This is a genomic window from Asaia spathodeae NBRC 105894 (genome assembly GCF_025994195.1).
In the GTDB taxonomy this organism is placed as follows: domain Bacteria; phylum Pseudomonadota; class Alphaproteobacteria; order Acetobacterales; family Acetobacteraceae; genus Asaia; species Asaia siamensis.
Window position 1 is genome coordinate 56,655 of sequence record NZ_BAPY01000003.1, and the last position, 57,024, is coordinate 113,678.

54 protein-coding genes and 1 tRNA gene (1 of these 55 cut by a window edge) are annotated in these 57,024 nt (G+C 60.2%); 33 read left to right on the plus strand and 22 right to left on the minus strand.

The genetic code is table 11. From position 1 onward, the window contains the following. Positions 1-316 carry the 5' end (the start) of a primosomal protein N' gene (locus AA105894_RS02980; protein ID WP_267310426.1) on the minus strand. 1,901 nt of this gene lie to the left of the window's left edge, so 316 of the gene's 2,217 nt are visible here — the first part of the coding sequence; it begins with the start codon at positions 314-316; its stop codon lies beyond the left edge, outside the window. 74 nt (positions 317-390) lie between these two features. On the opposite strand from AA105894_RS02980, the gene AA105894_RS02985 reads away from it, so the two are divergent. Both AA105894_RS02985 and AA105894_RS02990 read left to right on the plus strand, forming a co-directional pair. After that, positions 391-1,326, plus strand: a complete 936-nt coding sequence (locus AA105894_RS02985; RefSeq protein WP_267310427.1) for a tyrosine recombinase XerC — start codon at positions 391-393, stop codon at positions 1,324-1,326. Between the two features lie 6 nt (positions 1,327-1,332). Next, positions 1,333-2,259, plus strand: a complete 927-nt coding sequence (locus AA105894_RS02990) for a retroviral-like aspartic protease family protein (RefSeq protein WP_267310428.1) — start codon at positions 1,333-1,335, stop codon at positions 2,257-2,259. Between the two features lie 50 nt (positions 2,260-2,309). Here AA105894_RS02990 and AA105894_RS02995 read toward each other — a convergent pair. Continuing rightward, positions 2,310-2,385, minus strand: a tRNA-Ala gene (locus AA105894_RS02995). A gap of 133 nt (positions 2,386-2,518) precedes the next feature. Here AA105894_RS02995 and AA105894_RS03000 point away from each other — a divergent pair. After that, the gene (locus tag AA105894_RS03000; protein WP_229719876.1) at positions 2,519-2,827 is read left to right on the plus strand and encodes a YggT family protein; all 309 of its coding nucleotides are present in this window, start codon (positions 2,519-2,521) and stop codon (positions 2,825-2,827) included. Positions 2,828-3,150: 323 nt separating this feature from the next. On the opposite strand, the gene AA105894_RS03005 is transcribed toward AA105894_RS03000, so the two are convergent. The 3 genes from AA105894_RS03005 to AA105894_RS03015 form a co-directional block, all read right to left on the minus strand. Continuing rightward, positions 3,151-3,927, minus strand: coding sequence for an IclR family transcriptional regulator (locus tag AA105894_RS03005; RefSeq protein WP_267310429.1), 777 nt, complete (start codon positions 3,925-3,927; stop codon positions 3,151-3,153). A 192-nt stretch (positions 3,928-4,119) separates the two neighbouring features. Continuing rightward, positions 4,120-4,911 carry a glutaminyl-peptide cyclotransferase gene (locus tag AA105894_RS03010; protein ID WP_267310430.1) on the minus strand — a complete coding sequence of 264 codons (792 nt, stop codon included), beginning with the start codon at positions 4,909-4,911 and terminating at the stop codon, positions 4,120-4,122. Positions 4,912-5,041: 130 nt separating this feature from the next. Then, positions 5,042-5,710 carry a TetR/AcrR family transcriptional regulator C-terminal domain-containing protein gene (locus tag AA105894_RS03015; protein WP_373316709.1) on the minus strand — a complete coding sequence of 223 codons (669 nt, stop codon included), beginning with the start codon at positions 5,708-5,710 and terminating at the stop codon, positions 5,042-5,044. Positions 5,711-5,983: 273 nt separating this feature from the next. Between AA105894_RS03015 and fbaA the strand changes: the two genes are divergently transcribed. From fbaA to speE, 4 genes are all read left to right on the plus strand, one after another. Beyond that, positions 5,984-7,093 carry a class II fructose-bisphosphate aldolase gene (gene fbaA / locus AA105894_RS03020; protein WP_267310432.1) on the plus strand — a complete coding sequence of 370 codons (1,110 nt, stop codon included), beginning with the start codon at positions 5,984-5,986 and terminating at the stop codon, positions 7,091-7,093. A 5-nt stretch (positions 7,094-7,098) separates the two neighbouring features. Continuing rightward, positions 7,099-7,407, plus strand: coding sequence for a hypothetical protein (locus AA105894_RS03025; protein WP_188427193.1), 309 nt, complete (start codon positions 7,099-7,101; stop codon positions 7,405-7,407). 144 nt (positions 7,408-7,551) lie between these two features. Continuing rightward, complete coding sequence (gene speD, locus AA105894_RS03030; protein WP_025841063.1) at positions 7,552-8,028, plus strand: adenosylmethionine decarboxylase; 477 nt, start codon at positions 7,552-7,554, stop codon at positions 8,026-8,028. Between the two features lie 80 nt (positions 8,029-8,108). Beyond that, complete coding sequence (gene speE / locus AA105894_RS03035) at positions 8,109-8,981, plus strand: polyamine aminopropyltransferase (protein ID WP_267310433.1); 873 nt, start codon at positions 8,109-8,111, stop codon at positions 8,979-8,981. 244 nt (positions 8,982-9,225) lie between these two features. Here speE and AA105894_RS03040 read toward each other — a convergent pair whose 3' ends face one another. The 3 genes from AA105894_RS03040 to AA105894_RS03050 are packed head-to-tail and all read right to left on the minus strand — an operon-like array spanning position 9,226 to position 11,062. Then, positions 9,226-9,528, minus strand: a complete 303-nt coding sequence (locus AA105894_RS03040) for a hypothetical protein (protein ID WP_267310434.1) — start codon at positions 9,526-9,528, stop codon at positions 9,226-9,228. Positions 9,529-9,530: 2 nt separating this feature from the next. Then, entirely contained in the window at positions 9,531-10,481 is a 951-nt protein-coding gene (locus AA105894_RS03045; RefSeq protein WP_267310435.1) for an SDR family oxidoreductase, read from the minus strand. Further along, positions 10,478-11,062 carry a DedA family protein gene (locus AA105894_RS03050; protein ID WP_188427189.1) on the minus strand — a complete coding sequence of 195 codons (585 nt, stop codon included), beginning with the start codon at positions 11,060-11,062 and terminating at the stop codon, positions 10,478-10,480. The genes AA105894_RS03045 and AA105894_RS03050 overlap by 4 nt, the downstream gene beginning before the upstream one ends. Before the next feature lie 169 nt (positions 11,063-11,231). Here AA105894_RS03050 and AA105894_RS03055 point away from each other — a divergent pair, with 169 nt between their 5' ends. Continuing rightward, positions 11,232-13,121, plus strand: coding sequence for an alpha/beta hydrolase family protein (locus AA105894_RS03055; RefSeq protein ID WP_267310436.1), 1,890 nt, complete (start codon positions 11,232-11,234; stop codon positions 13,119-13,121). 45 nt (positions 13,122-13,166) lie between these two features. Here the strand turns inward: AA105894_RS03055 and AA105894_RS03060 are convergent, their stop codons facing one another. Continuing rightward, entirely contained in the window at positions 13,167-14,078 is a 912-nt protein-coding gene (locus AA105894_RS03060) for a S1/P1 nuclease (RefSeq protein ID WP_267310437.1), read from the minus strand. Positions 14,079-14,180: 102 nt separating this feature from the next. After that, positions 14,181-15,053, minus strand: coding sequence for an aldose 1-epimerase family protein (locus AA105894_RS03065; protein WP_267310438.1), 873 nt, complete (start codon positions 15,051-15,053; stop codon positions 14,181-14,183). 598 nt (positions 15,054-15,651) lie between these two features. Here AA105894_RS03065 and AA105894_RS03070 point away from each other — a divergent pair. Further along, positions 15,652-17,817: a TonB-dependent receptor gene (locus AA105894_RS03070; RefSeq protein ID WP_373316710.1), complete on the plus strand. Its 2,166-nt coding sequence runs from the start codon at positions 15,652-15,654 to the stop codon at positions 17,815-17,817. Positions 17,818-17,835: 18 nt separating this feature from the next. On the opposite strand, the gene AA105894_RS03075 is transcribed toward AA105894_RS03070, so the two are convergent. Then, complete coding sequence (locus AA105894_RS03075; RefSeq protein WP_267310440.1) at positions 17,836-20,064, minus strand: Hint domain-containing protein; 2,229 nt, start codon at positions 20,062-20,064, stop codon at positions 17,836-17,838. Positions 20,065-20,363: 299 nt separating this feature from the next. Here AA105894_RS03075 and trhO point away from each other — a divergent pair, with 299 nt between their 5' ends. Both trhO and AA105894_RS03085 read left to right on the plus strand, forming a co-directional pair. After that, a complete protein-coding gene (trhO, locus tag AA105894_RS03080) occupies positions 20,364-21,293 on the plus strand; it encodes an oxygen-dependent tRNA uridine(34) hydroxylase TrhO (protein ID WP_188427183.1) in 930 nt (309 codons plus the stop codon). Between the two features lie 88 nt (positions 21,294-21,381). After that, the gene (locus AA105894_RS03085; protein WP_267310441.1) at positions 21,382-21,912 is read left to right on the plus strand and encodes a 2'-5' RNA ligase family protein; all 531 of its coding nucleotides are present in this window, start codon (positions 21,382-21,384) and stop codon (positions 21,910-21,912) included. A gap of 7 nt (positions 21,913-21,919) precedes the next feature. On the opposite strand, the gene AA105894_RS03090 is transcribed toward AA105894_RS03085, so the two are convergent. Further along, entirely contained in the window at positions 21,920-23,005 is a 1,086-nt protein-coding gene (locus AA105894_RS03090) for a CorA family divalent cation transporter (RefSeq protein ID WP_188427181.1), read from the minus strand. A gap of 209 nt (positions 23,006-23,214) precedes the next feature. Between AA105894_RS03090 and AA105894_RS03095 the strand changes: the two genes are divergently transcribed. The 3 genes from AA105894_RS03095 (at position 23,215) to AA105894_RS03105 (ending at position 25,846) form a co-directional block, all read left to right on the plus strand. Then, complete coding sequence (locus AA105894_RS03095) at positions 23,215-23,586, plus strand: hypothetical protein (protein ID WP_267310442.1); 372 nt, start codon at positions 23,215-23,217, stop codon at positions 23,584-23,586. A 145-nt stretch (positions 23,587-23,731) separates the two neighbouring features. After that, positions 23,732-25,021, plus strand: coding sequence for an adenosylhomocysteinase (ahcY, locus tag AA105894_RS03100; protein ID WP_062165552.1), 1,290 nt, complete (start codon positions 23,732-23,734; stop codon positions 25,019-25,021). 138 nt (positions 25,022-25,159) lie between these two features. After that, a complete protein-coding gene (locus AA105894_RS03105; protein WP_267310443.1) occupies positions 25,160-25,846 on the plus strand; it encodes an SCO family protein in 687 nt (228 codons plus the stop codon). Here the strand turns inward: AA105894_RS03105 and AA105894_RS03110 are convergent. The 3 genes from AA105894_RS03110 to AA105894_RS03120 all read right to left on the minus strand — a co-directional run bounded on the left by AA105894_RS03110 (position 25,832) and on the right by AA105894_RS03120 (position 30,032). Next, a complete protein-coding gene (locus tag AA105894_RS03110; protein ID WP_267310444.1) occupies positions 25,832-27,199 on the minus strand; it encodes a PepSY-associated TM helix domain-containing protein in 1,368 nt (455 codons plus the stop codon). The genes AA105894_RS03105 and AA105894_RS03110 overlap by 15 nt on opposite strands. 11 nt (positions 27,200-27,210) lie before the next feature. After that, a complete protein-coding gene (locus AA105894_RS03115) occupies positions 27,211-29,457 on the minus strand; it encodes a TonB-dependent receptor family protein (RefSeq protein ID WP_267310510.1) in 2,247 nt (748 codons plus the stop codon). 209 nt (positions 29,458-29,666) lie between these two features. Then, the gene (locus AA105894_RS03120; protein ID WP_267310445.1) at positions 29,667-30,032 is read right to left on the minus strand and encodes a hypothetical protein; all 366 of its coding nucleotides are present in this window, start codon (positions 30,030-30,032) and stop codon (positions 29,667-29,669) included. A 449-nt stretch (positions 30,033-30,481) separates the two neighbouring features. On the opposite strand from AA105894_RS03120, the gene AA105894_RS03125 reads away from it, so the two are divergent. Both AA105894_RS03125 and AA105894_RS03130 read left to right on the plus strand, forming a co-directional pair. Beyond that, the gene (locus AA105894_RS03125) at positions 30,482-31,705 is read left to right on the plus strand and encodes a glycosyltransferase family 32 protein (protein ID WP_267310446.1); all 1,224 of its coding nucleotides are present in this window, start codon (positions 30,482-30,484) and stop codon (positions 31,703-31,705) included. Positions 31,706-32,054: 349 nt separating this feature from the next. Then, complete coding sequence (locus tag AA105894_RS03130; RefSeq protein ID WP_267310511.1) at positions 32,055-33,989, plus strand: M1 family metallopeptidase; 1,935 nt, start codon at positions 32,055-32,057, stop codon at positions 33,987-33,989. Between the two features lie 36 nt (positions 33,990-34,025). Here the strand turns inward: AA105894_RS03130 and AA105894_RS03135 are convergent, their stop codons facing one another. The 4 genes from AA105894_RS03135 to AA105894_RS03150 all read right to left on the minus strand — a co-directional run bounded on the left by AA105894_RS03135 (position 34,026) and on the right by AA105894_RS03150 (position 37,674). Then, on the minus strand, positions 34,026-34,217 hold the full coding sequence (locus AA105894_RS03135) for a hypothetical protein (protein ID WP_267310447.1): 192 nt from the start codon (positions 34,215-34,217) through the stop codon (positions 34,026-34,028). A gap of 164 nt (positions 34,218-34,381) precedes the next feature. Further along, positions 34,382-35,536 (minus strand): GNAT family N-acetyltransferase, encoded by a 1,155-nt coding sequence (locus tag AA105894_RS03140; protein ID WP_267310512.1) that lies wholly within the window; start codon positions 35,534-35,536, stop codon positions 34,382-34,384. An 87-nt stretch (positions 35,537-35,623) separates the two neighbouring features. After that, entirely contained in the window at positions 35,624-36,088 is a 465-nt protein-coding gene (locus AA105894_RS03145; RefSeq protein ID WP_267310448.1) for a RidA family protein, read from the minus strand. Positions 36,089-36,120: 32 nt separating this feature from the next. Continuing rightward, complete coding sequence (locus tag AA105894_RS03150) at positions 36,121-37,674, minus strand: TSCPD domain-containing protein (protein WP_267310449.1); 1,554 nt, start codon at positions 37,672-37,674, stop codon at positions 36,121-36,123. Positions 37,675-37,893: 219 nt separating this feature from the next. Here AA105894_RS03150 and mlaD point away from each other — a divergent pair, with 219 nt between their 5' ends. From mlaD to AA105894_RS03185, 7 genes are all read left to right on the plus strand, one after another. Then, complete coding sequence (gene mlaD / locus AA105894_RS03155) at positions 37,894-38,394, plus strand: outer membrane lipid asymmetry maintenance protein MlaD (RefSeq protein WP_188427171.1); 501 nt, start codon at positions 37,894-37,896, stop codon at positions 38,392-38,394. Further along, positions 38,391-38,597, plus strand: a complete 207-nt coding sequence (locus AA105894_RS03160) for a hypothetical protein (protein WP_188427170.1) — start codon at positions 38,391-38,393, stop codon at positions 38,595-38,597. Before mlaD ends, AA105894_RS03160 begins: the two co-directional genes overlap by 4 nt. Further along, positions 38,594-39,412 (plus strand): DUF2155 domain-containing protein, encoded by an 819-nt coding sequence (locus AA105894_RS03165; protein WP_267310450.1) that lies wholly within the window; start codon positions 38,594-38,596, stop codon positions 39,410-39,412. Before AA105894_RS03160 ends, AA105894_RS03165 begins: the two co-directional genes overlap by 4 nt. Before the next feature lie 126 nt (positions 39,413-39,538). After that, complete coding sequence (gene otsB, locus AA105894_RS03170; RefSeq protein ID WP_267310451.1) at positions 39,539-40,282, plus strand: trehalose-phosphatase; 744 nt, start codon at positions 39,539-39,541, stop codon at positions 40,280-40,282. Then, on the plus strand, positions 40,282-41,625 hold the full coding sequence (locus AA105894_RS03175) for an alpha,alpha-trehalose-phosphate synthase (UDP-forming) (RefSeq protein ID WP_267310452.1): 1,344 nt from the start codon (positions 40,282-40,284) through the stop codon (positions 41,623-41,625). Before otsB ends, AA105894_RS03175 begins: the two co-directional genes overlap by 1 nt. Next, a complete protein-coding gene (locus AA105894_RS03180) occupies positions 41,622-42,122 on the plus strand; it encodes a disulfide bond formation protein B (protein ID WP_188427167.1) in 501 nt (166 codons plus the stop codon). The genes AA105894_RS03175 and AA105894_RS03180 overlap by 4 nt, the downstream gene beginning before the upstream one ends. Before the next feature lie 516 nt (positions 42,123-42,638). Beyond that, entirely contained in the window at positions 42,639-42,980 is a 342-nt protein-coding gene (locus AA105894_RS03185; protein WP_267310453.1) for a UrcA family protein, read from the plus strand. A gap of 11 nt (positions 42,981-42,991) precedes the next feature. Here the strand turns inward: AA105894_RS03185 and AA105894_RS03190 are convergent, their stop codons facing one another. Both AA105894_RS03190 and AA105894_RS03195 read right to left on the minus strand, forming a co-directional pair. Beyond that, a complete protein-coding gene (locus tag AA105894_RS03190; RefSeq protein WP_408868473.1) occupies positions 42,992-44,608 on the minus strand; it encodes a stimulus-sensing domain-containing protein in 1,617 nt (538 codons plus the stop codon). 189 nt (positions 44,609-44,797) lie between these two features. Further along, positions 44,798-45,511 carry a response regulator transcription factor gene (locus AA105894_RS03195; RefSeq protein WP_025841044.1) on the minus strand — a complete coding sequence of 238 codons (714 nt, stop codon included), beginning with the start codon at positions 45,509-45,511 and terminating at the stop codon, positions 44,798-44,800. Positions 45,512-45,772: 261 nt separating this feature from the next. Between AA105894_RS03195 and AA105894_RS03200 the strand changes: the two genes are divergently transcribed. The 9 genes from AA105894_RS03200 (at position 45,773) to AA105894_RS03240 (ending at position 55,898) form a co-directional block, all read left to right on the plus strand. Next, positions 45,773-46,345: a nucleotide exchange factor GrpE gene (locus AA105894_RS03200; RefSeq protein WP_267310455.1), complete on the plus strand. Its 573-nt coding sequence runs from the start codon at positions 45,773-45,775 to the stop codon at positions 46,343-46,345. A gap of 129 nt (positions 46,346-46,474) precedes the next feature. After that, positions 46,475-48,379, plus strand: coding sequence for a molecular chaperone DnaK (gene dnaK, locus AA105894_RS03205; protein ID WP_267310456.1), 1,905 nt, complete (start codon positions 46,475-46,477; stop codon positions 48,377-48,379). Positions 48,380-48,555: 176 nt separating this feature from the next. Continuing rightward, a complete protein-coding gene (gene dnaJ / locus AA105894_RS03210) occupies positions 48,556-49,698 on the plus strand; it encodes a molecular chaperone DnaJ (RefSeq protein WP_188427162.1) in 1,143 nt (380 codons plus the stop codon). A 5-nt stretch (positions 49,699-49,703) separates the two neighbouring features. Continuing rightward, positions 49,704-50,447 carry a 4-hydroxy-tetrahydrodipicolinate reductase gene (gene dapB, locus AA105894_RS03215; protein WP_267310457.1) on the plus strand — a complete coding sequence of 248 codons (744 nt, stop codon included), beginning with the start codon at positions 49,704-49,706 and terminating at the stop codon, positions 50,445-50,447. Between the two features lie 146 nt (positions 50,448-50,593). Further along, positions 50,594-51,781 (plus strand): methionine adenosyltransferase, encoded by a 1,188-nt coding sequence (gene metK, locus AA105894_RS03220; protein WP_267310458.1) that lies wholly within the window; start codon positions 50,594-50,596, stop codon positions 51,779-51,781. Between the two features lie 9 nt (positions 51,782-51,790). Further along, positions 51,791-52,504, plus strand: a complete 714-nt coding sequence (gene trmB, locus AA105894_RS03225) for a tRNA (guanine(46)-N(7))-methyltransferase TrmB (protein ID WP_267310513.1) — start codon at positions 51,791-51,793, stop codon at positions 52,502-52,504. A gap of 24 nt (positions 52,505-52,528) precedes the next feature. Next, complete coding sequence (locus AA105894_RS03230) at positions 52,529-54,172, plus strand: electron transfer flavoprotein-ubiquinone oxidoreductase (protein WP_267310459.1); 1,644 nt, start codon at positions 52,529-52,531, stop codon at positions 54,170-54,172. A 59-nt stretch (positions 54,173-54,231) separates the two neighbouring features. Beyond that, positions 54,232-54,981, plus strand: a complete 750-nt coding sequence (locus AA105894_RS03235; protein ID WP_267310460.1) for an electron transfer flavoprotein subunit beta/FixA family protein — start codon at positions 54,232-54,234, stop codon at positions 54,979-54,981. Between the two features lie 2 nt (positions 54,982-54,983). Continuing rightward, positions 54,984-55,898 carry an FAD-binding protein gene (locus AA105894_RS03240; RefSeq protein WP_267310461.1) on the plus strand — a complete coding sequence of 305 codons (915 nt, stop codon included), beginning with the start codon at positions 54,984-54,986 and terminating at the stop codon, positions 55,896-55,898. A 113-nt stretch (positions 55,899-56,011) separates the two neighbouring features. Here the strand turns inward: AA105894_RS03240 and AA105894_RS03245 are convergent, their stop codons facing one another. Beyond that, positions 56,012-56,650, minus strand: coding sequence for a TetR/AcrR family transcriptional regulator (locus AA105894_RS03245; RefSeq protein ID WP_267310462.1), 639 nt, complete (start codon positions 56,648-56,650; stop codon positions 56,012-56,014). Positions 56,651-56,749: 99 nt separating this feature from the next. Between AA105894_RS03245 and AA105894_RS03250 the strand changes: the two genes are divergently transcribed. Next, on the plus strand, positions 56,750-56,971 hold the full coding sequence (locus AA105894_RS03250) for a hypothetical protein (RefSeq protein WP_267310463.1): 222 nt from the start codon (positions 56,750-56,752) through the stop codon (positions 56,969-56,971). The last annotated feature ends 53 nt before the right edge of the window (positions 56,972-57,024 follow it).

Sequence of the window (57,024 nt, forward strand, 5' to 3'; positions counted from 1 at the left end):
TCAGCGTATAGGCAGCCAGCCAGTCGATGAAGCGTCGAAGATCAGCCGGGATCGGGGGCAGGTCGAGCTGCCCGAGGATCGGCTTCAGTCGGGCGAGGGCAACCTCTCTGGCAGGCGCGGGTGCAAAATCGGCCGGGACATCGCTTTGCGTATCCCATACACAGCCAGTCTCCTGCCTGCGCCCCAGGGGCACGCTCACCAGATCGCCGGGGGAAACACGCCCTTCAGGGGCCAGATAATCGAGCGGCGTCGGAAAAGGCAGCGGCAGCAGAACGCTGACACGCACCGCTCTCTCGCCATCTGCTGTCAGCTTCATTAAGCTCGGTTCCGTCATGTTGCCTGAGCACCCCCTTCTGCCCTGTCCTCTTAACCGAGACGAGGTCCGCCGTCATGCAGATGCATGAATGTCTCGAAAACTGGCTGGACTGGCTGGCGCATGAAAGACGGGCCAGCCCGAACACCGTGCAGGCCTATCGCAATGATGTGGCATCGGCACTCGGCTTTCTCGGTGAGCATCTGGGGCAGGAGCCCGATCTGAACGCTTTCGCCGCTCTGCGCACGGCGGATTTTCGCGCCTGGCTGGCCCATGACGCCAGCCGGGCAGAGAAGCAGCCAGGGACACCCGATGGCCGCGCCCGCTCGCGCGCCAGACGGGTCTCGGCCCTGCGGTCTTTCACCCGCTATCTCAATTCCATCCATGGGGTGAGTGCCTCGGCATTGAGCCAGCTGAGCGCGCCGAAAACCCGCAAACGCCTGCCGCGCCCCCTGGCGCGCGACGTCGCACGCACAGCCCCTGTCGAAATGGCGGCGCTGGCCGAGCACCCGCTCTGCGCCGCGCGCGATGAGGCCCTGTTCACCTTGTTATATGGGGCAGGGCTGCGTATAGGCGAGGCCCTGTCGCTGAACGTGCGCGATCATGACCGGGCCGCGCAAAATGGCCTGCGTGTGGTGGGCAAAGGCGGCAAGGAGCGTCTGGTGCCGCTTCTGCCTCACGTCGCAAAAGCCCTTGCAGCCTGGCGCGTCCATCATCCCTGCCCCACGCCGGAGGCGCCGCTCTTTGTCGGGCTGCGCGGCAAGCGCCTGCAGCCTGCCGTAGCGCGACGCGTGATGCAGCTCTGGCGCGAACAGAGCGGGCTGGATGCCAGCGCCACCCCGCATAGTCTGAGGCACTCCTTCGCCACCCATCTTCTGGAAGGCGGCGCCGATCTGCGCGCCATACAGGAACTTCTGGGGCATGCCAGCCTTTCTACGACCCAAAACTATACGCTGGCTGATGAAAATCATCTCCTTGCCGTCTGGCAGGCTCACCCACGCGCAAGGAAATAAGAACACGTGCTGCGCCCTGCTCTTGCCCTGTCCGCCATGATCATGGCCGGATTTCTGCCCCCTCGTGCCATGGCCACGCCTTGCGCCGCCGAGCGTATTGCAGAGATCCCGCTTCATAACGACGCGCTATTTCTCAACGCGCCTGTCGTGCTCGACGGGCGTCAGGCGCGCTTCATTCTCGATACCGGGTCCGAAGGCAGTCTGATCACGCCCGAAGCGGCGGCCGCCCTGCATCTGACGCCCGACCCTGCCCATGCAACCGTCATTCAGGGCCCGAATGACCGCGGCCAGCTTGCGCCCAACATGCTGATACGCGCGCTTTCCCTCGGCCTGATCCCTCTGGGTCAGCGCTCCATCCCGCTGGGCGCACTGCCGGGCCTGCCGATCCTGACCCCACCCATTGCCGGGCTGATGGGGGTCGATCTGCTCCAGCATTTCGATCTCGAATTCGATGTTCCCCATCAGCGTCTCACTCTCTGGCATCCCGTCGGGCAGGGCGGTCCTTGCGTGGCGAAACCGTCATGGCCAGCCGGCTATACAACCCTCAAGGCCAGACATGAGGGCACAAGACTGACCGTTTCCTTCACACTGGACGGCCAGAGCGGCACAGCCCTGCTCGATAGCGGCGCACGCTCACATATCCTCTCGCGACGCTTCGCCCATGCGATGGGCATCACAGACGATGTTCTGCGGCAGGATCCGGGCGGCGTGACCAGTGGTGTCGATCTCAATGCGCGCTGGTATCACTGGCATCGCTTCCATGCGCTGCATCTCGGCGAAGAGACAGCCGGGAGCGGTAACCCGATCTGGAAAGACCCGGTTCTGACCGTTTCGGACATGCGCGACAATGTGGATATGCTGCTTGGTGCAGACTGGTTTGCCCAGCACGATATCTGGGTTTCTCTGAGCGCTGGCCGCGTCTGGGTGCACTGAGACCGAAGGCAAGACCGGGTCGACTGGCGGGGGATCTGGAAAGGATTCCATGGTGGAGCTGAGGGGAATCGAACCCCTGACCTCCTCATTGCGAACGAGGCGCTCTCCCATCTGAGCTACAGCCCCACGGAACGCGACGGAGGCTACACGGATTCATGTCAAAGTCAAGATTGACGGCCTCTAATGCCTGGGCTCGGTTGTGCGAGGCCTGTGTCAGGCGTTAGAAGAAGTGCCTTGCCTTCCTGCAGAGAGACCAGACGTGCTGATCCTTACCCTCTACAAAATCATCATGATGCTGATCCAGGTCTTCACCTGGGCACTGGTCCTGTATTGCGTCATGAGCATGCTGCTGGGTTTCAGAATTCTCGATCCCAGCAACCGCTTCGTTTACAATGTCGCCGTCTTTCTCGGACGGATCGTCGAGCCCGTTCTCAACCCGGTGCGATCGATCCTGCCTCAGTTCGGTATGCTCGATCTCAGCCCGCTGGCGGTGCTGCTGGCGCTGCAATATCTGGTTGTCCCGGCGTTGCGCCAGCTCGTCATGCTGTCCCTGCAATCCCATTACTGAAACAGCGCCAACCAACTTCCCCCGGTGAAAGGGCGTTGAGATAGCCTTAACGGGGTTACGAGACGCCCCAGAATACCCTGAAAACGCCTGCGCTGTAGAGAATGCTCATTCGCGGGCTAGCTTCTCCACCACAGGAGCGGGGCGGGTCAAAGAGCTCTGGCCCGATCAGCTCTGCAAGACCGGAAGGGCACATCCTGCGGCGTATCCGGGCGCCCATAGCGTCCAGACATGAGATGCGCCATTGCTCAGCACCTGCCTGCCATCTGCATGACGCACGTAATCAGGTCGCAGATGCCCTGAAAACCCGTTCCCGGCGGCTCGCCCTAGTCGGCGACATCGCTCAGCTCATGCCAGCCCAGCTTTGCCGAGAGCTGCGAAGCGGTCTGACGTATCTGGGGCGCCAGGGCCTTCATGCGCATGAGCGGCATCTCGCCGGCACGTTCCGTCACGCTGATCGAGGCGACAATCGCTCCGGTCGCATCGCGCACGGGCGCGGCAACACAGTGAACGCCGATCTCGTCATCTTCCAGATCGAACACGCAGTCAGAGGCGCGATAGAAGCGCATGCGGTTGATCCAGCTTGGCAGACCGGCAGGCATGTGGCGATAGCTCGCCCGGTAGAGCCGCGCCCAGTCGCTTTCGCTCTCATCGAGAATCAGGGCGCGCCCCGTGCCCGTGCGGGCAAGCGGAACATGCTGGCCCGTGCGCGTGCGCAAGGCGAGCGGGTGACGACCCTCAAGACGCATGAGATAGATGACATGGCTGTCAGAGCGCACGCCGAGATGGACCATCTTGCCGGTGGTTTCGTTGAGATTCTGCAGCAGGGGGGCGGCAAGACCAAGAAGCGGCGAGGCCGTCTGGGCCTGCGCTGTCAGTGTGGTCAGCTTCTCTCCCAACCCGTAACGGCCGGTCGATTTCAGGCGCAGCCAGCCCTGCTGCAGCAGCGCCGCAGTAAGACGTTGCGTTGTGCTGCGCGTACACCCGATTTCGAGCGCCAATTCGGAAAGTGTGTCGACCCCGGCCTTGACGGCCAGGATGATTGAAAGACCACGACCAAGGGTTTGCGTACCCTGGGGCCAATCTTGATCCGAATATGCCACGTGCCGCTCCATCCCATCGTGAACGGTGCCTTGTTCAATTCAAGGACTTCTCGTTCAATTCAAAGGTTCAATTTGCTCCACAAGGGGGGCGAGAGCATCTCATAGCGTTATTCGTGGCCCGATAAACCATTATCTGCGTTTTCTGGTCACATCTATGTAATCAAGACCGAAGAAGTGCCTATTACAAAAAAATCAGTGCTTACGGTCAGGAAATTTTATCTGGTATAATCTTGGCCAATATTTTCCTGTAACGAATATCCTGTCGTTTTTTCGATCAAAAGCGATCCCATTGGCGACAGCATCAGGATCGAAGGAATTAATATTTTCTTGCAGCGCAGTGAGATCGAGCCAGGATTTCACTTCACCTGTTACGGGATCGATTCTAGCTATTTCCGGCGTCATCCATATATTCGCCCAGATTTCACCGTGGATATATTCGAGTTCATTCAGTCTTCTTACCGGCACGCCGCCCGCTGTTACACAAAGCTTTGCCAGGACATGAAGTGTCACAGGGTCGAGGCGCCTCAGACAGGGCGTTCCATCGGACATGATGAGCGTCCGGTCGTCATGAGTCAGGCCCCAGCCTTCGCCGAGATAGGAAAATCCTCCGATTCTCGCCAGACCGGGATAGCTCCAGATAAAGCCTTTTCCGCTGCGCCAGGTCAGGCTGATCAGCCGGTCATGCCAGGCGACGATACCTTCACCGAAATAGCCGTCAGGCAGAACACTCTCTGCCAGAACCTTGCCCGTATCAAGCGCCACCTTGCGTATGACGGAATGCCCGACCCGTCCGGTACTCTCGAACAGCGAGCCGTCCTGAAAAAAGAGACCTTCGGTGAATGAAGTCGGATCATGCGGCAGAACGGCCACCACTTCGGCCTGCTCTACAGGCACCACAGCGCCTGCCATGGCCACATTCCAGGTCGAAGCGATCAAACCCAGACAGGCGGCAAGTCCAGATAGCCGAAAACGGGACCAATTCATCAGGCGACACTTTGCAACGGGACGTGATGACGCCCGCTATAGACACTGCCACGCCGTTTTTAAAATCACATCCCGCACCAGAATCAGAGCGGCGGCCCGTCTGGCGCCATAGCCGCCACGAAACCGGAATCTACGCCTGTCGTGCCGCAGCCTGCTCGGCTTCGGTTCCATAAATAGCCACGAACGCCTTGCCGATACGTCCGGCAACGAACCGGATCTGCTCTTCACTGCTATCGATTGGCAGTTCAAAACGCTTGCGCTGCACGAGCCGCGTCTGACAGAGCGCCATGAACTGCTCGGCAGCAAAAACCGGATCATCGGTCCGGATCGCCCCGCGTTCGATCCAGAATTCAATCCACTGGGTCATCGTGCTGAGTGTCCTGCCAAAACCATGACGCCAGAACGTATCGGCAAGATCAGGAAAATGCGGCGCTTCGGACACGATGATGCGATACAGACGAAGCGGGCCGGGCTGAAGCAGGATGCTGATGAAGCGCTCGGCAAGCTGTGCAAACGCCTCAGCACAGGTGATGGCGGTGAGATGGCTCTGGCAGATGGCGGGCGCGAGCTTGCTTCGGCTCAGATCCTCAATGACAGCGCCGAAAAGAGCCGCCTTGTTTTCGAAGTGATTATAAAGCGTGCCCTTCGACACCCTGGCACGACAGGCAATCTGGGACATCGAGGCCCCTTCATAGCCGGATTCGAGAAAGATCGCCTCGGCGCCATCCAGAATCTGGCGGCGCTTCGCATTGCACGAGACGCTCTCTTCCTGACGCTCTTCCGTCGTCGGCAAGGAGATCTCTTCTTTCTTGTTCAAACGGCCCACCTGTTCTCTGCGTTAATCATGCCCCGATCCGGCGGGTCGGACATGTGTCGCATCATTCCCGTGGAGAGAGGCGACAAAACTGACCGAACGGGTCGATCAGCGCAAGGATAAACTGTCAAACCCGCGTAAATCCTGTGGTTCTGCAACGAGAATGACTTCAATGTGTCCATGAAAGGTCTAGGCACGGCTTTGTCAGATAGCGATAAAATAGCCGTGACGACCCGTTATCAGAGACATGAGATCATTATGACCCCTACAAGCCCGAATGCGTCGCGCCCCAGCCGAGCCCTGCCCCCGGGAGTTGTCACAGGTGATGACTATCTCGCCCTGATCGACGCCTGCAAGGAGGGCGGTTATGCCCTGCCGGCCATCAATGTTGTCGGCACCGACAGCGTCAATGCGGTTCTCGAAGCCGCAGCCCGTAACAACTCGGATGTCATCATTCAATGCTCCAATGGCGGCGCCCGCTTCTATGCGGGTGAAGGACTGGCCGACCAGCACAAGGCACGCGTGCTGGGTGCTGCAGCCATGGCACGCCACGTGCATCTCCTCGCCAAAGAATATGGCATCTGCGTCATTCTTCACACCGATCACGCCGATCGCAAACTCATCCCCTGGGTGGAAGGGCTGCTCGATCTGAGTGAGGCAGAGGTCGCCGCTGGCCGGCCGCCGCTCTTTTCGTCGCATATGCTCGACCTTTCGGCCGAACCGCTGGAAGACAATCTGGCCGAATGTGCGCGCCTGCTGCCCCGCATGGCCAAGCTCGGGATCAGCCTCGAGATCGAACTCGGCGTCACCGGCGGCGAGGAAGACGGCGTTGGTCATGATCTCGAGGATCATGAAGACAACGCCCATCTCTACACCCAGCCCGAAGACGTTCTGGTTGCCTGGAACCGCCTCTCACCGCTCGGTCACGTCACGGTTGCTGCGTCATTCGGCAATGTGCACGGCGTATACAAGCCCGGCAATGTGCAGCTTCGTCCCGAGATCCTGCTTCACTCGCAGGAACATGTCGCCGAGAAGACCGGCCTCGGCCCCAAGCCTCTGGCTCTCGTCTTTCATGGCGGTTCGGGTTCGGAGAAGGACAAGATCACCGCTGCCGTCTCCTATGGTGTCTTCAAGATGAACATCGACACCGATGTTCAGTTCGCCTTCGCCAATGGCATCGGGAAGTATGTGCTCGACCACCCCAAGGCGTTCCTGCATCAGATCGACCCCGAGACCGACGCGCCGTACAAGAAGTTCTACGATCCGCGCAAATGGCTGCGCGTCGGCGAGAAGAGCATTGTCGATCGTCTGGAAGAAGCCTTTGCCGATCTGGGCTCCAGGGACAGATCGATCGCCACGAAGGGCTGACGGAGGTGAGCTGCGAGATCGTCCGAAGCTACGCTGTCGTACCGAGTCAGATCGAGACGTTCGAATCGACCTATGGGCCTGAAGGCCCATGGGCTCGGCTATTTCGCAACGAGCCCTCTTTCAGAGGGACCAAACTCATCGCAGACGTGATGCAAACCGGGCGCTACATCGCGATCGACGAATGGGCGTCCTATCAGGATTATCTTGAGTTCAAGACCGACCACCCCGAGGCCTTTGCCGCCCTTGACGAGGCTTGCGCCCCCCTGATCGTCAGTGTCGAGTTTTTCGGCGCCTTCCGTATCGTGCGCGGATGACGGGTCAGTTCTGACCGTTTGATGAAAATACGATGACCGGGTGCAAAAACTTCTTGCATCCGGGGGGTATGACCTTTAATTGCGCGGCCTTGGCCCAAGGGGGCATGTTGCCCAACAGGCTGTCTGCTGGTTTAGAGGTACGTGATGAACGCACTTGCTCAACTGGGGATGGTATCGGGACTCCCGAGAGATAACCAGACTGTCGCATCGAACACATCTCATGAAGAGGTGTGCAAGGATTACTTTATTGAGCGTGATGGTGAACGCTTCGCCGGTCATCATTTGCTGATTGATTTCTGGGACGCCAAGAATCTGGACGACCCTGCGTCAATCGACGCAACGCTTTGCGAAGCCGCGGTTACCGCAGGGGCAACAATCCTGCACAGCCACTTCCATCACTTCACGCCGAATGGTGGCGTGTCGGGCGTGATCGTTCTGGCTGAAAGCCACATCTCGATCCACACCTGGCCCGAGCGCAATTTCGCCGCTGTTGACGTGTTCATGTGCGGTGCCTGCGACCCGAATCTCACGATTCCGGTCATGCAGCGCCTGTTCCAGGCCGGTCGCGTCGTCGCTGACGAAGTGCGCCGCGGTCGCGAGAAGATCGACAACGTAGCCTGACCGATGTCAGGATCTGCGTGATATGCAGATAAGGCCGGGCGAGCAGCCCGGCCTTTTTTTCATGAGGGAAAGGCAGCGCAATGTCTGAATCTTGGATCAACGAAACCCTGTACCCCGACTGGGGCCAGCGCTTTCGCGTCACGCGTGAACTTGCACGCGTCAAGAGCGACTTTCAGGACATCGTGGTGTTCGAAAGCGATTTCCACGGTCGCGTTCTCGTGCTCGATGGTGTCATCCAGATCACCGAGCGTGACGAATTCGTCTATCAGGAAATGCTGACGCATGTGCCCCTGCTGACGCATCCCGACGCCAAGCGCGTGCTGATCATCGGTGCGGGTGACGGCGGCGTTCTGCGTCGTGTGCTGCAGCACAAGACCGTCGAAAAGGCCGTCATGGTCGAGATCGACGGCGCCGTGATCGAGCTTTCCAAGCAGCACCTGCCCAACATCGCCGGCGATGCCTGGAACGACCCGCGCGCCGATGTCATCGTCGGTGACGGCATCGATTACGTCGCCAAGGCCGAAGACGGTTCGTTCGATGTCATCATCGTCGACTCCACCGATCCGATCGGTGTGGGCGAAGTGCTCTTTACCGACGCTTTCTACAAGGATTGCGCCCGTATCCTTTCGGCACAGGGTCTCATCGTCAATCAGTGCGGCGTGCCCTTCATGCAGGCAGACGAACTGCGTGAGACCAGCGCCCGTCGCGCCAGTTTCTTCCCTCATGTCTCGGCTTACGTTGCCGCCGTACCGACCTATGTCGGTGGCTTCATGACGCTGGGCGTTGCTGCCAAGGGTGCAAACCCCACAAAGCAGAGCGTGGAAGATGTCCGCGCGCGCGCCGAAGCCGCAGGCATTCTCGGCACGACACGCTACTGGACGCCGGAAATCCATGTCGGCGCGTTCAACCTGCCGCCTTACATCGCTGAAAACCTGCCCAAGCAGGAAGGCTGAAACGCTTCTCCGGGGCTCTGCCCCGGACCCGCGAAGGGGCCTCCCTTCGATCCCCGCTTGAGTCAAATCAGGTTTCCAAAGGACGACCGTCCTTTGGCGGGGGACGGGGCAGCGCCCCGTGCAGGACCACACTCGGGGCTCCGCCCTGAACCCGCAAAGGGGCGCACCCCTTTGATCCCCGCTTTTTGATCAATCAGTTTTCAGAGACTGGCCTCTAACGGAGGCGGGGCAGCCTGCAGGCAGCTTAATACCCAGAGCCGCTCAGCAGGCGGATCACGATGACCTGCCACTCATCCATAACCGGGCCGTGACCCATGGCGTGACCTGCGCGGCGATACCAGTAGCGCGCGTTATCGGCGTCGTCTTCCACACGGTGCAGCCAGGCATGAACCCAGTTGCATTCCGGGTCCTGCTCGTTCGCCTGCACGATTTCATGGGCGGCGGGCCAGTCAGAGCGGCCTCCCCACCAGAGGGCGAGCAGAGCGGGAGAGAGGCCCTGGGGCGGAATACCGTCTTCGAGGCTTTCCTTGAAAACGGATAGGGTCATGCTCATCGAACTCTCTCCCACTCAAACCGTACACCGGTCATGTTTTCAGAAGCCTGCCAGAGCTTTTCAGCTAGGGAAAGCCCCATGGCGGAGGGGGGAAGCATGGCCGGACCGGGCGGTCCACGTCTCTCTCCAGCCCCTTGAGGACCGTAATAACCGCCATTCCGTGCGGCGGGAGAGAGCGCTGCATAGACAAACGGTGCAGCACCTGCGGTCACATCCTGCCCCATCAGGCGGAACAACACATTCCCGAGACGATCCTGGATCATGGCAAGGGCACGGCTCACAGGCGACCGGGAGATATCCAGAGCCGCACTATTGGTGATGATGGAACTGGTCGACCAGCCGGGATGCGCCGCACGCACATGGAGAGGGGCACCTGCTGCTCTGGCGCGGCGGTCGAGTTCCAGGCTGAACAGGAGATTGGCGAGCTTGCTCTGACGGTAGCGGGCAAAACGCCGGTAGCTTTCGGTAGCATTCAGATCATCGAGCGGTATCTCGCCTTTCCAGGCGGCGAGAGAGGCGACCGTAACGATACGCGCCTCACCGGCAATCAGCGATGGCAGAAGCCGGCCGCTCAGGGCGAAATGCCCCAGATGATTTGTCCCGAATTGCAGTTCGAACCCGTCCTGGGTGCTGCGGCGCTGCCGCGGCGCCATGACCCCGGCATTATTGACCAGAACATGCACGGGCTGGCCATTCATGCGGTCGGCAAAGCGCGCGATGGAGGCGAGAGAGGCCAGATCGAGCCCTTCGAAACGCAGTTTCGCACCGGGTACGGCCCTCGCGATCGTGGCAAGAGCCTCGCGCCCTTTTTCGGCGTTGCGACCGGTCACGATCACTTCTGCCCCGTTGCGCGCCAGACCGATAGAAGTAGCAAGACCCAGACCACCAGTTGCACCGGTGACGATGGCCGTTTGCCCCTGGCTGGATGGATAGACTGTCTCGCTCATGTCGCATCCTTTTCAGCTGGAGCCTCGGCCTTGGCCTCTTTCAGAGCCTCATCCGTCAGGCGCTTTTCGTTTTTCTTGAGGAAATAGAGGCTGACCCCAAGGAACAGCACGACCAGAGACCCGATACCGATGGCAAGGGGGCCGGAAAGGCTGAAAATCTCCTTGCCAAGAAAATAGGTCGCCACCGCATAGCCACCCGCCCAGACCACGCCACCGAGCGCATTATGCCAGAGGAAGGATTTCCAGGGCATGTGATTTGCCCCGGCCAGCAAGGCCACGAAGACGCGCAGAATGGCGACGAAACGCCCGACGAAAACGACCGTCCCGCCATGACGCTTGAACAGATACCGCCCCAGAAGCAGGCGCTCATGGGTCAGCCCAACCTTGCCGCCATGTTTCTGCAGCAGCTTGAAGCCGACGGAACGCCCGATCAGATAGCCGAAATTATCGCCCATGATGGCGCCGGTCACAGCCGCGACAACCACCCAGCGTATCTCGAGATGATGGGTCGTGGCCGCATAGAGCGCTGCGCCGATGATCAGACTTTCGGCGGGCAGGGGCAGACCCATGCTTTCCAGCATGACAACCACGCCAACGATGCCGTAGCCGTACTCCTTCAGCAGATGTTCCAGAAAATGCAGCAGGGCTCTTATCCTTGGTGGGCTTGGCGATAAAGAGTCCGACTTGATGCCTGAAAGCCGCTCCCAGGAAAACTCGTCAGATGGTTTCTGTCGGATTATCTTGAATCCTATGACGAATCCATCTCCGATCCCTTCCGGTTCCTGGCCCTCATGGGTCTCACCAGACCTTGTGGCGGGCCGCAGCGTCTCCCTTGCCGAGCTTCAGGCCGCCGGAGACAGGCTGTACTGGCTCGAAGGGCGACCGCAGGAAGGGGGGCGCACGGCCCTTGTCAGCGTTGAACGCAATGGAACGCCTCAGGATTTATTACCATCAACCCATGATGTGGGTTCACGCGTGCACGAATATGGCGGAGGGGCCTATCGTGTATCGCCAACGCAGCGCGTGGTGTTCAGCGATCGCAAGACCGGCGCGGTCTGGCTCAGGGAAACCGACGGTACCCTGGTCGCCCTCGCTGCCAGCACAGGCTGCACCTATGCCGAGTTCGCTTTTGACGCGGCAGAACGCGGCGTGTTCTGCGTGCGTGAAGATTCACGCGAGCCGGGCGAGGCAAAGGCTGCCGTTGTCTGGCTGGACCGTCAGACCGAGAAAGTCCTGATCGAAGGCGATGATTTCTATGCGGCCCCTCGCCCCGCACCAGACGATGCCCATCTGGCCTGGATCTCCTGGTCCCACCCGGACATGCCCTGGGATGCCACGACACTCTCGATAGCACCGCTCAGCTGGCATGACGGCGTGCCGGATTCTGGCGCTCATCGGGCTGTTTGCGGCGCAGCCACGCGATGCAGCGTGGTCGATCCTGTCTGGGAAAGCGCCCGCACGCTGCTCGCCAGCGGCGATGCAGACGGCTCCTGGCGACCCTGCCGGATTTCGATCGACCCACAACAGGCTCCGGAATGGCTACCCGACCCGAAGGGAGAAACCGGATTTCCTCATTGGGTGTTCGGTCAGCGCAGTCTGATCCCTCTGGCCGATGGACGTCTCATGGCGCAGATCGTGAACGAGGGCGTCAGCCGGATCGGTATTCTGGAAAACGGCGTGTGGACTGACCAGCCTGAACGCAATGCTGCCCAGAGTCCCGTGCCGTTCGATGGCACGCTCGCCTGGATCGATACGCCGCCAGATGCCCCCCCGGCCATCGTCATTGGCGAAGATACCAACCGGATCAGACAGGCCTTCACCTTCCCCGATGGAATAGATGCAAGCGACTGCGCGGCGCCTGTCGCGCTTACCTTCCCGTCAGAGGGAGGCCAGACCGCCCACGCGCTCTATTATGCACCAGCCAATCGTCACCACAGTCTTGCGACAAAGGAGCGCCCGCCACTCGTCGTGATGGCCCATGGCGGCCCGACGGCGCGCGCCAACGCCGCTTTCTCTTTCAAGGTGCAGTGGTGGACGAGCCATGGCTTTGCCGTGCTGGACGTCAATTATCGAGGCTCGACCGGGTTCGGCCGCGCCTATCGCGAGGCACTTGAGGGTCAATGGGGCGTCGTCGATGTGCAGGATTGCATCGCTGCCGTGCGTCATGTCATCGCACAGGGCCTTGCCGACCCGGAGCGCTGCGTCATTCGGGGCAGCAGTGCGGGCGGTCTTACGGTGCTGACGGCGCTGGCGTCATCCGATGTCTTTGCCGCCGGGTGCTCGCTTTATGGCGTGGCCGATCTGCGCGCCCTGGCCGGGGATACGCACAAGTTCGAATCCCGCTATCTCGATCGGCTGATTGGTCCCTATCCCGAGCAGGAAGCCCTGTATCTGGCGCGTTCGCCCCTCACCCATGTCTCGGAAATCACGGCGCCTGTTCTGTTCCTGCATGGCGATCTCGACAAGGTCGTCCCTCTGGCGCAGGCGCAGGCCATGCATGACGGCCTGCTGGCACTGGGCAGGCACTCTGAACTTCATGTCTATGAAGGCGAGGGCCATGGCTTTCGTCAGGAACAGACCCTGAAGGACAGCTTTGCCAGAGAACTGGCTTTCTATCAGCGGATCTTCGGCCAGCTCTGATCCTGCAAACGGGGCGTTGCCTGACAACGCCCCTCGCCCGATCCATCAGGGGGTCGGAAAGGCCGTGTTGATCAGATCTGCCAGACGCACACCTGCCTGCTGCAGACGGGTTTCGATCACCGGAAAGGCGATAGCCGTATAGGCCTCGCCGAGGTCTTTCTTCCTGCCTGCGGGCAGGGCGCCATAAGCAACATCACGGGCCAGGGCATGGCTTTCATCGGTCCATTTCACAACCGAGTCATGCACCGTTCCCGCCGAGAAATCGCCGGTCCAGAACGCAGCCTGGCCCGGCGTGATCTGGGCGTTCAGACGATCGGCTTCTTCACGCGCCCTGGTGAAATCTATGGAATAATGCGGCCCCACCACGAGATGGCGCTCATGATCCATGATGCCTTCGTCCCAGAGTGAGTGCAGGTTTTCATGCCCGTCACGATCCTGGCCGAAATACGAGACCTTCACCATGTTGCCGCCCTTGTCGTGATCGCGCTCGGCGGCGTGAAGAGGCTGGTGCAGATCGCCAGCGAGATGCACGATCCATTTCAGGGCGACCAGACGATCGGCCGGTGCCGCCTTGGGATCGGCCAGGATTTTTTCCATCTCGGGCAGTTTTTCGGTGACGCAGATATCGTTGCCGCAATCGCGCGCCATGTCATAGGTCGCAAATTTCGCGTCGGTATCGACATAATGCCAGGGCAGGGTCTGGGGCAGGCCGCCCTTGTCCTTGGGCACATGGCCGATCGTATCGGGCCATGAGGCCACCTGATCGAGTGTCTGGTGGTTTTCCAGGGCCAGAAGTCGCGTGACCTCGCTCGTCGCCTGAGGCGTCAGGCGGCTTTGTGCAATATCAGCGACAATGGCGTGGCCATAAGGCCCCCAGGCCAGGGCCTGCTCGGAAAAAGACGTGACAAGTGTGACCGTAAAAAGCGCCGAAACGGCACAAAGCGAGCGTCGGATCATGAAACCTCGGATCGGGATCAGGGGGCGAAGGGCCTGAACGTTCCACCACCCGACCGATCATGCAAGGGATGTTATGATGACAGGCGCCCTCACTGCGTGCGGTCAGTCACCGAGACGCACCGACCAGCCCGCGCACCACTGCGCACCGGGTTGCAGATGCAGCAGACCTGGTTTCTGCTCGAAGGGCCCGTCGAAATCGACAGGGCTGGCATAGCCCTGCCAGGGTTCGATGCAGAGAAAATCCGAGCCCGGCTTCATCCACAGGCCAAGCTGCTCGAAACCGTGCCAGGAAAAGACGAGCGCTTCGCCTTTATCTGCGTGAAAACGCAGGCTGCGGCTGGCTGGATTCATGAAAATCAGCGCATCGTTTTCAAAGAGGTTGTCATCAAGCTGGATTCTTGTGCCGCTGACTGGGCTTGGCCGCTCCCCTTCCGCGATAAGCCCCTCGGACAAAACGGCCAGCGATTCAGGCTCGGGCGCCTCGAAATCGATAACGTAGTCGGTCTTTTGCGTATCAGGCTGGAAAGGCCAGACAAAAGCCGGGTGCGCGCCAAGAGAGGCATGAAGCACGCTGAGACTGTCAGGATTTGCCAGATCATAGCGCAGATGCAGCCCCTCATCATCGAGGCTGTAGCTGAGCGTCAGTCTGAACGCGAAGGGGAACAAGGCGCGGCTGGTTGGGTCGTCTTCGAGCACCAGAACGCAGCCGGTCGGCGTCCGCTCGACCCAGCGAAAGACACGATCGCGGGCAAAACCGTGCTGGGTGAGGGTATAATCCAGCCCATCGATCAGGGCATGATTATCGAGCAGGCGACCCACAATCGGAAAGAGTACCGGCGAATGACGTGGCCAGGCACCACCACTCCAGATCAGTTCGCGCCCCGTTTCATCGCATAACGAGCACAGCTCTGCCCCCAGGGCGGCAACCCGTGCCGTGTATCGCCCATTGCTGAAACTATGGCTTTCAGACGTCATCAACGCGCTCCTTCGACCAGAATTTTTCTCTTTGCGGCCAGGTGGGCCACAGAGACGGCGTTCCCTCGACCTTCCCCAAAACGCCCCCCAGATCAAGAGACTGTTTCGTGAGCCCTGACCGTGGGGCCAACCAGGTGGTGCCGGAAAAGCCGGCTTGCGCGTGCCACATACCCGCATGCGAGTGCGCTCGACGCTTCAGATCTTACGAGCCTGTTTTTCCTTGGATTTATTTGGCACTGACAGCCCATTTCTCTTTCGCAGACACGAGAACCGACGTGACAGATAGGAATATTCCAGTGTTTCATTTTTAACACTTGCGAAATTAACAAACACATTTCGCAACAAATCAATTGAGACTCAGTCGCGCTTTCATTATGAAGTTGCGAAATTCTCGCAACATCACGGAGCATCGCGCCACATGCGTTCCCCTACGCGCAAATCCCTGTCTCTTCTCCCGATGCTGACCGGTCTCGTCCTGGGCGCAACTCACACCCATGCCGCCACGAATGATGTCGATGCCCGAAAGGACAAGAAGCCCCAACGTCAGCGCAAGGAAGAAAAACGCGACAGGGACAAGTCCGATGAACAGATCACGGTCATGGGGAACGGCTTCAACACGCTGAAAGACCCGATTGGCCTTTCGCGCATGCCGCAAGACGCGCTGCATACGCCGCAGCAGATCAATATCGTGCCGCAGATGCTGATGAAGCAGCAGAACGTGAAATCTGTTGATGAAGCCCTGCGCAACGTGCCCGGTGTGACGTCTTCGATTGGCGAAGGCGCGGGCGGCATGAATGGCGACCAGTTTCTCATCCGCGGCTTTCAGGCCCAGAACGATATCTACCAGGACGGTCTGCGCGATTTCGGCGTCTATAGCCGCGATGCGTTCAACCTCGAGACGATCTCGGTCATCAAGGGGCCGTCATCTGAGGTGTTCGGTAACGGCACGACGGGCGGCGCCATCAACATGGTGACCAAGACACCGACCCTGACCGATCATTATGGCGCTGAATTCAATGGCGGTTCGGGCTCGTATTATCGCGGCGTACTCGACGTCAACAAGAAGCTCGACGACCATACGGCGCTTCGCATCACCGGCATGGGCAACGAGAATAATATTGTCGGTCGCGACTTCCTCTATTCGCATCGCTGGGGCATCGCACCTTCGATCGCTTTCGGGCTCGGCAACCGCGCCACGCTCGTGCTGCAATATATGCATCAGCAGGAGAATTCGATCCCCGATTTCGGTGTGCCTGTCGTCACGCCGCCGGGCGCCAAGATTGGCGGTCCGATTACAGAATACGGTATTCGGCGGACCAATTTCTACGGCACGAACAACGACCAGAACGCCACCAACGACAATATGGAAACGGCGCGTTTCTCCTACAAACTCAACGACCACATCAAATTCTACGATGATCTGCGTGGCGGCCAGTTCTACCGGACCTTCGCAGCCTCGAAGGCGACCTGCGACGCGACCTGCGTCAATAATTACTTCCTGGGCAACCCGGCTTCGGCGCTCGTCGCGCGCTCTGGCCCCAGTGGCGCGGGCAATGGCAAAGGACCAGGCACCACTATGGCGCCCCTGCCCTATCAGCAGACAAGCTGGTCGGTTCAGAATGTCGGCTCGATGGTCGCCGATTTCCGCACGGGCTTCCTGAAGCATCAGATCGTGACCGGCTTCGATCTCGAACGCGTCAATGACGTGCGCTCGCAATCGACCTATCTCAAGGCCAAGCCCTATGCCTCTCTGGTCAACCCGGACCCCTATGTTGGCAATCTGCAGTTGGTACCGGGCGACCTGAACCCCGCTGGTCTGGTCTCGCTCGGTGCGCTGGGCGCCAAGTCGCATTCCAATGGCTATGGCTTTGACACGGGCCTGTTCTTCTATGACCAGATCTGGCTGACCAACTGGCTGTCGGTAAAGGGCGGCTTCCGCTGGGATCGCTGGCAGACCAGCTATAATCTGACGGGCGGCAACGTGAAGACCAACCCCGACATCCATTACCATCAGGTCAGCAGCGTCTTTAATCCCAATGTCAGCCTTGTCGGCACGCCGGACGAGCATCAGACCTATTATTTCACCTGGGCGACCTCGACCACGCCGAGCGGCATGTATGTGACCAATGGCTCCGTGCCGATCCGCCCCGGCACCAACTCCTTCGCCAGCCCGGAAAAGGCCACGCTCTATGAAGTGGGTGCGAAATACAGCGCTTTTCATGACCGTATGGGCTTTACGGCCTCGCTGTTCCGTCTGGAAAAGAACAACGCCATCAATGCCGACCCGGTTACGGGCCAGGTGCTGGGCTCAAGCGACAAGCAGCGCAATCAGGGTCTCGAACTCTCTGTCAGCGGCATGATCATGCGTGGGTGGAATGTCTCGGCTACCTACGCCTTGTATGACAGCGACACTCTGGCCTCCGATACCGCAGCAGCCGTGGGCAAGCAGGTGCAGTATGTGCCGCATAACCAGGCAACGCTGTGGTCTGTGTACGAAGCTTTCCCGAATACTCCCTATAACGTCTCGTTCGGTGGCGGCATGACCTGGCGTCAGCAGGTCTGGCTGAACACGACCAATACGCTGCGCGTGCCGGCCAATCTCGATTTCGATGCGGTTGTCTCGCATCGTCTCGGCAAGCACTGGAAGCTCGCCCTGAACGGATACAATCTGGCAAACCGTCTGAATTATCAGAGCCTTTTCTCGAACCGTGCCACCCCTTCCGGCGGCCGTACCTTCCTGGGGCAGATCAGCATGAGCTACTGATCCTGCCTGAAGGAAATGTCAGGCGCGACGCAGCGCCTGAGCATAGTCTTCGTCGTCGACACTTCCGTAATAAGCGGTTTCTGCCGGAAAGCGCGGTTTGAGGTATGGGCCGGCAGCATCAATCCTGAGCGCGAGAAGAGTCACCCCTCCCGGACGGCGCTCAGGCAGAGACAAGGCGGCGTTGCCATTTGTCCAGCGTCTGCCGCACGGCTCGAGATTATTCCAGCCATTCTGGCCAGCATTATTGAGCGCGCCCGGCAGATTGACTGTTTCCCAGCTGTCAAAAAGCGTGATCGCTCCCACCAGAACGCCGAGGCGCCGTCTGTCATCGACATAAGGCGCAATAGCGTCACTGGGGCGACTTGTGTTGGAGACGATACGCACGTCACGGGCGTTGTCCGGCAGAACGAAAACATAGTGACCGTCTCTGGATCGACTGCGTCCAATCCACTCACCTGCTTCTGTAACGATATAGAGGTCCGGATCGAGCGTCGTCTCCAGTTGAGTGCCATCACGGGTCTGCACATCATTAAGCGCAGCACGGGCCACTACACGCTCGAAGATCGGCTCAACGAACGCGCGGTCAGTCCTCAGTTGGGCGGCGGCGGCGATATGCCAGTCCAGTGTTCGCGCACCCAGAACATGCACCGCTCCGGTCTGCCGGAAAGACTGGCGCTTGCCGGTATCCAGATAGCTTTCGCTCCAGACGCCGTCAGCCATGATCACCGAGTGATGCTCTGTTTCGATGTGATAATACTCGTATTCACTGAAGGTTCGATCATAGAAAATAGAGCTTCCATTGACCAACATGCGGACGGGAACGAACGCATCATCCAGAAAAAGGCAGTGTTCTGAAGTGATAAGCATGTCCTTGAAGGGCAGGCTCTCTCCGAGAGCATCTTTCAGTATCCTGACGGGATAACCAGAAAGATCACTCGGCAGATCAGGCCGGATTATCGCGGATGCTTTTCCGGCCCAGATCACCTCGCGTTCCTCGGTCACTCCCCCTACACGGGCCAGAACCTTGTCACCGATCTCGATATCCTCAACCGCGACCATCCCCTTATGGGTTTCGATGAGTGTCCCAGCCAGAAAGCAGGGGGCCGGGTCTGTCGTGCTTACGGTACCGCCAGATACCAGAAGCTGGCCGCCATTCTGAATTAATGTCGGGTCGGTAATCGACGCACCAGAGGACACGCGCACAACGAAACTGCCCGCACCCGCCGATCCGATATAGGGAGAGATGATACTCGCGCCACTATAGATATAGGCATCCGAATACCCATCGGCCCCCGACCCACTATTGACATAGGTATCATTTATGGATTGCGCACCTGATGAGAGATAGACAACATTCGAATTGAGGACATTGCTCGAAAGCGTCGCGCCACTCATGGCTGAGACGTAGCCGTTGAGTAGGAGAGAATTCTCCAGAGTCCCACCGCCCATGACCGATACTGTCGCCACACTGCCACTGATGGTGACGCCAGAAACGGTTGCGCCACTTGAAATGGTCAGTGTCGATATTGCCGAAAAGGTTACGGCACCAGTCGCAGAGACATTGCCACTGACATAATAGGTGACTTTGTTGATCGATACAGCTGACCATGTTCCACCGCTGAGAACCACCGCACTCTGCGGCGGAACATACACATAGGCGCTGCCACTGCCGTAAGAGGTAGCCATCGACAGAACGCTGCCAGCACCCGTGTTGATGTCAGAGGCTGTAGCGCCGGAAGACACATACGCACTGGCGCCAGAACCCAATGTCAGCCCCGACACCGTTGCACCTGAAAATGCCGACAGAGCCAGCCCTGCTACAGCGCCATCACTCATGGTGGCACCCACCAGAGAAGCGCCCGAACTTACATAGACATAGGCGTTCGTATCTGTCCCTGATCCACTATTGACGAAGAGATCATTGACCGAACTCCCGCCTGAAGACAGGGTGACCTCGGTGGAGTTGAGGGTATTCCCAGAGACCACTCCCCCGTTCGCTACGCGCAGGTAACCGTTCAGCTCGTAAGAGGAGACCATGGTTCCGCCATTCAGAACGGAAACCGTTGGGACGCCACCTGTAACAGTTGCCCCCGACACGACGGCACCGCTGGAAACGGTGAGAGTCCCGATATTCGACAGCGTTACGGCACCTGTGGCAGACACTGAGCCGCTCACATACCAGGTCGCACCATTTTTGTATGTCGCAGTCCAGTTACCACCGCTGAGAACTGTCACCGATGTTGCCATTTGAGCCTCCCCGACCCGCTCATCCTAAGGCCATAACCGTTAAAGTTTTGTGATAAGGCGGCATGTGATAACTTAACCGGGGAACTACAATTAAATTTCGCTCATTTTTCATTAAATTAATGATGAAATTTACCGATTGGGTGATTTTCAGTCAAATATCATTAATATCTCGTTCGCGGGAAGGGCATCCCGAAATACGATCAAAAACCCGCATGGCTCGACCATTCATGATGGAAGCCGAGCATCTTCCTGCGCTATGACCCCCCCGAATAGCTCTTGAGGTTACCGGGAATTCTATCATGCCGCAGCATTCCATCTGCATTGCAGCCCTTTACCGTTTTACGTGTTTTGCAGATCCTGTCGGGCTGCGCGCTCCCCTGCTGGATGCCTGCACCAGTTTTGGCATTCGGGGTACGCTGCTTCTGGCGCGCGAGGGTATCAACGGGACAATTGCCGGCACTCCCGAGGGCATAGACGCCATTCTTGCCCATATTCGCACATTGCCTGGCTGCGATGCGCTGGAGTGGAAGCTGTCCTATGATGTTTCCATGCCCTTCAATCGCATGAAGGTACGTCTGAAGCGTGAGATCGTGACCATGGGACAGCCTGATATCGATCCGCTTGCCGGTGTCGGCCATTACGTGCCTGCCGCCGACTGGAACGCGCTGATTTCAGACCCCGATACGATCCTGATCGACACGCGCAATGACTATGAGGTGGCTGTCGGCACCTTCAAGGGCGCCATCGACCCCGATATCCAGAGCTTTCGTCAGTTCCCCGAGTGGTTTCGTGCCCGCCGCGCGGCTCTTGAAGCGGAGGGGCGCAAGCCGAAAATCGCCATGTTCTGCACTGGCGGCATACGCTGCGAAAAATCGACCGCCTTCGCGCTCTCCGAAGGCGTGGAAGACGTCTATCATCTCAAGGGCGGCATTCTGAAATATCTCGAAGACGTGCCGGAATCCGAAAGCCTGTGGGAAGGCGAATGCTTCGTCTTCGACCAGCGCGTCACCGTGCGTCATGGCCTCGAACCCGGTGCCTATGATCTGTGCCATGCCTGCCGCCGCCCGGTTTCCGCAGAGGACAAGCTGTCAGATCTCTATGTCGAAGGCGTCCAGTGCCCTGCCTGCGCTGCCGAACGCACAGATGAACAGCGCGCCCGTTATGCCGCCCGCCAGCATCAGGAAGACCTCGCCCGCGCCCGTGGCACGCATCATATCGGCGGGGAGTGAGCGCGCCGACCTCTTCGCCTTTTCCTCATGCAACCATAGCTGCGGCTGAACCGCTCTGGCTCCCACCCGGGCGGAGAGAGGAGAAACCGTGCACGAACCCAGCGAAGCGCCATTGATCATGACGCTCGAATTAGCGCCGGAAGAGCAGGCTTGGGCGCAGGCGCAGCGCGACCTGTATTTTCCACGCGAGCGGAATATCGTGCCTGCCCATGTCACCCTGTTTCATGCCTTGCCCGCGGAGTATCTGACGCAGGTTCAGACCCTCATGAGACAGCCATGCCCGGCCCCTCTCGTAACGATCGGCGCGCCTTATCTGCTGGGAAAAGGCGTGGCGTATCGCCTCTCGAGCCCGGAGGGCGCGGCAATACGCGCGTCGTTCTGCGCGCTCATACCTAAAGACAGAATGACAAGGCAGGATCAGGCGCCATGGCGACCGCATCTGACCGTACAGAACAAGGTGTCACCAGAGCAGGCGCGCGACCTGCATCACCGGCTGCTGGCCGAACCGATGCGGGAGGCCCATCCTGCCGCAGCCCTGACCTTGTGGCGCTATCTGCGCGGCCCCTGGGAGCAGATCGAACGGGCGGCTTTCACACCCGGTCGGGACCATTCGGCCTGAAACCAGCCTAGAGCAGGCGGGCGAGCTTCAGGAACACCCAGGTCAGGATCATGGCGATAAAGCACACGGCACCTGCCTCGAGTGTGCCGAGCTGCCCGCTGGCCAGATACATGCCGCCCGTATTCATGCCGAAAAATCCGGTCACGAGCGTCGCGGGAAACATGAGAATGGTGGCAGCAGTCAGAATATAGAGACGCCGGTTCGTCTCTTCGGCCTGGGAGGAGCCCAGTTCGTCCTGAAGCGAGCGTGCGCGATCAAGAAGCGCGATCATGTCGTCCAGCGCCGCATGAACCTGACGCTCGGTACGATCACGCAGCTCGTCTTCGGCCCATTCCGGCAGTTCGAGATCCTCGTCACGCAACACACGGTCGATCGGGGTTACGACGCGACGTAGTTCGGTTGCGCGACGACGGCCCTTACCGACAATACCACCAAGATGACCCAGGTCGGTGCGACGCTCGATCAGAAGCAGCGCGTCTTCGGCACGGTCGAGTTCGTCATCGAGCTTGCCGATCTGACGACGCACACTGCCGGTAAATTCGCGCAGGGCACGATCGATCACCCCAGCGGGGCTGCGCGGAATGGAGTCTGCCCGCAGCGTGCGAAACGCCGCCCCCAGAACCGGTATCGGGTTGCGTCGTGTCGTGATGAGCAGATCGGGGCGCATGGCAAAGCGCCAGGCGCAGATATCGCGATCCTCTTCCGAAACGGCATCGTCAAAAGCAGGGAGCGCGCCCCATACGAGACCGGGAAGGGCCTCCAGCATGACGCCATATTCGGTTTCGGCCAGCATGGCGCTGACGTCCTCCGGCAGGCAGGGCAGGGTGGCTACATGCTGTCGGGCCGAGCTGTGCACGGTGTCGAAATGCAGCCAGGCCCAGCTTTCCGAAGGTTTGGGATAATTCGAGGGTGGCGTGCGATCATTGAGCAGGCTCTCGATCTCATGCGGCTCGAGCGGCACAGGATCTTCACCCGGCCTCGCCCTGATGGCCCAGACCAGCCCGTTGGCAATGCCGTGAGGCAATACGCCGTTCGGCTTCATGTCCTGGCCTGCGACGACTGAGAACGGCAGCTGCGAGCGTGTGTTGGACATGCCATCCTCCATCGTGAGGGATCGGAAGCGCAAGCTGGGCGCCGCTCGCTCTCTCGCATGTGTGCCCGAGACAGGCAACCGGTTTCAAACCTTAATCTTGTGACGAGGAAACCGGAACGCCGCCGGTTTGTTACCAGTTCGTCCAGATGTCCCGCAAAACGAAGAACCCGGCCCGACATCCCTACCCCGTTTTCCGACAGGAGCCTGTCATGAAACACGCATTCAAAGCCGTCCTGACCGCATCCGCCCTGCTTGCGGCCCCTGCTCTCGTTTCAGCCCCTGCCTTCGCCCAGGCGACGACGGCTACCGACAGCGATCAGGCCCCATCAGCCCAGAAGGCCGAAACGCTCAAGAACCAGTCGACCCACATCCATAACCCGACCGAACAGAACAAGACATTCAAGAACCAGGCAAGCGAGCAGCCCGATCCGAAGACACCGAGCGCCCCCGATGCGACGGTCGTCCCCACGGGCGAAACCTCGGACAAGATGCCCATCTCGTCACCCCAGCACGAGCAGGCCTCCAAGCACAAACACAGCATGAAGGGCATGAAAATGTCCGACAAATCGGCCCAGCAATAAGCAGCCGATAGCGTCCGTTCCGCCTTACCGGGCCTGAATCAGGCGCCCGCCCTCATGGGGTCGGGCGCTTTTTTCTTGTGCGCTGGCCCAAAGCCGGAACTCGCATTATACAAATGCCCCTCATCAGAGAAACAAGGGTTTCAGAATGACCGATTACAAGGTGCGCGACATCGCCCTGGCCGAATGGGGCCGCAAGGAGATTTCCATTGCCGAAGGCGAAATGCCCGGCCTGATGGCGCTCCGTGAGGAATATGGCGCCAGCCAGCCGCTCAAGGGCGCGCGCATCGCTGGCTGTCTGCACATGACCATCCAGACCGCCGTGCTGATCGAGACGCTGACGGCTCTCGGCGCGACCGTGCGCTGGTCGTCCTGCAACATCTTCTCGACCCAGGACCAGGCTGCTGCCGCCATCGCCGCGACCGGCGTGCCGGTTTTCGCCTGGAAGGGCCTGAGCGAGGAAGAGTTCTGGTGGTGCATCGAGCAGACCATCAAGGGTCCCGATGGCTGGACGCCGAACATGATCCTCGATGACGGCGGCGACCTGACCGTGCTGATGCACGACAAGTACCCTGAGATGCTGAACGACGTGCGCGGCCTGTCCGAAGAGACGACCACGGGCGTGCATCGCCTGTGGGAAATGGCAAAGAAGGGCACGCTGAAGGTTCCGGCCATCAACGTGAATGACAGCGTCACCAAGTCGAAATTCGACAATCTCTATGGATGCCGCGAGAGCCTGGTGGACGCCATCCGCCGTGGCACCGACGTCATGATGGCTGGCAAGGTTGCCGTGGTTGCCGGTTATGGCGACGTGGGCAAGGGCTCTGCCGCCTCGCTGCGCAACGCAGGCTGCCGCGTGCTCGTGACCGAAGTCGATCCGATCTGCGCCCTGCAGGCCGCAATGGAAGGCTATGAGGTCGTGACGATGGAAGCCGCTGCACCGCGTGGCGACATCTTCGTGACCTGCACGGGCAATGTCGACATCATCACCGTCGAGCATATGCGCGAGATGAAGCACCGCGCCATCGTGTGCAATATCGGCCATTTCGACAGCGAAATTCAGGTTGAGGCGCTGCGCAACTACAAGTGGGACAACGTCAAGCCGCAGGTGGACGAGATCGAGTTCCCTGACGGCAAGCGCATCATCCTGCTGTCTGAAGGCCGCCTCGTGAACCTTGGCAACGCCACGGGTCATCCGTCCTTCGTCATGTCGGCTTCCTTCACCAACCAGACCCTGGCCCAGATCGAACTCTGGACGGCCAAGCCCGGCCAGTACGACGTCAAGGTCTACACCCTGCCGAAGAAGCTGGACGAGAAGGTGGCAGCGCTGCATCTTGCCAAGGTCGGCGCCGAGCTGAGCAAGATGAGCGACAAGCAGGCCGATTACATCGGTGTGCCGGTTGCCGGTCCGTTCAAGCACGAAGAATACCGCTACTAAAAGAGGCGCGCAGGGTTCCACCCTGCAAACCGCCAGAGGGTCATTGCCCTCTGGAAACCCTCTTGCAGGGATGAAAGGGGTTCGCCCCTTTCCGGGGAGCGGGGCAGAGCCCCGCCTCCTTCCACAAGGGAGACGCGCATGGCCCGAAAACGCTCCGCCGCCAGACCCTCCCGCTCCAGACAGCCCGCATCCCGACATTCTGCACGCCGTCTCTGGATCGTGCCCGCGCTTGTCCTGGCCGGTCTGTTTGCTGGCGCCATCGGGCTTCAGACGCTTCTTGCGCATCGGCAGAGCGCGCCGATTGGTGGCCCCTACACCCTGATCGACAGCGAGAACCGGCCAACTACCGAAGCGCGCTTTGCCGGGCAGCAGACCCTGATCTATTTCGGCTATACGCATTGCCTCGATGTCTGCCCGCTGACACTGGCTACCGTTGCGCAGGCCTATACGCTTCTGCCCCCAGACAGACGCCCCCCTGTCCCGCTCTTCATCACGCTCGACCCCGAGCGTGACCGGCCGGAAGATGTCGCCCGCTATACAAGGCATTTCTCACCCGATATTGTCGGCCTCACCGGTACACCTGCCCAGATAGAGGCCGTGGCCCGGGGATTTCACGTCACCTCCCATATCACGATGCCCGCCATGAACGGATCCGATCCGGATCACACCATGATGGCGGGTGAGCAGAAGGGCGATTACCGCATCGACCATTCTTCAGTGCTTTATCTGATGGACGGCCAGAACCATCTGCAGGCGATACTGCCCGCTGATTCCAGCCCGGCCCTCGTTGCGCGTAATCTCATGCCCTATCTATCGAAGCGCTGAAAAACGCCGCCCGAACATGGCATTCGCCAGCACAAGCAGAAGCAGTGACGCCCCAAGCTCCGGCAGCAGAATACCCAGAACGACCATGACGACCAAAGCCGCAGCCCCGACAGGGCGTGGTGATACTCTGGGGGCGTCCAGATGACCGGGGCGGCGTCGCTTCAGCCAGATAACGAGCGCAGCCACACTCGCCAGGGTCAGAACAAACGCAACGAGCAGATTGAGCGCGAGGTTGAGCACGCCAAAGAGATGCCCCTCATGAAAGGCCACGCCATAACCGATGAGGCGATCTGAAAAAGTCTTGTCGGCAAAGCGCGCTATATGCGTAACGGCGCCTCCTGCCGTTACGCTCGCCTCGATACGTCTGGGGCGGTTTTGCGCGTCAGAGCGTATGTGCCACTCGCCCCCGGCTGATGCGGGTGGTGTCACAAGCACCGGTGCGGGAAAGGCAAGATGCTGCGCGGTCACGAAAACCGCATCCAGACCGGAATGGCTTGCCCTCTCAGTCTGACGACCAGAATCTGAACCGTTTCCTCCGCCCCCATCCATGCTGGCCATCTCAGCATCAGACATGCCGGGCATCGCCGCATGGCCCGAAAGCGTTGCCGCGATGGGAACAGCCCCTATCTCCCAATCCTGTATCGCCACAAGCCTGCCGATGCGGCTTTCGACAGCCGAAAATGCGGAGCCCCAGACAAACGACCAGGGCAGACCCGACACCAGAAACAAGACCAGCACTAGAGAGACCCACATCCCCCCGACAGCGTGGAGATCGCGCCAGAACGGGCGCCCGACCAGACGAAGCCTCGGCACGAAACTGCCCTGCGCCCCACCCCCACGCGGCCACCAGAGCAGCAGCCCCGTCACCACGAGAACGATAGTCCATGAGGCCACCATCTCCATGATCACCGAGCCCCAATTGCCTATCAGCAATTGCCCGTGGAGCCGGAACACCAGACGCTCGAACCGTGTCTGCTCATCGCGACAGGCCAGCACCCTGAGCGTGACCGGGTCGATATAGACGCGTGCGACATCGGCACCATGCGCCACGAGAACACGCGTTGCCTGCTTTTTGCGAGAGGGCATTTCCAGTGCCAGGAAATGTCCCCCCTCCACGGCGGCGAGAGCAGCATCGCGCTGGGCACTGACGCTTCGTGGCAGCCCGTCCGAAACCGCATGATCGATATCGCGATCCAAAAAGGTCTCGATCTGCGGCTTGAACAGATAGAGCGAGCCGGTCACGCAGAGCATGATCACGAAAGGCAGGCAGAAAAGCCCGGCAAAGAAATGCCACCGCCAGAGTGTGGTGCGGTCTGGCCACAGGACATGACTGCGACTGGAAAAAAAAGCCATGATATCTTCCCTCAGAACCGTACCCGTACACCGCCGAAAAAGGCGCGTGGGCTACCCGCATAGATCGAGCCTGTCTTTGTCGCGAGCATCGCGGCCCCGGCCTGCTGCCCGTTGGCCAGAAGCGTATCGCTGATGGTCGTCGCACCGGCGGCATAGACAGTGTTGGCGACATTCTGCACTTCGAGATAGCTGTGCAGACGATGCACCCAGCCCAGCCGTGCCGGTGGGTCGTAATGCACCTCCAGATTAAGCAGACCGTAGCCGGGGATTTTGAGCAGATTGGCATTGTCGATGTAGAAGGCGCTGCGCCATGTCACTTCGGCAAACCCACCCAGCCCCTCGAAAATCCCTGAGGGCTGGTCATAGAGCACGCGCGCATTCAGGAAATGCGGCATGACCCCTGGGATGAGATTACCCTTGCGCGAAAAGCTGCGCGACAGCGTGCTGTTCGACAGGATTTCGGCATAATTCGTGTAGATCTGGTTGTCATAGGTATAGGACAGACGCAGCTTCGCCCCAGGCAGGGACCGGGGCAAGGCTTGCCATGTGACAGCGAGTTCCACACCGCGATGCTGGGACGCGGGGGCGTTGAAGGTGTAGCTGCCCGCCTGGGTGTTCACCCCGGCCGACTGGCTGACCAGTTCGTTCCTGTAAAACTCATAGAACCCGGTCGCCTGCACATTGACTGACGGCGAGGGGTGCCATTCTGTTCCAAGATCGATGCCAAGGCTGCTCTGGCTCTTGAGCTGGGTGTTGTTCCCGTAATTGCCCTGCGGCGTCACAAAGAAGCTGGAATAGCCCGGCGTGGCATAGGCAGTGCCCAGTCGCGCATGCCATGTCCAGGCCTTGTCAGGCGCAAAGACGACAGATGCTTCGGGCGCGAGATTGAAGAAACGCCTGTTAGCCGTGATGTATTGCGCGCGCGTGCCCGTGGCAGCGTGACTGAAGACGGTCTGCACGGCTCCAATATCGGATTGCGTGCCCCCCAATCCGATCACGACATGCCATTTTGGTGCGAACTGCCAGTCTTCCTCAAAACGCAGGCCGATATTCCATTGATGGCCATAAGAGGTCGATGTCTGGCTGCCACGTGTCGCACCGGGCTGTGGCAGCAAGGCGTATACCTGATAGCCGTAATCCATATAGTCGAAATTCGCCCCGACAAAGCTCGTGAGCGGTGTCGTGCCCAGCTTGTCGTGACGGGTCAGATCAGTCTGAACATTGTAGGAATTGAACGGCCCGACAAAGGAGGTCGTCGAGGTTGGCTGCTCGACATGACGCTGGTCATACGTGAACTGCGTGCGCCAGAACATCCGCGGCGTGAAATCATGCTCCCAGCGCAGCCCGACGATACTGCGCCGGTCAAACCGCCCCAGATTGGCCTGTTGAGGCGTTACCGCCGTCTGCGCGCCATAAGCGCCATTGCGATAGAGCGAGACTGTACCACATCCGGCGGCGGCACCAGCGGCGGTGGCACAACCCTGCTGATAGGGGTTGAGGCGATACTGGCTGAGAGACAGACGCAACGGCAGAGAGGCATCGGTCACATTGTTGATGAATTTCAGTACCAGACGATCTTTCGACGACAGGGACACACGCAGACGCATGTTTTCAGTCGAGGTCGCATACTGGCTGTTGGCGATGAAGCCATCGCTGCGCACATCACTCGCAAACAGCATGAAATCATAGACGCGATTGCCCGCACCAAGCGTCATGTAATTATTGAACATGCCAAAGCTGCCGAAGTCGGATCCGAGTTCGAGCCCGTGGATCGAAGCGCCGCTGCGTGTGCGGAAGTTGATCGCCCCGTTGATGGCGTAATTGCCATAGAGGGTCGAGGCCGGGCCCTGAAAGACATCGACCCCTTCATAGGCATGAGGGTCGATCAGATCGGCACGCGCCGTACCGTCAGGCTGCGTGACGGGAAATCCGTCTTCCGAAACCTGCAGGTTGCGCAACCCGTAGGATTGACGCGCCCCTGACCCGCGTATGGAAACGACGGTATCTCGCGGGCCATTGCCCTGCAGGAAACTCGCCCCGGGCACAGTCACCAGCATGTCGGCCACGCTTTGCGCGACGTGACCGGCAAAATCCTTGCGCTCGGCGCTATAGCTTGTCTGCCCTGTAGGCGAGAGGGTCGCCGGGCCGCGGGCCTGCCCTGTAACCTGAATGGTCTCGCTGGCTACAAGGCGCTCCTTTTCGTGTGCATTGCGCTTTTGAGGCAGGGGCGTCTGCGATGACTGAACGGGGCGCTGCATGGGGGCGCCATGGCGATGCAGCGTCGGCAAAGACGCGTTTTGTGCAGCAAAGGCAGGAAGACTGCCGAGACCGAGAAAAGCAGGAAGCGTGCGTCCACAGCGGCGCACAGTCCGTAAGAACAGGGACATGATGAGATAACCTGACCGGGAAAAAGGTCATGACCAGGCGAGCGCGTTCAGGCGCAGCCTTTGTCATGAAGCGGCGTGTGTCAGGTTGAGACGGGTGGTCCTTGCGGTGATCGGCTGTCACGCGCGGGCTCCGGAGGGCCACGCACGGGAGGGAAAAACCAGAACCCCACAGAATAGACAAAAAGCACGATACCGCGCTGTGGCGCCATCAGGGCCAGGGCAGGCCCCGATATGTCTGCGCCGGGGGAAAGCAGCATGGCCCCGTCAGACAGGGTCGTGTCATGCTGTCTGTGGTCAGGATCAACAGGCGAGGGCGTCTCGCAAAGAACAGAGAGCGCTGCGAGAGTGCCCAGCGGGTCATCGGTTGCCACACCGGTCTGAGGAGGCGTGCCTGCCAGACGAACCATCAGGGCGAGCGCAGTCAGCAGCAGGAATGCCGCCCTCATGCCACCCGTTCGCCCCATTGCTCTCATGCTCTGATTCACTAGGCGATGAAGACAGCTTTGCCCATAGGGCGTCAGGAAATCGCGTCACTACCGTGTTCGATCAACCCCGGAGTGCGGCACATGCGCTGACAAGATCAAGCCGGAACAAGCATTTGTTTGCGCAAATTTCTATCGCGACAAACATATTGATGAACGGAGTCAAGTAATATTGATGGTGCGTAACAAGGTGATGCAGCGCCGGAATTCCAGACAGGCAAACCAGTCAATACGATGGGACACTTGAGCTAATGCAGAATATTTCCCGATATGTGGAAAAAACATATATTATGATGTCAGAAATAAAATGATAACATACTCCATTACTGATGACCATCAATGAATGGACATCTGGATACAGATATGAGATAGGTTACTGACGCGATTATCACAGAAGCGGGAAATTAAGGGCAATGGACAGCGAAAATCCGGGATCAGATCCTGCTCTGGTCGATATCGATGCGTGGGATGAACTGAGAGCCGAAGAAGCACCGCAGCAGGAAGCCGCGGCTTCGCTCCCGAGTGCGCTCGCTGGCCTTGACGCGCTGACCGATGACGATTTTGCCCATGAGGCGCAAGCCATCGCCTTTTATCGGCAGAATGGCTGCTCGACACTCATGCAGGCCTTTACCCTCGCGAATATCCTGCATACCAATTTCTGTGTGAAAGAAGCTTCGCGCTTCTATCGCATCGCCTATGAGTTCCATTCGAAAAACCCTGGCGAATACCCCCTGGCGCAGTCGCTCCTGCAGGCCCGCCTGCTATGCCTGATGAAAGCGGGCATGGAGCTGCCCGACGATGAGATTGCTGAATTGCAAACTCTCGCTCCACTCTATGCCAATTTCATCAGGGGCGTTCATCTGGCCTGGCGTGGCGGAGACCCGGCGGGCGCCATGCGCCTGACGGCCAATACCTTTGAGGAATTCCATACAGGCGAGGAAATCGACCAGCTTTATCTCGGCTTCGCTCTTCAGGCCGGCTTTCCTTTCACAAAGGGATGCAGCGAGCACCGCGTCATCCCCAATCAGCTTTTCCTCTACTGGGACCAGAACCCTCCCGAAGAGATCCGCGCCAATTTCGACTTCCATCGTCAGATCTCCGGGCTCAATGTCCGCATCTTCGACAAGCCGGAGGCAGAACAATGGCTCTACGACGTCTATGGCGTCGAAGCGCGTTCGCTCTTCCTGTCTGCCCGCCATCCGGCCGAGGCAGCCGATATCCTGCGCGTTCATGTCATCCAGGCGCTTGGCGGCTGGTGGCTTGATGCCGATATCCGCCTGCGTGATGACCAGGCCATCCAGTTCATGCTCGACCAGAAGGAAGAGAATGTCCTGTTCCTGACCCAGAACAAGTTTGTCCATAACGACTTCTACGGATCGATCCCCCAGAGCCCGCTTCTCAGTGAGTGCCTGCTGAACATCTACCGCAACAGCTACCTGCATACGGGGTTGTTTATCTCGTACAAGACCGGACCCGGCGTGTTCAATCGCGCCGTGAACCGCCTGATTCATCGCGATGTTTCCGGCATCGCCCCCATGGCACCGACCAGCGTGCATGACCATCACGTGTTCAGCCGCCTGATCGAAGAATTCGATACGCCCTACAAGTATCAGATCAAGCACTGGCAGGCCGTCTGAGCCATCGCCGGACGCGTAACACACACCAGAACGGCTTCTGCCCATGCCTCGTCCTGTCTGACCTGGCATGGAGCGCCATGAATCCTCTGTGACGTTTCTACTCCCCGAACATCAACCCGACGACGCGCATCCGATCCCACGGGTCCGACGGTACACCCGGTTCCCTACGTAAGACGCCCCCAGGGGAAAAGCACCTTGTGCGATGGGATCGAAAATGAAACGATTGGCAGGAGTGTTTCTTCATCCTGATCAATAGGGCTTTCTGCCTATGCGTTCGTTTTTCCCGTTTCTTGGTCTGGCATTGTGTCTGGAGCCCGCCCTGGCGGCGCGCCCGGCCCCCAGCCAGAACATGCCGCTCTCGATGCGTCCGGTTTTCGATACGCTGGTCCTGCCTGACGCACCCGATATCTGGCGTAGCGGTTCTGGCCGCCCCGGCTCGGCCTACTGGCAGAACCGCGCCGATTATCGCATCGAGTCCCGCATCGATACGGCCAGCCATGTCCTGACCGGCACCGAGACGATCACCTATACCAATAACAGCCCCGATGCGCTCGACGTGCTCTGGCTGCAACTCGACCAGAACCTCTATCGCAAGGATTCCCGCTCCTGGGTGGCCTTCCCTGACTGGCATCCGGCCAGTTCGGACGGCTATGCCATCGAGCGTGTGACACTCGAGACGAACGGCGTGGAAAAACCCGTTCCGTTCCGGATTTCCGATACCCGCATGCAGGTAAGCCTGCCCGTGCCCCTCGCAGCCTCAGGGCATGCCCTGAAGCTGCATGTCACCTGGCATCATACCATTCCCGGTGAGTGGGGCGGCCGCACGGCCGTTACCCCGGTCAAGGATGGAGCAATTTTCGAAGTCGCCCAGTGGTATCCGCGTCTTTGCGTCTATGACGATCTGCGTGGCTGGGACACGCTTCCCTATCTGGGGCAGGAATTCTATCTCGAATACGGCAGCATCGACTATGCCGTGACCGTGCCCTGGAACTTTACCGTGGTCGGCTCGGGCGCACTCACCAATCCGCAGGACGTGCTGACCACCACCGAACGGGCGCGTCTCGCCGATGCGGCAAAGAGCGACAAACGCGTGTTGATCCGCACCCCACAGGATGTGCTCGACCCCAATTCCCATCTGGCGCATTCAGGTGAGAAGACCTGGCGCTTCCATATGGAGAATACGCGCGACGTCGCTTTCGCCGCATCGCCGGCTTTCGTCTGGGACGCTGCCAAACTCGATCTACCCGCCCTGCCGGTTGCCAAAGGCCAGAAGCCGCAGCCCCGCCTCGCCATGTCGGTCTATCCGCGTGAGGGTGCAGGCCCGCAGGCCTGGGACCGTTCGACCGAATACGTCAAACACGCCATCGAGTATTTCTCGTCGCAATGGTACCCCTACCCGTGGCCAAATGCCGTCAATCTGGGCGGCCATGGCGCGGGCATGGAATATCCGGGCATCGTTTTCGATGGCTGGCAGGACAAGAATGACGTCCTGTTCTGGATCACCACGCATGAGCTGGGTCATGGCTGGTTTCCAATGATCGTCGGCAGCAACGAGCGCCGTCACGCCTTCATGGATGAAGGATTCAACACCTTCATCGACGCCTATGCCTCACAGCACTTCAATCATGGGGAATATGCCCCCAAGAAAGACGCGGAGTTCGCCCCCGAGACCGGCGATCCGGCAAAGGATATCGTTCCCGTTCTGACAGCGTCGGATGCTCCCACCCTGATGATGCCCGCCGAGCTGGTGCCAGAGAAATATCGCCACAAGGTAACCTATTTCAAAGGCGCCTATGGGCTGATGCTGCTGCGTGAGCAAATTCTCGGTCCAGACCGTTTCGATGCGGCCTTCCGGGCCTATATCCGCGCCTGGGCCTTCAAACACCCGACCCCGTCCGATTTCTTCCGCTTCATGTCGAGCGAAGCGGGCGAGGATCTGACCTGGTTCTGGCGTGGCTGGTATTTTGAGAACTGGTGGCCGCAATATCGTCTGGATGGTTTCAGCCAGAGCAATGCCAAATCGGGAGAGGAAAGCACGATCAGCATCGGCGTACGCAACGAGGGCAAGCTGATGATGCCGGTGATGCTGCGCATCACCTGGCAGGATGGTTCCAGAACCGAGCGGGTCATCCCCACTGAAGCCTGGATGCTACATGACAGGCTGAATCTCACATTCCCAGATCATGGTGCCGTCAAGACGATCGCACTCGATCCCGATCAGGGTCTGCCCATACCTGACCGGAAGGGGCTCACGATCACGCCGACAGCCACCAGCCACCCATGATCCCTGCTCCTCCTGCCTTCGGCAGGAGGAAGCGCGTCACCCGGCGATGGACTCGACGCGCTCACCCCAGCCTGCAGAGGTGACGAGGCCTGCGGCCTCGTTGCGCTCGGCGGAATCGAAACCGAAAAAAAGCTGTGCCTCGGCCCAGGCGGGCGATGGCTGTGCCGCATGGCTCTGCGCGAGCAGGCGGGCGAGATCGGCGGCACCGGTCGAAAGATATCTGATCATTCAGTCTGACCCTCACGACTGCACCCCCGACCCGATCACTCCATCAGGCAGGCAAGGCGCATGAAAACAACGATCCCAAAGGCCTGAAGGCCGTTTGGAAAGACGCGGAGAGCGCCCCCGCGTGCTGACGATGCGATCAGCCTATATGATAGTGAGAGTCGTTCTCAACAACTATTTTTGTGATGATAGGGCGAGAAAGAGGCAAGTGCTTCTTTCTCCTGTAAAATCGCCTCTCGCTCTTCTTCAAGAAACGGCCTGACAGCCCGGGCGAGTGCCGGGTCGCGTATGAAATGGCTGGAATAGGTCAGACTCGGCAGATAGCCGCGCTGGATCTTGTGTTCGCCCTGCGCACCAGCCTCGACCCGGGCCAGCCCCTCGGCAATGGCAAAATCGATGGCCTGATAATAGCACAGCTCGAAATGCAGAAAGGGCCAGTCGCCCTCGCAGCCCCAGTTACGACCATAGAGCGTATCGCGCCCGGCGAGATTGAGCGCCGCCGCAACAGGCATCCCGTCATGCAGGGCCTGCATCAGTACCACACGCTCGCCAAGCCGCTCTGACAAGCCCCTGAAAAACTGGCGCGTGAGATAGGCCTGCCCCCATTTGCGGTCGATCGTGGCCTGATAGAAAGTGTAGAACCTGTCCCAATCCCGCGCCGTGATTTCGGGTCCGCGCAGTGTACGAAATGTCAGACCGCAGCCTTGTGCCTCGCGTCTCTCGCGCCTGATGGCCTTACGCTTGCGCGATGCGAGCGCCTCGAGAAACTGCTCGAAATCGGCATAGCCTTGGTTATGCCAGTGATATTGCAGACCGATACGTTTCATCCAGCCATGACCAGCAAGCACATCCTGCTCGGCCTCGGTGCAGAAACTCATATGGACGGAAGACAGCCCCAGCTCCTGACAGGCCTGGCGCAGCGCATCGCCGAAAACACCCGCGATCGTATCCTGCGCCAGCTGGGCAGGGTCGATCAGAAGCCGTTTTCCACTGACAGGAGAAAAAGGAACGGCAATCTGCAACTTGGGGTAGTATTGCCCCCCGGCCTGTTCATAGGCACGCGCCCAGCTCTGGTCGAATACATATTCCCCGTAGGAATGCCCCTTGAGGAAGAGAGGGGCCACAGCCACCAGAACGGTGCCGTCATGCAGGGCCGCATAACGCGGCAGCCAGCCCGTTCTGGCACCGACAGAGCCGCTTTCCTCGAGGGCCAGAAAGAAGGCATGGCTGAGAAAGGGATTATCATCCCCGGCACAGCGATCCCACGCTGTGGCACCAATTTCGGTAATGGAAGCATGAAGCGTCAGGGACCAGTCCGTCATGCTGGGCATGTGGGCTGTCACTGAGATCGAATCAACCGCAAGCCGGACGGTTGCGGTTGAAAAACGACCAGGTCTCGCGCTGTGAGATCAGGCGATCTCGATCAGTGCTTCGACCTCGACAGGAGCATCGAGCGGCAGGGAGGGCACACCGATCGTCGAGCGGGCATGACGACCGGCATCACCGAACACGGCGACCACCAGATCGGAGGCACCATTCATGACGGTGGCGTGCTGTGTGAAGTCAGGCGTGCATGCAATGAAGCCGCCCAGACGCACGATGCGCTTGACCTTCGACAGATCGCCCAGCTCGGCCTGGACCTGCGCCAGAACGTTCAACAGACAGAGTTCGGCGCATTCGCGCCCCAGTTCGGGAGACACATCCTCTCCCAGCTTTCCTGTCGCCTTGAGCGTGCCACCCGACAAGGGCAATTGCCCTGACACGACGAGAAGCGAACCCGTGCGTGCTACAGGCACATAGGTGGCGACTGGTGCCGCCGCCTTGGGCAGATGAAGGCCGAGCGCCGCGAGGCGCATGGACGGTGTTTCAGACATGGACCAGTCTCCTTGCTGAGGGGTGCTTCCCCTCAGCTGACCAGACGCAGCCTGCCGCGTTCACGCGGGGGAAGATCACCGGGGATATCAAGCGGCAACATCGGATCCTCTTCAATCACATGAGGATCTTCCGGCGCACTGTCGGGCAGACGCTTGCCCAGATAACTATCTGACAGCGCCCTGAATGCATAATCAAGCAGCGATGAGGCATAGGCCGCCACCGGATCGCCCTCGACCGTGCCCGCAGGCCCGAAACGGGTATGGGCAAACTGCTCGACATAAGCCGAGAGAGGCGCGCCATGCTGCAGGCCGATTGTAACTGCCTGACCCACGCTTTCAAGCAGACCGCGCACCATCGAGCTTTCACGCCCCGGCGTCAGGGAAATCTCGCCCAGCGAACCGTCTTCATATTCCCCCGTACGCAGATAGAGGCGATGGCCACCAATGGCGGTGCGCTGCGTGAACCCGCCATGACGGGCAGGCAGAGGACGGCGGGCACCACGCTCCAGACGCGCCGTGAGCGGCAGCGACGCGCGCGGATCGGGACGTGCCGGCATGCGATCGACAAAACCCGTCAGGGCACGATGCATCGACAGATGCGCCTCCGGCCCCGGCTGCGGAAGCGGGTTCTCGCCCAGAACGGCTGCAGCCAGAGCCGCCTCGAGGCTGAGACCGCGATGGGCCAGACGCGACAGGGCACTTGCACGCAGATGACCATCGGCGCGCAGCGGAGAGAAGATCGGTGCCAGACCGCAGGATTCGACACCGAGCAGGGCATCGACAGGACCGGGCAGGGAAAAGCCGGTTTCGATCAGCGCACGATTGGGCAGATCCGGCAGGCTGTCTTCCATCTCGTCACGTATCTGGCGGCCCGTGATCTCAAGCCCGGCAATCGGGCAGGAAATGGGCGGCAGCGGCACAGGGCCAGCCCCCTGACGCGCCAGAGATGTGGCCAGCCAGCTCAGATAGCAGGCCGCATCGCGCCCGGTCTCGCTGTCGTAATCGAGACCCATCAGGGCAAGGCAGCTATCGAGATTGGTCAGAAGCAGCGTACCCGCCGGTCCACCCAGACCATCCTGCTCCGGCGCAGAGGCCGAAGGCGCGTCGAAAAGCGGCAACTCGCCATTGAGCATCGGCCCGTTGACGGCATGCAGACGACGCAGCGCCACGCAGGCGAGGCGCAGGGTCTCGACAAAACGCTCACCGTCGAAATCGCCTTCCTGAACGAATGCGGCCAGATTGACCACGAAGCCGGAGCGACGATCGACCTGCCCCTGCCAGAGGGCCGCAAGCGGCGCGATCTGGCGCTCGAGCAGGGCACCCGCCAGAGCAGGACCCAGAGCAGGCACAGGCATTTCCGTCTCACCGGGCAAGGCGGGCAGGCTGCTAAGACGATCGAGCCAGCGTGCCGCCTCGCTCGACAGACGCAGGGCGCCAGTCGAACCGGAAAGCTGCAGGAGCGCGATCGCCGCCTCGTCTTCCCAACTGGCAGGAAGAGTCACGGCACGCAGGGCGAGATCGTCAGGATCGGCAGCGACATGCGCGACGCGCATCCGCACCCCGTTCCACTGGAGAAGCGTTGTCATACCTATGAATCTAGGCCCCGAATCGGGGCTGGAAAAGGGGCTTTCGGGCCGCCGGACAGGGGATAATGGTCCGCATAATGGGGATATGGTGGATAACATTCCCCGACCCAAAGCCCGGCGGGGTGATGGACGCTGGCAAGCGAAGCCTGTAGGACTGGAACGGATCGTTTTTCCTGCGTCATTCCCTGCGCGGCCCAAGCCTGTGAGTTCCAAATCACCATGAGTTCATTGTCTGGCGTTCGCCCCCGTCGCGATCTTCTCGAACTGACGACCGGCTTTCTTGTGCTTGCCGTCCTGGCAGCCCTTCTGGTGATTGCCGTTCTGGGGCGCAGTCAGAGTGGTAATGATGGTTACAAGCTGCGCGCCGTCTTCAACCAGATCGATGGGCTGTCTGTCGGCTCCGATGTGCGACTGGCCGGCATCACAGTCGGGCACGTGACCTCCGAGACGGTCGATCCGAAAAGCTATCGTGCCGAAGTAGGCTTCACGGTGCGTGACGGCATCGAACTGCCGACCGACAGCGCCGCCATCGTGACCTCTGACAGCCTGCTGGGCGGCAAGTACATCGCCCTCTCACCCGGCGGCGACGAGAAGAACCTCAAGCCGGGCGGGATCGTGTCGCAGACACAGGGCGCGATCAGCCTCGAGCAGCTTCTGAGCAAGTTCATTTTCTCGGTCACCGACTCACTCGACAAGAGCCGCAAGGCCGCTGCCCAATGAGCAGCCCCACCCTCTGGACCGATCGTCAGGGCGCCCCCATCGCCTGCGTCGAAAAGCTCAAGGTGTTGAGAGAAAACGAGACCGAGCTGCGCCAGACATTGCAGGATGTGTTTGAGGACGCGCTGCTGATGGGGGTCGATCCTGACGCAATGCGCCGCCATCTGGTCGACATGGTCGCAGCCCTCAAGGAGCTCAACGCATGAAACGCGCCCTCTCCCGAACGGCGATGCTTGTCGCTCTGCCTCTCGCCATGGCGACTGGTACGATCATCCCTGCAGCCCTGGCTGCAGAAGCCGTTGCTCCCCCCGTCATGTATCCGGCCGATCTGTGGCAGGGTCGCGGAGAGGCGGTTATCCGCGTGCTCAACCGCACCGACTCCCATATCGAGACCCTGACCATTCCGGTTGGCGGGCAGGCGCAATATCGCAGCCTGCATCTTGGCGTCACGCGCTGCGTCGATCGCCCCGAGACCCTGCCCAGCGATTCCGCAGCCCTGATCACCACCAGCGATGACACCGATCCGGGCGGTCATTATGAGGGCTGGATTCTGGCTGAAGAGCCGTCGCTTACTGGATACAAGAGCGCGCTTTACGGCATTACCGTCATTTCCTGCTCAGGCCCGAAAACCGATCCGGCTCTGGCGCCCCTGCCACAATCAGTGGTGCCCGTGCTCACTAATGCGACACCCGAAGGCGCACAGAACCAGCCGGGTGATCTCGACGACCCCACCCATGCGGCAGCCTCCGGCGGCGCGCCGTCACAGACCCTGCCGAACGCCCCTCCGGGCTCCCTGCCAGCCAGACCGCCTGCCACACAATCCGGCGGTCCGATGGCTCTGACCCCCTTCGGCGAACAGACGGCGCCGTCGCGTCCCCCGGTTTCTGCGCCCCGTCAGATGACCGGCCAACCCCAGCATCAGGACGCAGGCGGCCCGATGCAGCTTGCCCCTCTCTCCGGAGGCAGCGCCTCGGGCAGCAACGGGCAGGCACTGCCGCCACCGCAGCCCTATAATCAATGACCCTGTAACGGGAGATAAATGACCGAAGTAATCCTCTGACCATATTATGATCAGATTTGAGGGTGATAACGCGGTTGATCCTGCATTTCGGTGCAACCGCGTATCAATGAGGAAGTTATCAGTCTCATGACAACCCCCTCTCCCTCGGCTTACTCGTCATCCGGTCCCTTAGCTCCCTCGCTGGACCGTGCGGCATTTCTGCTCGATTTCGACGGGACTCTGGTCGATATTGCACCGACCCCTGACAGTGTTCAGGTCGAGCCCGGCCTTATCGACACCCTCCTGCGCCTGAGAGATCTTTGCGGTGGCGCCCTCGCCATCGTAACCGGCAGACCCATAGCCCAGATCGACCATTTCCTGCCTGGCATTCCGACAGCTGTCGCGGGCGAGCATGGATTGACCCTGCGTCGCAGCCCGGACGGCGCTGAAGAGCCCGTCAGCGCCAGCCCGATACCCACAGCATGGCAGCAACAGGCCGAAGCCCTTGTCAGCCAGTTTCCCGATACGGCTCTGGAGCGCAAGAAGGCCGGTCTGGTGCTGCATTATCGCGGCAATCCTGCTGCCGAAACGCCTTTCAGGACCGCCATCGAAACATGGCTTTCGGGGCAGGATATTTTCGAAATCCACCCCTCCAAAATGGCATGGGAAATCCGGCTCGCCGGTATCCACAAGGGCAACGCCGTCGAGGCCCTGATGGCACAGGCTCCTTTCGCAGGGCGCATTCCCGTCTTTGTGGGCGATGATGTGACCGATATGGACGGTGTGCGGGCAGCCAAGGCGATGGGGGGATATGGCTATCTCATCCCCGATGATTTCAGGACCGCTCATGATTTCCGGGCCTGGCTCGCCCAGCTTGGGGAGAATGCCTGATGGGTCGCCTCGTTGTCGTTTCCAACCGTGTTCCCGCCCCTCGTGAACGCAGTCAGCCAGCAGGGGGCCTCGCCGTCGGTGTGCGCGATGCCGTGCGCGGCACTGAAAGCCTGTGGTTCGGATGGTCCGGGCGTCATACCAGTCAGTCGAAAGACCAGACACCCAAGCTCGACACGCATGAGAGCTGCACCTATGCCACGATCGATCTGACGCGCAGCGAGTATGAGCATTTCTACGAGAATTTTTCGAACGGATTACTCTGGCCGCTCTGTCATTATCGTATCGGCATCATCAATTACAAACGCACCGATTATAAGGTCTATCGCGAGGTCAACGCGCTCTTTGCCGATCAGCTCGTGCCCCTGCTGCGCGATGACGACACGATCTGGATCCATGATTACCATCTCTTCCCGCTGGGCGCGAAACTGCGCAGACGCGGGGTCAAGGCGAAGATCGGCTTCTTCCTGCATATTCCCTTTCCGCCCTGGAGCGTGACCCGCGTCCTGCCCTGTGCCGAGGAAATGCTGCGTGAAATGGCGGCTTATGACCTGATCGGTGTGCAGACCGCTGAAGACGCCCGCAACATGGATGGCTGCTTCGAAGCCAATAACCTGCCCAACCGCGCCGCGCATTTTCCGATCGGTATCGACCCGGTCGAATTCGGCGAACAGGCCATCCAGAACGTGATGGCCGAAGAGGTACAACGCCTGCAGGCCTCACTGCGAGGGCGCAAGCTCATTCTGGGTGTCGATCGCCTCGATTATTCCAAGGGTATTCCCGAGCGTATCCATGGCTATGAGACCTTTCTGAACCGCTATCCTGAGCACAAGGGCGAGACGGTTCTGCTTCAGATCACCCCGGTCTCTCGCGCAGGGGTCGCGAGCTATCGCGCCCTGCGCCGTGAACTGGACGAGATGGCGGGCCATATCAACGCCATGCACGGTAATTTCGACTGGTCGCCCATACGTTATCTGACCCAGTCCGTGCCGCGCGAGGTCCTTGCCGGGTTCCATCGCATCGCCGATGTCGCCCTTGTCACCCCGCTGCGGGACGGCATGAACCTTGTGGCCAAAGAGTTTGTGGCGGCCCAGAGCCCCGATAACCCGGGGGCGCTCATTCTCTCCTCCCTCGCCGGTGCTGCACCGGAAATGGAAGAAGCCCTCATGGTAAATCCCTATGACCATGAAGGCATTGCCGATGCCATTCATGCCGGGATCACAATGAGCCTTGAAGAGCGGCAAAGACGCTGGCAGGCTCTGCACAAGGACGTCACCCAGAATACAGCGGCAAACTGGGCTGACAGCTTTCTTGAAATGCTCAGAGAGACAAAAGGACAGGGATGATCGCGCGACTGACCGGTGGATTGATGTTTTTCGCCGGTATGGCCGCAATCGGCGTGGCGTGGTGGGCCGAGCATATTCTCGGCTATGCCCCGTGCGAACTCTGCCTGATAGAGCGCGCGCCTTGGCGCATCGTCTCTTTTCTGGGCGTTATCGCCCTTCTCATCCCCGGTATGGTCGGTTTCTGGGCGACTGTACTCGCCCTGCCTGCACTCGCCGCCTCGGTCATGCTGGCTGGCATCCATAATGGTGTCGAGCAGAAATGGTGGGAGAGCCCGCTGCCTGCCTGCCATGCGCCAGTCTTTCATGCGGGCGCGAGCTTTCACGACCGCATGGCCTCCATGCCCATGCGCCCGGCCAAGCCCTGTGATGACCCGACCTATCTCTTTCATCTGCCTGTTTCGATGACAGTGCTTGGCGGTATCGCCGCCGCCCTGCTTTTCATCATCGTCAGCTATAGCGTGGTGCTTCAGGCACGACGCTGGCACGCCGCCCGCTGACATCCTGCGTCAGGGATTATCCCTGAACTGCAAATAAAGAGAAAATCCACCTTTCTGCACCTGCCTGCATGGGCGAACGCCCCACGGATAGACTTCCTGCGGGCGACAGAAAGAGCCGTGTGGCATGGCGGCGTAACGGCGCCTGACCACGCAGCTGCAAAAAGACAGGTCTAAAGCAAACGGCCTTTATTCGATCCGCCTTCCGGAAAACGGCTGGCAGAGCCTCATACGGTGCGGTTAACGACGCACGCCGCGAGAAACGCACTGCTCTCTCTGCCCCCGACAAAAAGATGGGGGCACAAATCATGGTCGTTGCAACGAGGGTTCTTTCTCCGATAGCAAGAATTGCCATTTATAACGAAAAACAGTCTCTTTGCGGCAATTTGTACCCATCAAAAGAGCTGCCCCCAATTCTTTTCGGATAAAAACACTGCAAATTCGAGTTTGGCATGGCTTTTGCAAGAGGGAGATCATACCGCCGGACGATGGGTCCGGCGCTTCAAAAAGGATCTCACCATGTTCGGTTTCGCCAAGTCTTTCGTTGCCACCGTCAGCTTCATCGCCATCGCTGCCCAGCCTGCTTTTGCAGAAAACCGCATCGCGCCGAGCGACAACACCGCACAGATCGATATCACGCATGTCGATCTCAAATCAGACCGCGACTGGAACCGCGTTGCAGATGCCATTCATGCCAAGGCTGCCGATATCTGCGAACGCACCGTGGGCGCCAGCGACCAGCGCGCTGCCGATGTCGATGCCTGCACCCAGACCTCGTACGAAAACGCCGTGCAGCAGATGCGTGACATCTATGCCCGTCGCGTTGCTGCTGCGAGCCAGACCCGTCTGGCTCGTTCGTGAGGGCAAAAGCGCTAGAGGGCGCGCGGCAGAAGTATGACGAAGCAGGCACCGATAATCCGACCCGCTTCGTCATAACGGTTTTCGGCATGAAGCGTACCGTGAAGGGCTTCGATGATCTGACGGCTGATCGCAAGACCAAGCCCTGAGTGCTGACCGAAATTCTCCGTCTGGGGACGTTCGGAATAGAAGCGGTCGAAAATATCCTCGAGCTTGAGCGGGGGAATCCCTGGCCCCTCATCACTGACCGTAATACGGATCTGCCGGTCGACAGGCCGCATGAACAGCGTAATCCGCCCGCGTGGGGGCGAGAACGAAATCGCATTGCCAATCAGGTTGCGCAACACCTGCACCAGACGATCTTCCACCGCCAGCACCCGCAAGGGATGAACGGCGTCGTCATGGGAGTCGTCGAGAACGATAATGGCATCTTCAGGCTTGCGCGTGGTCTGATGCATCTCCGTCAGGATAGAGAGCAGCATCCCCACAGCCACAGGCTCAGACCGGGCGCGTGAGAGTTCAGCGTCGATACGGCTGGCATCGGCAATATCGGTAATCAGCCTGTCCAGACGGCGCACATCGTTGTTGATGATGGCCAGAAGCCGCGTCTGACGTTCGCGATTCTCGATACGCGGCAGAGTCTCGATGGCGGAACGGATGGACGATAGCGGGTTCTTGATTTCGTGACTGACATCGGCAGCAAAGCGCTCGATGGCGTCCATACGGGCCCAGAGCGCCAGCACGCTGCCACGCAAGGCTCGCGCCAGAACACCGATCTCATCGCGGCGTACCAGCAGGGATTCAGGCACCGTATCGGCACGTCCGGCCATATCGCGCATGTCATGCGACGCAACGGCGAGACGCAGCAAAGGCCGGGCGATGGTGATCGAGAGATACCAGGACAGAAGCACTGTCACGGCCATGGCTGCCAGAAAGAGCGAGAGAATGGAGGAGCGCACGGCGAAAAGCGACCGATCGACCTCCTGCGCCTGTCGTGTCAGCTGGATGACCCCTACCGTCTGACCGTCATGAATGACCGGCTCGGCCACAGTAATGACCAGCTCATGTTCAGGCGTACGCCTGATATAAGGGGCGGCCTCTGCGCCGCGATATTCACCAGCAGAACGCAAAGGCGGCGGGCCGTCCTGATTTTCCAACGTCACGATGCCTTCGCGTGACGATAGCGGCAGAAGGGACAGCAGCCATTCATAGGCAATTTCGATGCCGTTATTGCGCGGCGGCTGCCAGCGTGGCGGGGGTACAGGCTCGCCAGCGCCAGACCGTCCCTTGCGATCGCGCCGCACGAGGGCAGCCTCGTTCAGACTATCTGCCACCAATGTGCCGTCAGGCCCGACCAGACGGGCGCGCACATTGGGGCTGGGTTCGGTCAGGCGCAGCAGGAGCGGGCGGGCCTGCGCCCCGTCAAGCATGAACTCTGCACCCGGAAAAGGATGGCGCGCCGGGTCGCGCACCACGGCAATCTGCCCCATGGCGGCGGCATAGATATGCGCCTGCTCACGCAGCGCATTCACATCGGTTTCGAGCAGACTGTTCTGGAAATCGTTCAGGAAAAGCAGCGTGACCGCAAGAATGGCCAGAGGCAGCGTATTGAGCAGGAAGATACGCCGCATGAGCGGCGAGGCAAAACGCGGCAGATGAAAGCGCCGCTCCGTCTGCGTCCCGTCGCGTCCGGCCTCCAGTGCCAGCGTGTCGCCATAGCGAAAGGACCGCCTGCGCAGACGACGGATCACTCGCGCCAGCAGGCCGGGCGCACCCCGGCGCGACCGTCTGCCAATGGACTCACGCTGGGGCATGGCCGGTCAGTCTTCCTTGTAACGATAACCTATGCCGTAGAGCGTCTCGATCTGATTGAAGTTATCGTCGATCTGCCTGAATTTTTTGCGCACGCGCTTGATATGGCTGTCGATCGTGCGGTCATCGACATAGATGTTCTCGCCATAGGCGGCATCGATCAGCTGATCGCGCGATTTCACCATGCCGGGGCGCAGGGCAAGCGCCTTGACCAGCAGAAACTCGGTGACAGTCAACATGATATCCTGACCTGCCCAAAGGCATTGATGGCGCGTCTCATCCAGCGTCAGACTGCCACGCACGATGGCGGCGCCACCGGTCGAGACGCCACTGCCCTCGGCACGGCTGGCATCCTGACGGCGCAACAGGGCGCGAATGCGCTCCAGCAGCAGGCGCTGTGAGAAAGGCTTGGTGATGTAGTCGTCAGCGCCGAGGCGCAGCCCCATGAGCTGGTCGAGTTCCTCGTCCTTGGACGAGAGAAAAATGACCGGCAGGGCCGAGCGCGCGCGCAGACGCTGGAGCAGCTCCATGCCATCCATGCGCGGCATCTTGATATCGAGCACCGCCAGGCTGACCGGCCGCGCCTGAATCCCCTGCAGAGCGGCCTCGCCATCGGTATAGGTGTGCACGACAAACCCCTCCGCTTCGAGCGCCATCTGGACCGAAGTGAGAATATTGCGATCGTCATCCACCAGGGCGATGGTGTGCTTTGTCGTCTCCATGCGCGATGCATCCGCCTTCAATTTCTGCCTGTTGCCAATAACAGGGGGGTTGGCATATGGCTTGTGGCAGCCACCTATATCTTACCACGCGGCTGCGCCCAAGACGGGGCAGCTGAAAACGGTCGGACATCCCGGGATGGTCGACCGGTGTCTTTCGTGGCTTCTTGCGGCCATACTCGCCCCGAAGCGGGGGAGCACGCCAGAAGCCGACCCTATGACGCCCGGTCCTGCCGGGCCAGAATTTTCGAGGTTGCGACCACGATGACCACTGAAAACGCGCTGCACGAAGAGCAGAACGAAACCCCGACCCCCGAGACAGCAGAAGCACAGACCGAGGCCAAGACCCCGGAAGCCCGCATTGCCGAGCTTGAGGCGCAGGTCGAGGAATTCCGCGACAAATGGATGCGCTCCGAGGCCGAGATGCAGAACTACCGCACGCGCGCCAAGCGCGAGGTGGAAGATGCCCGCCAGTATGCCGTGCAGAAATTTGCCAAGGATGTCGTTGAAGCTGCCGAGAACCTGCAGCGCGGCCTCGCCTCGCTTCCCGCCAAGGGCGAGAACGAAGACGGGCTGATCAGCAAGCTGCGCGAGGGCTTCGAGAGCACCGAGCGCTCCTTCGTCGGCATTCTCGAGCGCAATGGCATCACCTGCCAGCACCCGGTCGGCGAGGTGTTCGACGCCAATCTGCATCAGGCGATGGCCGAGCAGCCGAGCGACGAGCATCCGGACGGCACGGTGATGCAGGCATGGACGCCCACATGGACGCTGCACGGCCGTCTGCTGAAGCCCGCCATGGTCGTTGTCGCCAAGGGTGGAAACAAAGCGGCAGAATGAGGCTTGAAACCCTCAACAAGGCCTCCTAGATTTTATGAGTAACCCGCCCCTGCCGAGGCAGGGAGACGAAAACAAGGGCGTTGCCCGGTGCCTGATTGGGCCGGACAGCGCCGCTGAAAGGACTGAAATATGAGCAAAGTCATTGGTATTGACCTTGGCACCACGAACTCTTGCGTCGCGATCCGCGAAGGCGATGAGACCAAGGTCATCGAAAACAGCGAAGGCGCACGCACGACGCCGTCGATGGTCGCATTCACCGCAAATGGTGAGCGTCTGGTCGGCCAGGCCGCGAAGCGCCAGGCCGTCACCAACCCTTCCGATACGCTGTATGCCGTCAAGCGCCTGATTGGCCGTCGCTATGACGATCCGACCGTCACCAAGGACAAAGAAATGGTCCCGTACGAGATCGTACGTGGTGACAACGGCGACGCCTGGGTGCGCGCACGCGGCGAAAACTACGCCCCTTCGCAGATCTCGGCTTTCGTGCTGGGCAAGATGAAGGAAACCGCTGAAGCCTATCTCGGTGAGACCGTTTCCCAGGCCGTCATCACGGTTCCTGCCTACTTCAATGATGCCCAGCGTCAGGCCACGCGCGATGCCGGTCGTATCGCCGGTCTCGAAGTGCTGCGTATCATCAACGAGCCGACCGCTGCCGCTCTGGCCTATGGCCTTGGCAAGCGCGATTCCGGCACCGTTGCCGTCTACGATCTCGGCGGTGGTACGTTCGACGTGTCCATCCTCGAAATCTCCGACGGCGTCATCGAGGTGAAGTCCACCAACGGTGACACGTTCCTCGGTGGTGAAGACTTCGATAACCGCATCATCGGTTACCTGGCAGACGAGTTCAAGCGCGACCAGGGCATCGACCTGCGCGGCGACAAGCTTGCCCTGCAGCGCCTGAAGGAAGCCGCTGAGAAGGCCAAGATCGAGCTTTCCTCCTCCAAGGAAACCGAGATCAACCTGCCCTTCATCACGGCCGATGCCTCGGGTCCGAAGCATCTCGTGGTCAAGCTGAGCCGCGCCAAGCTGGAAAGCCTGGTTGATGATCTGGTCCAGCGTACGCTTGGCCCGTGCCGTGCAGCCCTCAAGGATGCATCGGTTACCCCGGCCGAGATCGACGAAGTCATTCTCGTTGGTGGCATGACGCGTATGCCGAAGGTCATCGAGACGGTTAAGCAGTTCTTCGGCAAGGAACCGGCCCGCAACGTCAACCCTGACGAAGTGGTCGCCATCGGTGCCGCCGTTCAGGGTGCTGTGCTCAAGGGCGACGTCAAGGATGTGCTGCTGCTCGACGTGACCCCGCTTTCGCTGGGTATCGAGACGCTGGGCGGTGTCTTCACCCGTCTGATTGATCGCAACACGACGATCCCGACCAAGAAGAGCCAGACCTTCTCGACGGCAGAAGACAACCAGAACGCCGTGACCATCAAGGTCTATCAGGGCGAGCGCGAAATGGCGGCAGACAACAAGCTGCTCGGCAATTTCGACCTCACCGGGATTGCACCGGCTCCGCGTGGCGTGCCGCAGATCGAGGTCACCTTCGACATCGACGCCAACGGCATCGTCAATGTGTCGGCCAAGGACAAGGCGACCAACAAGGAACAGCAGATCAAGATCCAGGCTTCTGGTGGTCTGAACGATGCCGATATCGACCGCATGGTGAAGGAAGCCGAGGCCAATGCCACGGCAGACAAGGCCAAGCGCGAGATGGTCGAGCAGCGCAACAGCGCCGAGGCCCTGATCCATCAGACCGAAAAGTCGCTGACCGAAGCTGGTGACAAGGTTCCGGCTGCTGACAAGGCAGAGGCTGAAGCCGCAGTGGCTGCTACCCGCGAAGCCATGAACGGTACGGATCTCGAAGCCCTGAAATCGGCTACCGAGCGTCTGACTCAGGCTGCGATGAAGATCGGCCAGGCTGTCTATGCCCAGTCTCAGGCAGAAGAGGGTGCCGCCGGTGGCGAAGCCCATGCTGCCAAGGACGAAAACGTTGTCGACGCCGACTTCGAAGACGTGGACGACAGCAAGAAGCACTGAGTTCCACGCAGAGGGGGGCTCTGCCCCCTTCTCGGGAAGCTTCCCGCTTTCAGCGCCCGTCCTTCCCTTGGGAGGGGCGGGCGTTTCGACGTTCTGATCACCCCCGCCTTTGTCATTGCGGTGACAAGGCCTGATCTGGCGCCCCTTGACCCCTGGATCTCCTGACGAGGACTCCCATGGCCACCAAAATCGATTTTTACGCCGTTCTTGAAGTCACGCGCACAGCGACTGCCGATGAGCTGAAAAAGGCCTATCGCAAGCAGGCCATGCGCTATCACCCCGATCGTAACCCGGGTGACGAGACAGCCGAACACAAGTTCAAGGAAATCAACGAGGCCTATGACGTCCTGAAGGATGAGCAGAAGCGCGCTGCCTATGATCGCTTCGGCCACGCTGCATTCGAGAATGGCGGCATGGGCGGCGGTGGCGGCTTTGGCGGTTTCGGTGGCGGTGGCCTCGACGACATCTTCGAGATGTTCGGCGACATGATGGGGGGGCGTCGTGGTGGCGGTCGCCGTCGCACGGGCAACGACATTCAGGTGCAGGTCGAGATCACGCTGAGTGAAGCCTATGCGGGCGTCAAGAAGCCGGTCGAGATCCGCACACGCGTCACCTGCGAAAGCTGCCACGGCTCGGGCTCGGCAGACAGCAATGCCGGTGACACCACCTGCCCCACCTGTCACGGTGCAGGCGCCGTGCGGGCGCAGCAGGGCTTTTTTCTGGTCGAGCGACCCTGCCCGACCTGCCATGGTTCGGGCAAGGTCGTGCGCAATCCGTGCAAGAGCTGCCGTGGCGCTGGCACGACCGAGAAAACACGCACGCTCGACATCGCCATTCCGGCCGGTGTGGAAGACGGCACACGCATCCGTCTCACGGGTGAGGGTGAGGCCGGAGGTAGCAATGTGCAGCCCGGCGATCTCTATGTGCATGTCTCGGTGGGAGGCAGCGACATCTTCCAGCGTGACGGGGCCAATATCTACTGCCGCGTGCCCCTGCGCATGACACAGGCCGCACTCGGCACCGAGATCGAGGTGCCGGTCATCGATGGCAGCCGCGCCAAGGTGAAAATTCCCGCAGGGACACAGACCGGCGAGAATTTCCGTCTGCGTGGCAAGGGCTTCTCGGTGCTGCGCTCCAGCGCGCGCGGTGACATGTATATCCAGGTTGCTGTCGAAACACCGCACCAGCTCAGCCCGCGCCAGAAGGAACTGCTTGAGGAGTTCGAGGCCGAAGCCGGCGAAACCCAGGATCAGGAAAAGGCCAATCCCGAACATACGGGGTTCTTCGCCAAGGTCCGGGATTTCTTCGAAGGGAAGTAAACACGATGCGTATCGGGATTGCAGGCATTACGGGGCGCCTTGGCGCACTTTGCGCCGAAGAAGTGGTGGCGGCACAACTCCATCTTTCCGGCGGGCTGGCCCGCAAACCCGACGCATTGCGCCATATCGTGACCGACCCTGCCCGTCTGGCAGGGTGCAGCGATGTGGTGATTGACGTGAGCAGCCCCGAGGCAACCTGCGCCAATGCCGAAGCCTTTGCTCAGGCGCGCTGCGCCTGGGTGATCGGCACGACAGGGTTCAACGCCGAGCAGGAAGAGGCCATCATCCGCGCCTCAACGCAGATTCCGGTTCTGCGGGCAGCGAATTTTGCTCCAGGTCTGACCATGCTGCTCGATCTGGCCCGTCAGCTCGGCGCCAAACTCCCCGCCGATGAATATGACGCGGAAATTCTCGAGACACATCATCGTCAGAAGCGCGATGCGCCCTCGGGCACGGCCCTCGCCATTGGTGAACAGTTTGCAGAAGGCCGCAAGGTGGCTCTGGCCGATGTCATCGAGACAGACCGTTCGGGGCTGCGCAGCGACGGGGCGATCGGTTTTGCCTCTCTGCGCGCCGGGCAGATTGTCGGCGAGCACAGTCTGATCCTCACATCGGGCACAGAGCAGATTACCCTGTCGCACCGGGCCTTCGACAGGCGTGTTTTTGCCCAGGGCGCAGTCAAGGCGGCGCGGTGGCTGGTTGGTAAACCTGCAGGGCTCTATGACATGACGGAAATATTCGAGGCCTGAAGCGCATCCCTTTTCCGGCTGAAACATAACAATCTCTTGACCCCTGCGGCTTTATGCCTCTAAGGACAGCCCTCTCTTGCGGTACGGGCGCAGGTTGTTGCGCGTCCGCACTCCTTTCTTTCACTCATTCCCTGCGAGGTCCCTGAGTGCGTAACTACGGCGAATTTCTCTTCACATCGGAATCCGTTTCTGAAGGTCACCCGGACAAGGTCTCCGACCGGATCAGCGATACCGTTCTGGACGCTTATCTGGAAGCCGACCCGGAAGCCCGCGTTGCGTGCGAAACCCTCTGCACCACAAACCGCGTTGTTCTGGCCGGTGAAGTCCGCGGCCCGGCCTCGGTGACCAGCGATCTGCTGATCGAGCGTGCACGTCAGGCCATCAAGGATATCGGCTACGATCAGGAAGGCTTCTCCTGGAAGAACGCCGAAATTACCTCTCTTCTGCATGCGCAGTCCGCCGACATCGCTGTCGGTGTCGATAGCGCCGGCGAAAAGGATGAAGGTGCGGGCGATCAGGGCATCATGTTCGGCTTCGCCACCCGCGAGACCGAGCACCTCATGCCGGCTCCGCTCTATTATGCGCAGTCGATCCTCGAAAAGGTTCGCGACTACCGCAAGAGCGGCCATGCCCTGGGCGTCGGCCTGCTGCCGGATGCCAAGAGCCAGGTCACGCTGCGCTATGTCGATGGCAAGCCCGTCGGTGCGACCTCGGTCGTGATCTCGACACAGCACATCGAAGGCATGCGCCAGAACACCATTCGCGAAATGCTGCGCGAAGTGGTCCGTGAAGTCCTGCCGGAAGGCTGGATGTGCCCGGAAGAGGAATTCTACGTCAATCCGACGGGTAACTTCGTGATCGGTGGTCCCGATGGCGATGCGGGCCTGACGGGTCGCAAGATCATCGTCGACACCTATGGCGGTGCAGCCCCTCATGGCGGCGGTGCCTTCTCGGGCAAGGACCCCACCAAGGTCGACCGCTCGGCAGCCTATGCCGCACGCTACCTGGCCAAGAACGTGGTCGCTGCCGGTCTGGCCGATCGCTGCACCATCCAGCTCAGCTACGCCATTGGCGTGTCCAAGCCGCTTTCGGTCTATGTCGATCTCGACGGGACGGGCAAGGACATCGACGAAGCGCGTCTGGGCAAGCTGCTCAACGAGCTGGTCGATCTGTCGCCCCGCGGCATCCGCAAGCATCTGCGCCTGAACCGTCCGATCTATGTGCCGACTTCGGCCTACGGACATTTCGGTCGCGTGCCCGATCCGGTGCTGGACAACTTCACGTGGGAGCAGGCCGATCTGGTCAGCTCGCTGCGCGGTGCCCTCAACCGCTGAGGTCCCCAACTGTCTGACACGTCTCTCAAGTCCCAGCCTGAGCGGCTTTACGGCCGCCAGCGCGGGCACCCGCTACGCGCCCGCCAGCAGCGCCTCCTCGATGAGGCTCTGCCCCGGCTCCGTCTGAACCCCGAGCAGGCAACCGACCCGAAAGCCGCCTTTACCGGTGCGCCGGTGGATGCTGTCTGGCTCGAAATCGGGTTCGGCGGGGGCGAGCATGCGCTCGATCAGGCGCAACGCAACCCGGATGTCGGCTATATCGCCTCCGAGGTTTTCGAAAATGGCCTCTGCTCTCTCATGTCCCGCATCGTGCCGGAGGGGGAAGAAGAGACCATCACGCCGCCGGATCATTTCCGTATCTGGCCCGACGATGCGCGCCAGCTTCTGAAATCCCTGCCCGATGGCTGTCTCGACCGGGCCTATCTGATGTTCCCCGATCCGTGGCCCAAGGCACGCCACGCCAAGCGACGTTTCATCCATCCGGAGAATATTCGCGAACTGGCCCGTCTGCTGAAGCCCGGCGCCATCTGGCGCGTTGCCAGCGATCATCCCGTCTATCAGGACTGGGTGTTCGAGATCATGGGCGCGCAGGATCTCTTCGATGCGCCCCCGCCCGCCAGAGGCGAACGCCCCGAAGGCTGGTCGCCCACACGCTATGAAGCCAAGGCCTACCGCGAAGGCCGCGTGCCGTTCTACTGGACGTTCACGCGACGCGGTGCCTGACACCGAGTTGAACCGGAACACCGTATGAGCACGCAAATCGAACGCGAAGAAATGGAATTCGACGTGGTGATCGTCGGCGGCGGCCCTGCCGGGCTTTCCGCCGCGATCCGGTTGCGTCAGCTCATGCCTGAGGCCACGATCTGCCTTGTCGAAAAGGGCAGCGAAATCGGGGCGCATATCGTCTCGGGCGCCGTCATCGAGCCCCGCGCGCTGGCTGAGCTCTTCCCCGACTGGCAGGAACGCGGCGCACCGCTCAAAACCCCGGTAACGGAAGAAAAAGTGCTCTTCCTCACCGAAAAGCGCGGCTTTGCCATTCCCTTCATCGACAAGCTCATGCCCGCCATGGCCAATCACGGCAATTATGTCGTGTCGCTGGGCGAGGTCTGCCGGTGGCTTGCTGCCCAGGCCGAGGAAATGGGCATCGAGATCTATCCCGGCTTCGCCGCAGCCGAACCCTATATCGAGGATGGCCGTCTGTGCGGTGTCATCACCGGCGATATGGGCATCACCCGCGAGGGCGAGCAGGGGCCGAATTTCGCACCGGGCATGATCCTGCGCGCCAGACAGACCATCCTGACCGAAGGCGTGCGGGGCTCGATCAGCCAGCGCGTGATGAAGCAGTTCAATCTGCGTCAGGGCGTAGACCCGCAGACCTACGGGCTCGGCATCAAGGAAGTCTGGGAAATCCCGGCCGAAAAGCACAGACCCGGCTTCGTGCAGCACAGCTTCGGCTGGCCGATGGACGATGGTACCTATGGCGGGGCCTGGCTTTACCATTTTGGCGAAAATCTCGTCTCCTATGGCTTCGTGACCGGGCTCGATTACAGCAATACCTGGCTTTCTCCGTTTCAGGAGATGCAGCGCGTCAAGACCCATCCCGAATTCGCCAGACATCTTGAAGGCGGTCGCCGTCTGATCTACGGCGCCCGCGCCCTGTCGGAAGGTGGCTTCCAGTCTCTGCCGCGCCTTTCTTTCCCCGGCGGTGTGCTGGCAGGTGATTCCGCAGGTTTCCTGAACATGCCCAAGATCAAGGGCACCCATACCGCCATGAAGTCCGGCATGCTCGCCGCAGAAGCCGTGGCCGAGGCGCTGGCGAGCGAGGGCCCTTGTGAGGCGACAAGCTATACGCGCCGCTTCAAGAGTTCCTGGCTGTTCAAGGAGCTTTTCGAGGCCCGCAATATCCGTCCGGCTTTCGCACGCTGGGGCAATCGTCTCGGTGCGCTCTATGCCGGGATCGACAGCCTGGTTTTCCGCGGTCGTGCGCCCTGGACGCTGCATTTCCGCCATACGGATCACGAGACCCTCAAACCGGCCGATCAGTGCAAGCCCATCGATTATCCCAAGCCCGATGGCACACTGACCTTCGATCTCACCTCATCGGTCTTCCTGTCGGGCACCAATCACGAAGAAGACCAGCCGGTTCATCTGAAGCTCCGCGACCCGTCGAAATGGCTGCCCATCAACTGGAAGATTTTCCGCTCGCCCGAGAGCCGTTACTGCCCTGCCGGTGTCTATGAGGCGCTGGAAGAAAACAGCACCATGCGTCTTCAGATCAACGCGCAGAACTGCGTGCACTGCAAGACCTGCGACATCAAGGACCCGACCCAGAATATCGACTGGTGCGTCCCCGAAGGTGCAGGCGGTCCGAATTATCCGGTCGGTATGTGATTTTGACTCGCAATAGGGTATGAACCCTGACGACAAATTCCAGGATCGGCGAGAAACAGATGAAGATAGTGGTCCCGGTCAAGCGGGTGGTGGATTACAACATCAAGCCCCGCGTCAAGGCCGATAACAGCGGTGTCGACACGCAGGGCGTGAAGATGTCGATGAATCCCTTCGATGAAATAGCTGTGGAAGAAGCCGTCCGGCTTCGCGAAAAAGGCGCTGCCTCGGAAATCGTGGTGGTGACCATCGGTGTCGCCGAGGCCCAGCCGGTTCTGCGCACGGCCATGGCCATGGGGGCCGATCGCGCCATTCTGGTGCAGACCGATGCCGAGCTTGAACCGCTGGCCGTCGCCAAGCTGCTCAAGACCATCGTGGATCGCGAAAATCCAGGTCTGGTCATCATGGGCAAGCAGGCGATCGATGACGACATGAATGCCACGGGCCAGATCCTGGCTGCGCGTCTCAACTGGCCGCAGGGTACGTTTGCCAACGCCGTCACCGTGGAAGAAGGCTGCATTACCGTCGTCCGCGAAGCCGATGGCGGCCTCGAAACCGTGCGTCTGGCACTGCCTGCCGTGGTCACGACCGACCTGCGTCTCAACGAGCCGCGCTATGCCACCATGCCCAACATCATGAAGGCCAAGAAAAAGCCGCTTGAGACCATCGCTGCCGATACGCTGGGTGTGGATATCACGCCGCGTCTCGAGACCGTCAGGGTTGTCGAGCCGCCCGTGCGCAAGGCCGGTATCAAGGTGTCGAGCGTTGCCGAGCTGGTCGGCAAGCTGCGTGACGAAGCAAAGGTGATCTGAACATGACAACTCTGGTTCTGATCGAAGCCGAAGGCGCCTCCATCAAGAAGGCCAGCCTTTCAGCCGTTGCCGCTGCCCGCGCCTTCGGTGATGTCGATGTCCTGCTGGTGGGTCCTGAAGGCGCCCAGGAAGCCGCCCGGATCGACGGCATCATTCGCGTCCTTCATGCCGATTCGACGCCGCAGCTGGCCGAATGCGTTGCTGCCCTGATTGCCGATCGTGCTGGAGATTACGATCATATCGTCTCCGCGGCCACTGCCTATGGCAAGAACATCCTGCCACGCGCAGCCGGGCTGCTGGACGTGCAGCCCATCACCGAAGTTGTCGAGATCATCGACGCCGATACCTTCGTGCGCCCGATCTATGCCGGAAGCGCATTGGCGACTGTCCGCTCGCGCGACGCCCTCAAGGTGCTGACCATACGCAATGCCAGCTTCGAAGCGGCAAAGCTGGGTGAATCACCTGCGCCGATCGAGACCGTTTCAGCCGCGGTCGAAGTGCCGGATGCGGAATATGTCGGCATCGCGCTCACCCATTCCGATCGTCCCGAACTGGAATCGGCCCGCGTGGTGATTTCTGGCGGTCGCGGCCTGAAAGATGCCGCCAATTTCAAGCTGCTCGAACCCGTAGCCGACAAGCTGGGTGCGGCTATCGGGGCCTCACGCGCGGCTGTCGATGCCGGCTTCGCCCCTAACGAGATGCAGGTCGGTCAGACCGGCAAGATCGTGGCACCCGACCTCTATATCGCCGTCGGTCTGTCAGGTGCGATCCAGCATCTGGCGGGCATGAAGGACAGTCGCGTGATCGTGGCCATCAACATGGACCCCGAAGCCCCGATCTTCAGCGTGGCCGATTATGGTCTCGTCGGCGATCTCTTCGAGGTGCTGCCCCAGCTCAAGGCCGAACTCGGCGCCTGAGTCAGCCCCCTGTCTGGTCAACGATCATCGGATCATGACCAGACAACACGCCGTCATTCCCGCGCAGACCTGTTTCCTGTTGTCTGGGAGAGCTTCTGAGTTCGTCAGGCAGCCTATCCACAACTGTTCTCTTGATTGCTCTGGCGATCTGGCCAGGTAGTCATGAGAATTACAGGCAGGCTCTCCTCTAGAAAGGTCTGCACGGGGTCCGGGGTCTCGAACAGGAGAGCCGGTCGTCCCTCGATTACCATATGGGCCAACCCATGCGCCGTCGCCATCGCGCCGGCAAGGTGCGGCCGCAGGGTACGCCGTTCGCGATCCGGTGCCTCCCCATCGAAATAGACAGCTATGGCCTTACCGAACCCTTCAAGTGCCACAAAAGACGCTTCGAGCAAGGCAGGGTCCTTGCCGTTGATGAGATCAACACGACAGATCAGCCGGAACAGTCCCGGATTGGCTGCGGCAAAACGCACATAACCCTCGGCCTGGTTTCTCAGGTTGCAGGCGGCCCGGTCTGTCGGCTGATACGCAGATAATGCTGCACCAAGCTGCCCAAACACACGAATAGCCAGCGCTGTCAGCAAGCCTCTCATATCCCCGAAATGATGTGACGGCGCTCCAGGTGAGACGCCCGCATGGCTCGCCGCCTTGCGCAGAGTGAAACCTTCGACCCCTTCGTCACGGATGATCGTTTCTGCTGCTGCGACAAGCGCCGCTTTCAGATCACCATGATGGTAGTTGCCACGCGACACGACATTTCTCCTACATTTTGAACATTGTTTAGATTGAACCTGAGATTGATCTATGCAATGTTCAGATAAGCATCAATCCTGTCTTTCAGCGAGAGCCATATGGGAAAAAATGTCCTTATCGTCGGTCTGGGCATCAGCGGTATGTCCGCCGCCATAGCACTCGAGGCGAAAGGTTGGGCACCCATGCTGATCGTGCGCGCCCCCGAGCGCCGAAAGGGTGGGTATTTCATCGGCCTGCGTGATGAAGGCAAGGAAGCAGCAAAAGCTCTCGGCATTTTCGACGCGATGGAAAAGCGCACACCGAAAAACCTGCGCTTCTAGGATATCCGCAAGGACGGCAGTCGCCAACGCATCGCTGATCTGACGCGCGAAAC

Bases quoted from the DNA above. Each gene is read 5' to 3' on its own strand.
- AA105894_RS03190 (WP_408868473.1), bottom strand. From the start codon at position 44,608: ATGCGGCGTATCTTCCTGCTCAATACGCTGCCTCTGGCCATTCTTGCG.
- speD (WP_025841063.1), top strand. From the start codon at position 7,552: ATGAACGCACTTGCTCAACTGGGGATGGTATCGGGACTCCCGAGAGAT.
- AA105894_RS03090 (WP_188427181.1), bottom strand. From the start codon at position 23,005: ATGTCCAACACACGCTCGCAGCTGCCGTTCTCAGTCGTCGCAGGCCAG.
- AA105894_RS03235 (WP_267310460.1), top strand. From the start codon at position 54,232: ATGAAGATAGTGGTCCCGGTCAAGCGGGTGGTGGATTACAACATCAAG.
- AA105894_RS03050 (WP_188427189.1), bottom strand. From the start codon at position 11,062: ATGCTGGAAAGCATGGGTCTGCCCCTGCCCGCCGAAAGTCTGATCATC.
- AA105894_RS03165 (WP_267310450.1), top strand. From the start codon at position 38,594: ATGAAACGCGCCCTCTCCCGAACGGCGATGCTTGTCGCTCTGCCTCTC.
- AA105894_RS03070 (WP_373316710.1), top strand. From the start codon at position 15,652: ATGGGGAACGGCTTCAACACGCTGAAAGACCCGATTGGCCTTTCGCGC.
- AA105894_RS03145 (WP_267310448.1), bottom strand. From the start codon at position 36,088: ATGTCTGAAACACCGTCCATGCGCCTCGCGGCGCTCGGCCTTCATCTG.
- AA105894_RS03240 (WP_267310461.1), top strand. From the start codon at position 54,984: ATGACAACTCTGGTTCTGATCGAAGCCGAAGGCGCCTCCATCAAGAAG.
- AA105894_RS03175 (WP_267310452.1), top strand. From the start codon at position 40,282: ATGGGTCGCCTCGTTGTCGTTTCCAACCGTGTTCCCGCCCCTCGTGAA.
- AA105894_RS03040 (WP_267310434.1), bottom strand. From the start codon at position 9,528: ATGACCCTATCCGTTTTCAAGGAAAGCCTCGAAGACGGTATTCCGCCC.
- AA105894_RS03065 (WP_267310438.1), bottom strand. From the start codon at position 15,053: ATGACGTCTGAAAGCCATAGTTTCAGCAATGGGCGATACACGGCACGG.
- AA105894_RS02985 (WP_267310427.1), top strand. From the start codon at position 391: ATGCAGATGCATGAATGTCTCGAAAACTGGCTGGACTGGCTGGCGCAT.
- AA105894_RS03150 (WP_267310449.1), bottom strand. From the start codon at position 37,674: ATGACAACGCTTCTCCAGTGGAACGGGGTGCGGATGCGCGTCGCGCAT.
- AA105894_RS03200 (WP_267310455.1), top strand. From the start codon at position 45,773: ATGACCACTGAAAACGCGCTGCACGAAGAGCAGAACGAAACCCCGACC.
- AA105894_RS03140 (WP_267310512.1), bottom strand. From the start codon at position 35,536: ATGACGGACTGGTCCCTGACGCTTCATGCTTCCATTACCGAAATTGGT.
- trhO (WP_188427183.1), top strand. From the start codon at position 20,364: ATGCCGCAGCATTCCATCTGCATTGCAGCCCTTTACCGTTTTACGTGT.
- AA105894_RS03180 (WP_188427167.1), top strand. From the start codon at position 41,622: ATGATCGCGCGACTGACCGGTGGATTGATGTTTTTCGCCGGTATGGCC.
- AA105894_RS03130 (WP_267310511.1), top strand. From the start codon at position 32,055: ATGCCGCTCTCGATGCGTCCGGTTTTCGATACGCTGGTCCTGCCTGAC.
- AA105894_RS03060 (WP_267310437.1), bottom strand. From the start codon at position 14,078: ATGATCCGACGCTCGCTTTGTGCCGTTTCGGCGCTTTTTACGGTCACA.
- AA105894_RS03250 (WP_267310463.1), top strand. From the start codon at position 56,750: ATGGGAAAAAATGTCCTTATCGTCGGTCTGGGCATCAGCGGTATGTCC.
- AA105894_RS03195 (WP_025841044.1), bottom strand. From the start codon at position 45,511: ATGGAGACGACAAAGCACACCATCGCCCTGGTGGATGACGATCGCAAT.
- AA105894_RS03185 (WP_267310453.1), top strand. From the start codon at position 42,639: ATGTTCGGTTTCGCCAAGTCTTTCGTTGCCACCGTCAGCTTCATCGCC.
- AA105894_RS03105 (WP_267310443.1), top strand. From the start codon at position 25,160: ATGGCCCGAAAACGCTCCGCCGCCAGACCCTCCCGCTCCAGACAGCCC.
- otsB (WP_267310451.1), top strand. From the start codon at position 39,539: ATGACAACCCCCTCTCCCTCGGCTTACTCGTCATCCGGTCCCTTAGCT.
- dnaJ (WP_188427162.1), top strand. From the start codon at position 48,556: ATGGCCACCAAAATCGATTTTTACGCCGTTCTTGAAGTCACGCGCACA.
- AA105894_RS03075 (WP_267310440.1), bottom strand. From the start codon at position 20,064: ATGGCAACATCGGTGACAGTTCTCAGCGGTGGTAACTGGACTGCGACA.
- AA105894_RS03135 (WP_267310447.1), bottom strand. From the start codon at position 34,217: ATGATCAGATATCTTTCGACCGGTGCCGCCGATCTCGCCCGCCTGCTC.
- ahcY (WP_062165552.1), top strand. From the start codon at position 23,732: ATGACCGATTACAAGGTGCGCGACATCGCCCTGGCCGAATGGGGCCGC.
- dnaK (WP_267310456.1), top strand. From the start codon at position 46,475: ATGAGCAAAGTCATTGGTATTGACCTTGGCACCACGAACTCTTGCGTC.
- fbaA (WP_267310432.1), top strand. From the start codon at position 5,984: ATGACCCCTACAAGCCCGAATGCGTCGCGCCCCAGCCGAGCCCTGCCC.
- mlaD (WP_188427171.1), top strand. From the start codon at position 37,894: ATGAGTTCATTGTCTGGCGTTCGCCCCCGTCGCGATCTTCTCGAACTG.
- AA105894_RS03095 (WP_267310442.1), top strand. From the start codon at position 23,215: ATGAAACACGCATTCAAAGCCGTCCTGACCGCATCCGCCCTGCTTGCG.
- AA105894_RS03230 (WP_267310459.1), top strand. From the start codon at position 52,529: ATGAGCACGCAAATCGAACGCGAAGAAATGGAATTCGACGTGGTGATC.
- AA105894_RS03055 (WP_267310436.1), top strand. From the start codon at position 11,232: ATGACGAATCCATCTCCGATCCCTTCCGGTTCCTGGCCCTCATGGGTC.
- AA105894_RS03110 (WP_267310444.1), bottom strand. From the start codon at position 27,199: ATGGCTTTTTTTTCCAGTCGCAGTCATGTCCTGTGGCCAGACCGCACC.
- AA105894_RS03045 (WP_267310435.1), bottom strand. From the start codon at position 10,481: ATGAGCGAGACAGTCTATCCATCCAGCCAGGGGCAAACGGCCATCGTC.
- dapB (WP_267310457.1), top strand. From the start codon at position 49,704: ATGCGTATCGGGATTGCAGGCATTACGGGGCGCCTTGGCGCACTTTGC.
- AA105894_RS03115 (WP_267310510.1), bottom strand. From the start codon at position 29,457: ATGCAGCGCCCCGTTCAGTCATCGCAGACGCCCCTGCCTCAAAAGCGC.
- AA105894_RS03125 (WP_267310446.1), top strand. From the start codon at position 30,482: ATGGACAGCGAAAATCCGGGATCAGATCCTGCTCTGGTCGATATCGAT.
- AA105894_RS03120 (WP_267310445.1), bottom strand. From the start codon at position 30,032: ATGAGGGCGGCATTCCTGCTGCTGACTGCGCTCGCCCTGATGGTTCGT.
- speE (WP_267310433.1), top strand. From the start codon at position 8,109: ATGTCTGAATCTTGGATCAACGAAACCCTGTACCCCGACTGGGGCCAG.
- AA105894_RS03010 (WP_267310430.1), bottom strand. From the start codon at position 4,911: ATGAATTGGTCCCGTTTTCGGCTATCTGGACTTGCCGCCTGTCTGGGT.
- AA105894_RS03160 (WP_188427170.1), top strand. From the start codon at position 38,391: ATGAGCAGCCCCACCCTCTGGACCGATCGTCAGGGCGCCCCCATCGCC.